Annotated in this window: 55 protein-coding genes (1 of these 55 only partly in view); 29 read left to right on the forward strand and 26 right to left on the reverse strand. The window is 70.1% G+C overall.

Going from position 1 to position 53,889, the window contains the following annotated elements:
- The 8 genes from BO39_RS18215 to BO39_RS18250 all read left to right on the forward strand — a co-directional run.
- On the forward strand, positions 1-643 hold the 3' portion of the coding sequence (locus BO39_RS18215) for an ABC transporter ATP-binding protein (protein ID WP_043836069.1). It extends 407 nt beyond the left edge of the window; only the last 643 of its 1,050 coding nucleotides appear in the window; its start codon lies off the left edge, out of view; its stop codon occupies positions 641-643.
- Positions 640-1,476 (forward strand): ABC transporter permease, encoded by an 837-nt coding sequence (locus tag BO39_RS18220; RefSeq protein ID WP_043836071.1) that lies wholly within the window; start codon positions 640-642, stop codon positions 1,474-1,476. Before BO39_RS18215 ends, BO39_RS18220 begins: the two co-directional genes overlap by 4 nt.
- Positions 1,473-2,261 carry an ABC transporter permease gene (locus BO39_RS18225; protein WP_043836072.1) on the forward strand — a complete coding sequence of 263 codons (789 nt, stop codon included), beginning with the start codon at positions 1,473-1,475 and terminating at the stop codon, positions 2,259-2,261. Before BO39_RS18220 ends, BO39_RS18225 begins: the two co-directional genes overlap by 4 nt.
- 90 nt (positions 2,262-2,351) lie before the next feature.
- Positions 2,352-3,554 (forward strand): pyridoxal phosphate-dependent aminotransferase, encoded by a 1,203-nt coding sequence (locus BO39_RS18230; RefSeq protein ID WP_043836073.1) that lies wholly within the window; start codon positions 2,352-2,354, stop codon positions 3,552-3,554.
- Between the two features lie 65 nt (positions 3,555-3,619).
- Positions 3,620-4,003 carry a GNAT family N-acetyltransferase gene (locus BO39_RS18235; RefSeq protein WP_169742779.1) on the forward strand — a complete coding sequence of 128 codons (384 nt, stop codon included), beginning with the start codon at positions 3,620-3,622 and terminating at the stop codon, positions 4,001-4,003.
- Between the two features lie 42 nt (positions 4,004-4,045).
- Positions 4,046-5,248: a pyridoxal phosphate-dependent aminotransferase gene (locus BO39_RS18240; RefSeq protein WP_043836076.1), complete on the forward strand. Its 1,203-nt coding sequence runs from the start codon at positions 4,046-4,048 to the stop codon at positions 5,246-5,248.
- Positions 5,245-6,243: a GNAT family N-acetyltransferase gene (locus tag BO39_RS31195; protein WP_043836078.1), complete on the forward strand. Its 999-nt coding sequence runs from the start codon at positions 5,245-5,247 to the stop codon at positions 6,241-6,243. The genes BO39_RS18240 and BO39_RS31195 overlap by 4 nt, the downstream gene beginning before the upstream one ends.
- Positions 6,243-6,752, forward strand: coding sequence for a DinB family protein (locus tag BO39_RS18250; RefSeq protein WP_043836080.1), 510 nt, complete (start codon positions 6,243-6,245; stop codon positions 6,750-6,752). Before BO39_RS31195 ends, BO39_RS18250 begins: the two co-directional genes overlap by 1 nt.
- Here the strand turns inward: BO39_RS18250 and BO39_RS18255 are convergent.
- The 7 genes from BO39_RS18255 to BO39_RS18285 form a co-directional block, all read right to left on the reverse strand.
- Complete coding sequence (locus BO39_RS18255) at positions 6,749-7,129, reverse strand: VOC family protein (RefSeq protein WP_043836082.1); 381 nt, start codon at positions 7,127-7,129, stop codon at positions 6,749-6,751. The two genes, BO39_RS18250 and BO39_RS18255, sit on opposite strands and share 4 nt — an antisense overlap.
- A 123-nt stretch (positions 7,130-7,252) precedes the next feature.
- On the reverse strand, positions 7,253-8,317 hold the full coding sequence (locus tag BO39_RS18260) for an ABC transporter ATP-binding protein (protein ID WP_043836084.1): 1,065 nt from the start codon (positions 8,315-8,317) through the stop codon (positions 7,253-7,255).
- Positions 8,314-9,324, reverse strand: a complete 1,011-nt coding sequence (locus BO39_RS18265; RefSeq protein WP_211257482.1) for an ABC transporter ATP-binding protein — start codon at positions 9,322-9,324, stop codon at positions 8,314-8,316. The genes BO39_RS18260 and BO39_RS18265 overlap by 4 nt, the downstream gene beginning before the upstream one ends.
- Position 9,325: 1 nt before the next feature.
- Positions 9,326-10,249 (reverse strand): ABC transporter permease, encoded by a 924-nt coding sequence (locus BO39_RS18270; protein WP_043836085.1) that lies wholly within the window; start codon positions 10,247-10,249, stop codon positions 9,326-9,328.
- Positions 10,249-11,220: an ABC transporter permease gene (locus tag BO39_RS18275; protein ID WP_043836086.1), complete on the reverse strand. Its 972-nt coding sequence runs from the start codon at positions 11,218-11,220 to the stop codon at positions 10,249-10,251. Before BO39_RS18275 ends, BO39_RS18270 begins: the two co-directional genes overlap by 1 nt.
- Before the next feature lie 46 nt (positions 11,221-11,266).
- Positions 11,267-12,850: an ABC transporter substrate-binding protein gene (locus tag BO39_RS18280; RefSeq protein WP_043836087.1), complete on the reverse strand. Its 1,584-nt coding sequence runs from the start codon at positions 12,848-12,850 to the stop codon at positions 11,267-11,269.
- A 26-nt stretch (positions 12,851-12,876) separates the two neighbouring features.
- Positions 12,877-14,457, reverse strand: a complete 1,581-nt coding sequence (locus BO39_RS18285; RefSeq protein WP_043836089.1) for an ABC transporter substrate-binding protein — start codon at positions 14,455-14,457, stop codon at positions 12,877-12,879.
- A gap of 109 nt (positions 14,458-14,566) precedes the next feature.
- On the opposite strand from BO39_RS18285, the gene BO39_RS18290 reads away from it, so the two are divergent.
- The gene (locus tag BO39_RS18290; protein ID WP_245615252.1) at positions 14,567-16,201 is read left to right on the forward strand and encodes an ABC transporter substrate-binding protein; all 1,635 of its coding nucleotides are present in this window, start codon (positions 14,567-14,569) and stop codon (positions 16,199-16,201) included.
- 59 nt (positions 16,202-16,260) lie between these two features.
- On the opposite strand, the gene BO39_RS18295 is transcribed toward BO39_RS18290, so the two are convergent.
- The 4 genes from BO39_RS18295 to BO39_RS18310 form a co-directional block, all read right to left on the reverse strand.
- Complete coding sequence (locus tag BO39_RS18295) at positions 16,261-16,725, reverse strand: Lrp/AsnC family transcriptional regulator (protein ID WP_043836091.1); 465 nt, start codon at positions 16,723-16,725, stop codon at positions 16,261-16,263.
- 140 nt (positions 16,726-16,865) lie between these two features.
- Positions 16,866-17,435 (reverse strand): DedA family protein, encoded by a 570-nt coding sequence (locus BO39_RS18300; protein ID WP_043836093.1) that lies wholly within the window; start codon positions 17,433-17,435, stop codon positions 16,866-16,868.
- A 151-nt stretch (positions 17,436-17,586) separates the two neighbouring features.
- A complete protein-coding gene (locus tag BO39_RS18305) occupies positions 17,587-18,717 on the reverse strand; it encodes a type III PLP-dependent enzyme (RefSeq protein ID WP_043836094.1) in 1,131 nt (376 codons plus the stop codon).
- A 378-nt stretch (positions 18,718-19,095) separates the two neighbouring features.
- Positions 19,096-19,725, reverse strand: coding sequence for a TetR/AcrR family transcriptional regulator (locus BO39_RS18310; protein WP_043836096.1), 630 nt, complete (start codon positions 19,723-19,725; stop codon positions 19,096-19,098).
- 114 nt (positions 19,726-19,839) lie between these two features.
- Here BO39_RS18310 and BO39_RS18315 point away from each other — a divergent pair, with 114 nt between their 5' ends.
- The 3 genes from BO39_RS18315 to BO39_RS18325 all read left to right on the forward strand — a co-directional run bounded on the left by BO39_RS18315 (position 19,840) and on the right by BO39_RS18325 (position 23,125).
- On the forward strand, positions 19,840-21,045 hold the full coding sequence (locus BO39_RS18315; RefSeq protein WP_052402273.1) for an HlyD family secretion protein: 1,206 nt from the start codon (positions 19,840-19,842) through the stop codon (positions 21,043-21,045).
- An 18-nt stretch (positions 21,046-21,063) separates the two neighbouring features.
- Positions 21,064-22,662 (forward strand): DHA2 family efflux MFS transporter permease subunit, encoded by a 1,599-nt coding sequence (locus tag BO39_RS18320; RefSeq protein WP_043836098.1) that lies wholly within the window; start codon positions 21,064-21,066, stop codon positions 22,660-22,662.
- Positions 22,663-22,732: 70 nt separating this feature from the next.
- Positions 22,733-23,125 carry a hypothetical protein gene (locus BO39_RS18325; protein ID WP_156963740.1) on the forward strand — a complete coding sequence of 131 codons (393 nt, stop codon included), beginning with the start codon at positions 22,733-22,735 and terminating at the stop codon, positions 23,123-23,125.
- A gap of 20 nt (positions 23,126-23,145) precedes the next feature.
- Here the strand turns inward: BO39_RS18325 and BO39_RS18330 are convergent, their stop codons facing one another.
- Both BO39_RS18330 and thiS read right to left on the reverse strand, forming a co-directional pair.
- On the reverse strand, positions 23,146-23,937 hold the full coding sequence (locus BO39_RS18330; RefSeq protein WP_043836100.1) for a thiazole synthase: 792 nt from the start codon (positions 23,935-23,937) through the stop codon (positions 23,146-23,148).
- Between the two features lie 4 nt (positions 23,938-23,941).
- The gene (thiS, locus tag BO39_RS32680; RefSeq protein ID WP_156963741.1) at positions 23,942-24,193 is read right to left on the reverse strand and encodes a sulfur carrier protein ThiS; all 252 of its coding nucleotides are present in this window, start codon (positions 24,191-24,193) and stop codon (positions 23,942-23,944) included.
- Positions 24,194-24,348: 155 nt separating this feature from the next.
- On the opposite strand from thiS, the gene aroQ reads away from it, so the two are divergent.
- From aroQ to aat, 4 genes are all read left to right on the forward strand, one after another.
- A complete protein-coding gene (gene aroQ, locus BO39_RS18340) occupies positions 24,349-24,804 on the forward strand; it encodes a type II 3-dehydroquinate dehydratase (protein ID WP_043836102.1) in 456 nt (151 codons plus the stop codon).
- Positions 24,801-25,268, forward strand: coding sequence for an acetyl-CoA carboxylase biotin carboxyl carrier protein (gene accB, locus BO39_RS18345; protein WP_043836104.1), 468 nt, complete (start codon positions 24,801-24,803; stop codon positions 25,266-25,268). Before aroQ ends, accB begins: the two co-directional genes overlap by 4 nt.
- A gap of 7 nt (positions 25,269-25,275) precedes the next feature.
- Entirely contained in the window at positions 25,276-26,634 is a 1,359-nt protein-coding gene (gene accC, locus BO39_RS18350) for an acetyl-CoA carboxylase biotin carboxylase subunit (RefSeq protein ID WP_043836105.1), read from the forward strand.
- A 97-nt stretch (positions 26,635-26,731) separates the two neighbouring features.
- A complete protein-coding gene (gene aat / locus BO39_RS18355) occupies positions 26,732-27,400 on the forward strand; it encodes a leucyl/phenylalanyl-tRNA--protein transferase (RefSeq protein ID WP_043836106.1) in 669 nt (222 codons plus the stop codon).
- On the opposite strand, the gene BO39_RS18360 is transcribed toward aat, so the two are convergent.
- The 6 genes from BO39_RS18360 to BO39_RS18385 form a co-directional block, all read right to left on the reverse strand.
- Positions 27,286-28,815, reverse strand: coding sequence for an alpha,alpha-trehalose-phosphate synthase (UDP-forming) (locus tag BO39_RS18360; protein ID WP_084698234.1), 1,530 nt, complete (start codon positions 28,813-28,815; stop codon positions 27,286-27,288). The two genes, aat and BO39_RS18360, sit on opposite strands and share 115 nt — an antisense overlap.
- Before the next feature lie 219 nt (positions 28,816-29,034).
- Positions 29,035-29,790 (reverse strand): trehalose-phosphatase, encoded by a 756-nt coding sequence (gene otsB, locus BO39_RS18365; RefSeq protein ID WP_043836108.1) that lies wholly within the window; start codon positions 29,788-29,790, stop codon positions 29,035-29,037.
- 35 nt (positions 29,791-29,825) lie between these two features.
- Entirely contained in the window at positions 29,826-30,227 is a 402-nt protein-coding gene (locus BO39_RS18370) for a DUF2155 domain-containing protein (RefSeq protein ID WP_043836110.1), read from the reverse strand.
- Entirely contained in the window at positions 30,224-30,451 is a 228-nt protein-coding gene (locus tag BO39_RS18375) for a hypothetical protein (RefSeq protein ID WP_043836111.1), read from the reverse strand. The genes BO39_RS18370 and BO39_RS18375 overlap by 4 nt, the downstream gene beginning before the upstream one ends.
- Positions 30,448-31,014 (reverse strand): outer membrane lipid asymmetry maintenance protein MlaD, encoded by a 567-nt coding sequence (gene mlaD / locus BO39_RS18380; protein WP_052402274.1) that lies wholly within the window; start codon positions 31,012-31,014, stop codon positions 30,448-30,450. The genes BO39_RS18375 and mlaD overlap by 4 nt, the downstream gene beginning before the upstream one ends.
- Before the next feature lie 124 nt (positions 31,015-31,138).
- Positions 31,139-31,492, reverse strand: coding sequence for an NADH:ubiquinone oxidoreductase subunit NDUFA12 (locus tag BO39_RS18385; protein ID WP_043836113.1), 354 nt, complete (start codon positions 31,490-31,492; stop codon positions 31,139-31,141).
- Between the two features lie 177 nt (positions 31,493-31,669).
- On the opposite strand from BO39_RS18385, the gene BO39_RS18390 reads away from it, so the two are divergent.
- From BO39_RS18390 to BO39_RS18445, 12 genes are all read left to right on the forward strand, one after another.
- The gene (locus BO39_RS18390; RefSeq protein WP_052402275.1) at positions 31,670-33,196 is read left to right on the forward strand and encodes a TSCPD domain-containing protein; all 1,527 of its coding nucleotides are present in this window, start codon (positions 31,670-31,672) and stop codon (positions 33,194-33,196) included.
- Between the two features lie 3 nt (positions 33,197-33,199).
- Complete coding sequence (locus BO39_RS18395; RefSeq protein WP_043836115.1) at positions 33,200-33,676, forward strand: RidA family protein; 477 nt, start codon at positions 33,200-33,202, stop codon at positions 33,674-33,676.
- Positions 33,673-34,059 (forward strand): nuclear transport factor 2 family protein, encoded by a 387-nt coding sequence (locus BO39_RS18400; RefSeq protein WP_043836117.1) that lies wholly within the window; start codon positions 33,673-33,675, stop codon positions 34,057-34,059. The genes BO39_RS18395 and BO39_RS18400 overlap by 4 nt, the downstream gene beginning before the upstream one ends.
- A gap of 42 nt (positions 34,060-34,101) precedes the next feature.
- Complete coding sequence (locus BO39_RS18405; protein ID WP_043836119.1) at positions 34,102-35,256, forward strand: GNAT family N-acetyltransferase; 1,155 nt, start codon at positions 34,102-34,104, stop codon at positions 35,254-35,256.
- A 10-nt stretch (positions 35,257-35,266) separates the two neighbouring features.
- Positions 35,267-36,139, forward strand: a complete 873-nt coding sequence (locus tag BO39_RS18410; RefSeq protein ID WP_043836121.1) for a DMT family transporter — start codon at positions 35,267-35,269, stop codon at positions 36,137-36,139.
- Between the two features lie 20 nt (positions 36,140-36,159).
- Positions 36,160-38,136: a DNA/RNA helicase domain-containing protein gene (locus BO39_RS18415; protein ID WP_043836123.1), complete on the forward strand. Its 1,977-nt coding sequence runs from the start codon at positions 36,160-36,162 to the stop codon at positions 38,134-38,136.
- An 8-nt stretch (positions 38,137-38,144) separates the two neighbouring features.
- The gene (locus tag BO39_RS18420; protein WP_043836125.1) at positions 38,145-38,987 is read left to right on the forward strand and encodes an endonuclease/exonuclease/phosphatase family protein; all 843 of its coding nucleotides are present in this window, start codon (positions 38,145-38,147) and stop codon (positions 38,985-38,987) included.
- 72 nt (positions 38,988-39,059) lie between these two features.
- Positions 39,060-39,941 (forward strand): PPK2 family polyphosphate kinase, encoded by an 882-nt coding sequence (locus BO39_RS18425; RefSeq protein ID WP_245615254.1) that lies wholly within the window; start codon positions 39,060-39,062, stop codon positions 39,939-39,941.
- 122 nt (positions 39,942-40,063) lie between these two features.
- Positions 40,064-40,807 carry a gluconate 2-dehydrogenase subunit 3 family protein gene (locus BO39_RS18430; protein WP_043836129.1) on the forward strand — a complete coding sequence of 248 codons (744 nt, stop codon included), beginning with the start codon at positions 40,064-40,066 and terminating at the stop codon, positions 40,805-40,807.
- A complete protein-coding gene (locus BO39_RS18435; RefSeq protein ID WP_084698235.1) occupies positions 40,807-42,576 on the forward strand; it encodes a GMC family oxidoreductase in 1,770 nt (589 codons plus the stop codon). The genes BO39_RS18430 and BO39_RS18435 overlap by 1 nt, the downstream gene beginning before the upstream one ends.
- A complete protein-coding gene (locus BO39_RS18440) occupies positions 42,576-43,826 on the forward strand; it encodes a c-type cytochrome (protein ID WP_043836131.1) in 1,251 nt (416 codons plus the stop codon). Before BO39_RS18435 ends, BO39_RS18440 begins: the two co-directional genes overlap by 1 nt.
- A 46-nt stretch (positions 43,827-43,872) precedes the next feature.
- Positions 43,873-44,733 carry an alpha/beta hydrolase gene (locus BO39_RS18445; RefSeq protein ID WP_052402276.1) on the forward strand — a complete coding sequence of 287 codons (861 nt, stop codon included), beginning with the start codon at positions 43,873-43,875 and terminating at the stop codon, positions 44,731-44,733.
- Between the two features lie 80 nt (positions 44,734-44,813).
- Here BO39_RS18445 and clpA read toward each other — a convergent pair whose 3' ends face one another.
- From clpA to BO39_RS18460, 3 genes are all read right to left on the reverse strand, one after another.
- On the reverse strand, positions 44,814-47,180 hold the full coding sequence (clpA, locus tag BO39_RS18450) for an ATP-dependent Clp protease ATP-binding subunit ClpA (protein WP_043836133.1): 2,367 nt from the start codon (positions 47,178-47,180) through the stop codon (positions 44,814-44,816).
- Positions 47,181-47,372: 192 nt separating this feature from the next.
- Positions 47,373-47,822, reverse strand: coding sequence for an ATP-dependent Clp protease adapter ClpS (clpS, locus tag BO39_RS34480; RefSeq protein ID WP_245615256.1), 450 nt, complete (start codon positions 47,820-47,822; stop codon positions 47,373-47,375).
- 288 nt (positions 47,823-48,110) lie between these two features.
- Positions 48,111-48,641: a phasin family protein gene (locus BO39_RS18460; protein WP_043836135.1), complete on the reverse strand. Its 531-nt coding sequence runs from the start codon at positions 48,639-48,641 to the stop codon at positions 48,111-48,113.
- Between the two features lie 330 nt (positions 48,642-48,971).
- On the opposite strand from BO39_RS18460, the gene BO39_RS18465 reads away from it, so the two are divergent.
- Entirely contained in the window at positions 48,972-50,180 is a 1,209-nt protein-coding gene (locus BO39_RS18465) for a D-alanyl-D-alanine carboxypeptidase family protein (RefSeq protein WP_052402277.1), read from the forward strand.
- A gap of 54 nt (positions 50,181-50,234) precedes the next feature.
- Here the strand turns inward: BO39_RS18465 and BO39_RS18470 are convergent, their stop codons facing one another.
- The 4 genes from BO39_RS18470 to BO39_RS18480 all read right to left on the reverse strand — a co-directional run.
- Positions 50,235-51,341: a DSD1 family PLP-dependent enzyme gene (locus BO39_RS18470; RefSeq protein ID WP_043836137.1), complete on the reverse strand. Its 1,107-nt coding sequence runs from the start codon at positions 51,339-51,341 to the stop codon at positions 50,235-50,237.
- Between the two features lie 52 nt (positions 51,342-51,393).
- Positions 51,394-51,747: a gamma-glutamylcyclotransferase family protein gene (locus BO39_RS33665; RefSeq protein ID WP_281175569.1), complete on the reverse strand. Its 354-nt coding sequence runs from the start codon at positions 51,745-51,747 to the stop codon at positions 51,394-51,396.
- The gene (gene pgmG, locus BO39_RS18475) at positions 51,744-53,156 is read right to left on the reverse strand and encodes a phosphoglucomutase/phosphomannomutase PgmG (protein WP_043836139.1); all 1,413 of its coding nucleotides are present in this window, start codon (positions 53,154-53,156) and stop codon (positions 51,744-51,746) included. Before pgmG ends, BO39_RS33665 begins: the two co-directional genes overlap by 4 nt.
- Positions 53,157-53,166: 10 nt before the next feature.
- On the reverse strand, positions 53,167-53,889 hold a 723-nt coding region (locus BO39_RS18480), incomplete at its 5' end, for a UDP-glucose dehydrogenase family protein (protein WP_043836195.1).

A 53,889-nucleotide genomic window follows, 5' to 3' on the forward strand; every position in this document is an offset into this window, starting at 1 on the left:
CGGCGGCCAGCGCCAGCGCGTCGCCCTTGCCCGCGCCCTGGTGAAGCGCCCCCGCCTCCTCCTGCTGGACGAACCGCTCGGCGCGCTCGACGCCAATCTGAGGGAGCGCACGGGCTTCGAGCTGCGCGCGATCCAGCGCGAGAGCGGCGCCGCTTTCGTCATGGTCACCCACGACCAGGCCGAGGCGCTGGCGCTCGCCGACCGCGTGGCCGTCATGGACCGCGGCCGCCTCCTGCAGGTCGCCCCCCCGCGCGAGCTCTACGAGCGCCCGGCCACCCGCTTCGTCGCCACCTTTCTCGGCGCCGCCAACATCCTCTCCGGCGCCCGCACCGCCGACGGCGCGCTGCACTGCCACGAGGCCGCCTGCACCCTCCGCGCCCCCACCCCTATCCCCGAGGGAACCGCCGCCGCCGCGATCCGCCCCGAGCGAATCCGCATCGCGACCACGACCGGCGACAACACCGCCGCCGGCACCGTCGAGGAGGCCGCCTTCCGCGGCGAGAGCAGCCTTCTCCTCGTGCGCCTCGCGGGCGGCGCCCTCATCCGCGTCTCCCACGCCGAGGAGGGCGGCGCCCCACCACCCCGCGGCACCCCGGTCCACCTCGCCTGGGACGCCGACGCCGTGGTCCCGCTCGCCGAATGAAAGCCGTCCTCCGCCTCATCCCCGCCGCCTGGCTCGCCCTGCTGGTCGCAGCACCTCTCGTGCTGGTCGCCATCATGGCCCTCTCCTGGCAGGCCGAGGGCGTGCCCCCCTACAGCCCGCCCTGGGCGGGGGAGGGGATCAACCCTGACAACCTCCGCCTCCTGGCCGAGGACCCCCACTACCGCGACGCCCTCGCCCAATCGCTGGTCGTCGCCGCCCTCACCGCCGGCCTCTGCCTGCTGGTCGCCACCCCGATGGGCATTGCCATTGCCCGCGCCGGGCGGGGGCGCAACGCGCTGCTCGGCGCGGTCCTGCTGCCTTTCTGGACGGGCTTCCTCATCCGCATCGGCGCCTGGATCGGCCTGTTGCGGGACGAGGGCTGGATCAACTCCGTCCTCCGCGCCCTCGGCTGGATCGACCAGCCCCTGCCGCTGCTCTACTCTAACGGCGCGATGCTGCTGGGCATGGTCCACGCCTACCTGCCCTTCGCCGTGCTGCCCGTCTTCGCAGCGGCCACGCGGCTGGACCCCGTGCTGGAACAGGCCGCCGCCGACCTCGGCGCCACCCCCGGCCGCGCCTTCCTCACGATCACCCTGCCGCAGCTCCTTCCGGCGCTCGCCGCCGCCTTCCTCCTCGTCTTCATCCCCGCGGCGGGCGAGTACGTCATCCCCGAACTCCTTGGCCCCGCCGACGCCACCCTCGTCGGCCGCGTCCTCTTCCAGGAGTTCTTCCAGAACCGGGATTGGCCCGTCGCCTCTGCCCTCGCGATCGCGCTCCTGGCCCTGCTGCTCGGCCCCATCATCCTCTTCCAGCGCCTGGGCCGCTCGGCATGACGCCGCGCTGGCTCCGGGTCGCCATGTGGGCCGGCCTCGCCTTCCTCTGGCTGCCGGTGGCGCTGCTCGTCGCCTACGCCTTCTCGGCCGATCCGGTTCCCTTCCGCTGGGGCGGCTTCTCCACGCGCTGGTTCACGGCGCTGGCCGCCAATGACCGCCTGCTGGAGGCCGCCTGGCTCTCCCTCCGCGTTGCCGCCGGCGCCGCCACCCTGGCCGTCCTCCTCGGCAGCGCCACCGGCTGGGTTCTAGCCCGCCACGGCCCCTTTGCTGGCCGCGCGGTCTTCGGTGCCCTTGCCGGCGCCCCCCTGGTTCTGCCGGAAGTGGTGACCGGCCTTTCCCTTCTCCTCCTTTTCGTGGCGCTAGAGGGCGCGACAGGCTGGCCGGAGGGCCGCGGGGCCCTGACCGTCCTGCTCGCCCATGCCACGCTCGGTACCGCCTACGCCGCTGTCGTCATCCAGTCCCGCCTCGCCTCCCGCGACCGGGACCTGGAGGAGGCCGCCCGCGACCTTGGCGCCGGCCCCGCCACGGCCTTCGCCACCGTCACCCTGCCCCTGATGGCGCCCAGCCTCGCCGCCGCCTGGCTCCTCGCCTTCACCCTCTCGCTGGACGACGTGGTGCTCGCCTCCTTCGTCTCCGGCCCCGCCGGCACCACCCTGCCGGTCGCGCTCTTCTCCATGCTCCGCCTCGGCATGACGCCCGAGGTGAACGCCCTGGCCACGCTTCTCCTGGTGGCTGCTGGCGTCACCCTCGCGGCAGTCGGCTGGTTGTTGCGCCCCCGCGAGTAGAAATCGGGACTGGAATGCGCGGATCGGCGGTTTCGCCGCGCCGCCAGGGAGACTAGGGTCCGCGCTATCTGAGAACCGAACCTGAGAACAATGACCCTCACCGCCGAGCGCCTGAACAAGATCTCCCCCTCCCAGACCATCGCCATCTCCACCAAGGCGCGGGAGATGAAGGCGGCGGGGCGGGACATCATCAGCCTCTCGGCCGGCGAGCCCGACTTCGAGACCCCGCGCAACGTGAAGGACGCGGCCATCCGCGCCATCGAGGCCGGCGAGACCCGCTACACCGACGTTTCCGGCACCAAGGCCATGCGCCAGGCCGCCGCCGACAAGTTCCGGCGCGATCACGGGGTGGATTACAAGGTGGAGGAGATCGTCGTCTCCACCGGCGGCAAGCAGGTCATCTTCAACGCGATGGTCGCGACGCTCGACAAGGGCGACGAGGTCATCATTCCCGCCCCCTGCTGGGTCTCTTACCCCGACATCGTCGCGCTGGCGGACGGCACCCCTGTCATCGTCGAGGCCGGCCCGAACCAGGGCTTCAAGATCACCGCCGACCAGCTTGAAGCCGCGATCACCCCGCGCACCAAGTGGTTCATGCTGAACAACCCCTGCAACCCCACGGGCGCCGCCTACACGGCCGAGGAACTGAAGTCCCTCACCGACGTGCTCCTGCGCCACCCGCAGGTCTGGGTCTTCACCGACGATATCTACGAGAAGCTCGTTTACAACGGCTTCAAGTTCGCGACGGTGGTCGAGGTGGAGCCGAAGCTCCGCGACCGCACCGTCACCATGAACGGCCTCTCCAAGGCCTACGCCATGACCGGCTGGCGCCTGGGCTATGCCGGCGCCCCGGCCGCCCTCGTGAAGGCGATGGACAAGCTGCAGAGCCAATCCACCTCCAACACCTCCTCCATCACCCAGGCCGCCGGCGTCGAGGCGCTGAACGGCCCGCAGGAGACGGTGGAGGAGATGCGCCAGGCCTTTGAGCGCCGCCGCGACCTCGTCGTCTCCATGCTGAACGGGGCGCCGGGCATCCACTGCAACACCCCGGAGGGCGCCTTCTACGTCTTCCCCTCCGTCACCGGCTGCCTCGGCAAGACCACTAAGGGCGGGAAGGTGCTGAAGACCGACGAGGATTTCGTCCTCGCCCTGCTGGAGGAAGAAGGCGTTGCCACCGTCCACGGCTCCGCCTTCCTCTTCCCCGGCTACATGCGCATCTCCTACGCCGCCGCCGACGACCAGCTGAAGGAAGCCTGCGAGCGGATCCAGCGCTTCTGCCAAGGCCTGCACTGAGCTTCGCCTTCCGTCCGGCGGCGGAAGGCGACTTCGAAGCCCTGCTCGACCTCTCGATGGGTGTCATGCACGCACATCTGGAGCGGGTAGGGCGCTTCGACCCCGCCCGGCGCCGCGCCCGGATGCGGGCTGCCTTCGACCCCGCCGCCTTCCGCCTGATCGAGAGCGGCGGCCACGTCCGTGGCTGCGTCGCGGTGGTGGACCACGCTGATCACCGCGAGATCCACTCCTTCTACCTTGAACCCGAGGCCCAGGGCCGCGGCCTGGGCCGCGCCGTGCTGGACGCGATCCTGGCCGAGCACCCGGGCCGCGCCACCCGCCTTGAAGTCCTGAAGGGCAGCTCCGCCGCCCGCTTCTACGAGCGCGCCGGCTTCCACCTGACCGGCGAGGCCGAGTTCGACCTTCTCTACGAGCGTCCCGGGCTTGGCGCCACGCCGCCCGGGTCCTAGTTTCCGCCCCCTCAAAGCACCGCCCACACTGGAACGCACCGAATGCCCGCCCTCGCTCAGAGGCTGCAGGAGATCACCCTCTCCGGCTCCTCCCGCATGTCCCTTCGCGCGCGCGAGCTGCGCGAGGCCGGCCACAAGGTCATCAGCCTGACCATCGGCGAGCCCGACTTCGCCACCCCGCCCCACGCCATCGAGGCCGCGCACGAAGCCGCCCTGGCCGGCAAAACCAAGTACCCGCCGAACGACGGCTGGCCTGAGCTGAAGGCCGCCGTTCAGCGCAAGTTCAAGCGCGAGAACGGCCTCGACTACGCCCTAGACGAGATCATGATCGGCAACGGCGGCAAGCAGGTGATCCTGGACGGCATCCTCGCCACCGTCGATGCGGGCGACGAGATCGTCATCCCCACCCCCTTCTGGTCCGCCTATGCCGACATCGGCAAGCTCGCTGGCGGCGTGCCCGTTCTCGTGCCCTGCCCGCAGAACAACGGCTTCAAGCTCCGCCCCGAGGACCTCGACGCCGCCATCACCCCGCGCACCAAGTGGGTGGTACTGAACTTCCCCAACAACCCCTCCGGCGCCGCCCTCACGCGCGACGAGGTGGCCGCGCTCGCCGCCGTGCTGATGCGCCACCCCCATGTCTGGGTGATGTCGGACGAGATGTACGAGCACATCAGCTACGTCGAGACCGGCTTCCACAGCATCGCCGCCGTCGAGCCAGGATTGAAGGACCGCGTGCTCACCGTCAGCGGCGCCTCGAAAACCTACGCCATGACCGGCTGGCGCGTCGGCTTCTGCGGTGGCCCTCGCGCGCTGATCAAGGCCATGACCAACATGCAGAGCCAGACGACGAACGGCATCGCCACCGTCGCCCAGGCCGCCACCATCGCGGCCCTCGACGGCCCGCAGGACGCGGTGGAAGAGCGCCGTGCCCTCTACCGCGCCCGCCGCGACCTCGTGGTGGAGATGCTGAACGAGGCGCCGGGCATCCAGTGCCACCGCCCGGAAGGCGCCTTCTACGTCTATCCCGGCGTCGCCGGCCTGCTCGGCCGCACCACCGCCGGCGGCCGCCGCCTGGAAACGGACGAGGACGTCGCCATGGCCCTGCTGGAGGAGAACCACGTCGCCACCGTCTCCGGCACCGCCTACGCGATGAGCCCCTATATCCGCCTCTCCTACGCGACGGACACCGAAACGCTGCGCGAGGCCTGCGCCCGCATCCAGGCTTTCTGCCAGGGCCTGTCATGACCCCGGCCATCCGCCCCGGCACCGACGCCGATGCGGATGGCTTCATCCGCCTGATCGGCGATGCCTGGGCCGAATACCCCAACTGCGTCCTCGACGTGGACGCCGAGGTCCCCGAGCTCCGGGCGCTTGCCACCCACTTCGAGAAGGTCGGCGGTGCCCTCTGGGCCGCCGAGGCGGACGGCGCCATCGTCGGCATGGTCGCCACCCGCCCGCTTCGCGATGATGACGAGGCCTGGGAAATCGGCCGCATGTACGTGGCGAAATCCGCCCGCGGCACCGGCCTCGCCCATGCCCTGCTCGACCGCGCCGAGGCCCATGCCGTCGCCCACGGCGCCAGGCGCATGATCCTCTGGACCGACACCCGCTTCGAGGCCGCGCACCGCTTCTACGAGAAGCGCGGCTACGTCCGCGCCGGCTCCATCCGCATCCTCGATGACATCTCTAACTCCCTCGAGTTCCGTTACGCCAAGCCCGCGACCGGTGTGGTGGTTGAGGTTCTGGACGCCGCCGCGGCCTCCAGCGCCGAGCGCCGCCTGGCCGAGATCCTCGTCGCCTGCGTCGCCGCCGGCGCCTCCGTCTCCTACCTGCCGCCCCTCTCGCGCGAGGTCGCCCGCGCCTTCTGGCGGGGCGTTTCCGCCGACGTCGCAACCGGCGCCAAGGTGCTTCTCGGCGCCTGGTGCGACGGCCAGCTCGCCGGCACCGTGCAACTCGTCCTCGCGCAGCAGCCTAACGCCCCCCACCGCGCGGAGGTCGCGAAGGTCCTCGTGGACCCCGCCTTCCGCCGCCGCGGCATCGGCCGCGCCCTCATCCGCCGCGCCGAGCAGACCGCCCGCGGCATCGGCCGGAGCCTTCTGGTGCTGGACACCGAGGCCGGCGGCGACGCAGAGCGCCTCTACCGCAGCCTCGGCTGGCAGGAGACCGGCCGCGTGCCCGGCTACGCGCTGGGCCACGACCGCCAGCCGCTCGACACCGTCTTCTTCTGGAAGAGGCCCTGATGATCACGCCGGACTGGTGCCGCATGATGGCGGCCTACAACGCGGAGATGAACCGCCGCCTTTACGCCGCCGCCGCCCGCCTGACGGACGCCGCTCGGCGCGAGACCCGCGGCGCTTTCTTCGGCAGCCTGCACGGCACGCTGAACCACCTTCTCTGGGGTGACATGCAGTGGATGTCGCGCTTCGACGGCGGCGAGAAGCCCCCGGTCGGGGGCGGCCAGGCCAGCACCGGCCTGGAACCCGACTTCGACGCCCTGGCCCGCCGCCGCGCCGCCATGGACGCCCGCATCACTGACTGGACCAGCCGCCTCTCACCAGAATGGCTCGCCGGTGACCTCACCTGGACCAGCGGCGCCGCAGGCCGGGAGATCACGCGCCCCCGTGCCCTGCTGGTCACCCACTTCTTCAACCACCAGACCCATCACCGCGGCCAGGCCCACGCACTGCTGACCGCCGCCGGCGAGGATACCGGCGACACCGACCTCTTCCTCGTGCTGGACGCCGCCTAGCTCCGCTCGAGCAGCTCCACCCGCACGTTCTCCGGCCCCTCGATGAAAGCAATGCGTGTGCCCGGCCGAACATCGTTCGGCTCCATCACCACGCGAACGCCCTTCGACCGCATCTCCTCGATAACGGCATCGATGCCCTTCACCGTCACCGCGAGGTGCTCGATCCCAAGAAAGGGCGCCGGAGGGTTGCCCGGCGTCGTCGCGGGAACGCGGTCGATGAAGATGTCCACACCGCCGAGATCAAGGGTCACCCGCAGGCTCGTCGGTCCCTCGTTCCGCCCCTTCTTCTCCGCCGTCAGGTGCTCGACGAACCAGGCCGCCGTCGCGTCCGGGTCGGGGCTGCGGAGATGAACGTGATCGAAGGCGAAGCGGGCCATGACGGTTTCCTCAGCGAAGGCTGTTGAGTCCGCCACTACCACCGACATAGGGCCCGCGCGACCCCTCCCGCCCCTCGCAAGCAGCGAGGCCGAGCAGCGCCAGCAGGACGAGAGCCGCCCGCATCAGACCGGCTGCCCGCCATGGTTAGGCAGGTCGTTCAGGTGGCACCGGCTGCGATGCCCGGGCGCCACCTCCTGCAAGGCCGGGATCTCCACCCGGCAGCGGTCGAAGGCGTGCGGGCAGCGCGGATGGAAATGGCACCCTGCCGGCGGGTTGAGCGGGGAGGGGATCTCACCCTTCACCGTCGCGAAGGCCTTCTTCCGCGCCTCGATCTTCGGCACCGCCGCCAGCAGAGACTGCGTGTAGGGATGGTTGGCGCGGGCAAACACCGTCTCCGTCGGCGCCTCCTCCACCACGCGGCCGAGATACATGATCACCACCCGGTCACTCAGGTGCTCCACCACGCCGAGGTCGTGGGAGATGAACAGGTAGGTAAGGTTCAGCTCCCCCCGCAGCTTCATGAACAGGTTCAGCACCTGCGCCTGGATCGAGACGTCGAGTGCCGCCACCGACTCGTCGCAGACAAGGAACTCCGGCTGGACCGCCAGCGCCCGCGCGATGCCGATGCGCTGCCGCTGCCCGCCCGAGAACTGGTGCGGGTAGCGCGCCTTGAACGCCGGATCGAGGCCCGCGCGCCGCATCTGCTCGTCTACATAGGCGGAGAAGCCAGCCCGCGTCGTCAGCCCATGGAAGAGCGGCGCCTCGCCGATGATCTCCGCCACCTTCAGCCGCGGGTTCAGCGAGGACATCGGGTCCTGGAAGATCATCTGCGCCTGCAGCATAGCCGCCCGCGCTTCCTTCCCGTGCAGCCCCGTGCGGTCCCGGCCCTTCCATAGGATCGTCCCGTCCGAGGGCGGCATGATGCCCGCCACCATCCGTCCGAGCGTGGACTTCCCGCAGCCGGATTCCCCAACGAGCCCGACCACCTCCCCCTTGCGGATCGTCAGGTCCACCTTGTCCACCGCGTGCACGACCTCGTCGCGCAACGGCGCGCCGAGCTTGGCCGCGATCTTCCCGGCGAAATCCAGCCGCTTGGCGAAGCGGCGGGATACCCCCACCACCTCGATCAGCTTCTCCGCATCCGCCCCGCGCGCGAAAGCCTTCGGGGCCTCAACCGTCGCGCTCATGCGGCCACTCCCGCGTTCTCGAGATGCGGCCGGAAGCACCGCGCCTCATGCGCGGGCAGGATCTCGGCCATGGGCGGGGATTGCACGCAGACCTCGGCCGCCCGCGGGCAGCGCGTGCGGAAGGGGCAGCCTGCCGGCAGGTTGAGCAGGGAAGGGGTCATCCCCGGAATCTGCAGCAGCGGCTGCCCCCGCTTGTTGCGGCTGGGCACCGAACCCAACAGCCCGTGCGTATAGGGATGGAGCGGGTGGTCCAGCACGTCGTCCACCGCGCCGTACTCCGCGATCTCGCCCGCGTACATCACGGCGATATCGTCTGCGAGGCCCGCCACAACCGAGAGGTCGTGCGTGATCCAGATGATGGAGGTGCCGGTCGTCGCCGCCAGCTTCTGCACCTCGGCCAGGATCTGCCCCTGAATCGTCACGTCCAGCGCGGTCGTCGGCTCGTCCGCCACGATCAGCTCTGGCTCGTGCAGCAGGGCGATCGCGATCGCGACCCGCTGGCGCATGCCGCCCGAGAACTGGTGCGGATAGGACTTCAGCCGCTCGTCGGGGGAGGGGATGCCCACCATCCCCAGCGTGTCCCGCGCCCGCTGCCGCGCGTCCTCGCGGCTGATCTTCCGATGCGCCTGCATCGTCTCGATCATCTGCGTGTCGATGCGCAGGACCGGGTTCAGCGTCATCATCGGGTCCTGGAAGATCATGGCAACCCGGTTTCCCCGGAGCTGCCGCATCTCCTCCTCCGAGGCCTTCGCCAAGTCCCGCCCGCCGAACAGGATCTCGCCGCCGACGATCCGCCCGGGCTCGTCCACCAGCCGCATGATGGAGAAGCCGGTCACGGTCTTGCCCGAGCCGGATTCACCCACCAGCCCGAGCACCTTCCCGCGCCCGACATTGAAGGACACGTCGTTGACCGCCGGCACCACCCCGGCGCGCGTGAAGAAATGCGTCCGCAGGTTCCGCACCTGCAGGGTGGGCGGGGCGGCGGAGGCGGGAATATTGGGCTGCACGTTACTTCTTCAGCCGGGGGTTGAGGACATCGCGCAGATGGTCGCCAACAAGGTTGATCGAGACGATCGTCACCAGCAGCGCGATGCCGGGATAGAAGGAGATCCAGTACTTGCCGGAGAGCATGTACTCGTAGCCATTGGCGATCAGCAGCCCGAGCGAGGGCTCGGTGATCGGCACGCCGAGGCCGAGGAAGGACAGCGTCGCCTCCAGCGCGATGGCGCGGGCGATCTGGATCGTCCCCACCACGATCAGCGGCGGCATGCAGTTGGGCAGCAGGTGCCGGAAGATGATGCGCCGCGTCGGCAGGGCCAGGCACTGCGCCGCCTCGATATACTCCCGCCGCCGCTCCACCAACGCCGTGCCGCGGACGGTTCGGGCGTAATAGGCCCATTCCACCACAATCAGCGCGAAGACCACGTTCATGATCCCCTTGCCCAGGAAAGCCAGGATCATCAGCGCCGAAAGGATGGTCGGGAAGGAGAGCTGGAGGTCCACCAACCGCATGATGATCGTGTCGGTCCGCCCGCCGGCATAGGCCGCGAGCATCCCGAGGGAGGCCCCGATCAGCGCCGCCGCGATGGCCGAGCCCGCGCCCACGATAAGGCTGATCCGAAGCCCGTACATGATACCGGACAACATGTCCCGCCCCTGGTCGTCGGTGCCGAGCCAGTAGGTCATGGTGTCGGCGGCGTTGCGCGACCCCGGCTCCAGCCGCCCGTCCATGATGTCGAGCTGCGCGAGGTCGTAGGGATTCTGCGGCGAGATCAGCGGCGCGAAGACCGCCACCAGCACGATCACGGTGAAGACGACCAGCGCCCCCGTCGCGATCTTGCTCTCGAAGAACTCCGAGACGAAACGCCGGAACGGCGTCTCGACCCGTGGCGCCTTGACGGCGGGCGCGCCCCCCGCGGTGGTCGCGCTCATCACTTGCTCTCCAGCCGCACGCGCGGATCAAGGACCGAGTAGAGCAGGTCCACCACGAGGTTGATGACGATGAACATCAGCACGATGCTCATCAGGTAGGCGACGATCACGGGGCGGTCGAGCACGTTGATGCTGTCGATGATCAGCTTGCCCATGCCCGGCCAAGCAAACACGCTCTCCGTCACGACGGAGAAGGCGATGGTCGAGCCCAGCTCCAGCCCTACCACGGTCACCACGGGGATGAGGATGTTCTTGAACACGTGCACCCCGATCACCCGCTGCGGCGAGAGCCCCTTGGCGCGCGCGAACTTCACGTAATCCATCAGCATCGTCTCCCGCACACCTGCGCGGGTCAGGCGGATCACGAGGCTGATCTTGAACAGGGCGAGGTTCAGCGCCGGCATCACCATATGGGCCAGCCCGTCCCGCGTCAGGAACGACCAGCGCATTCCCAGGAACTCCGCCGTTTCCCCCCGCCCGGTGGAGGGCAGCCAGCCGAGCTGCACCGCGAACACCATGATCAGCATCAGCCCCACCCAGAAGGTGGGCAGCGAGAAGCCGAGGATGGACCCCGCCATGATCGCCTTGGCGCCGGCCCCATTCGGCCGCAGCCCCGCATAGAGCCCGAGCGGCAGGCCGACGAGGATCGCGAGGAAGGTCGCGCCGAAGGCCAGCTCCAGCGTCGCCGGCGCCCGCTGCCCGATGAGCTTCAGCGCCGGCTCGTTGAACACGAAGGACCGCCCGAGGTCGCCCCGCACCGCATTCGACAGGAAGGCGAGGTACTGCTCCCACAGCGGCTTATCGAGGCCCAGCGCCGCGATGGCGCGCGCGCGCTCCGCCTGATCGGCGTCCGGGGAGATAAGAATCTCCACGGGATCGCCGATGGCGTAGACGCCGACGAAGACGATGACGGACATGGCCAGCATGACCAGCGCGGCCTGGATCAGCCGGCGCAACAGGTAAACGCTCATGCGTGATCCCTTTCCGTCAACGCCCCTGTCCTAGTCAAGTCCGGCTTCAGGGAGCCGCCGGCCGCACGTCCTGCGCGCGCGACAATTCGTCGCTCCGCGCCTCGTGCCGGACGCCGCGCCGCATGGCCCAGGTGTTGGTCTGGATGTGGATCGGGATCACCGCCACGTCCTCCGCCGCGATCCGTTCCGCATCCAGCACCAGCTTCTGCCGCTTCTCCTCGTCGAGTTCAGTCAGCGAGGCCTCGAGCAGCCGATCCACCTCCGGGTTGGAATAGCGCCCACGGTTGGAGGCGCCCCAGCCCTTCTCGGCGTTCACGGTGGCGAGGATGTTGCGCAGCGGGTGCGACCCGTCCGGATTGGACCCCCAGCCGATGAGATGCGCGGAGAACTCCTGCCGCGCCGCCCGGCCGACGAAAACGGCCCAGGTCTGCCCCTCCACCGCCGTCCGCACGCCGATGCGGGTCCAGGTCTGGCCGATCGCCTGGATGATCCGTCCGTCGTTGATGTAACGGTCGTTCGGCCCGTTCAGCTGGATGCGGAACCCGTTCGGATATCCTGCCTCCGCCAGCAGCCGCTTCGCCCCCTCGGGATCGTAGCGGGTGGGCTGCACATCCGGCACATGGCCGGTCACGCCCGGCGGCAGGAACTGCCCAGCGGGCGTCGCCGCCCCCTCCATCAGCCGGTCCACGATCGCCTGCCGGTCCACGGCCATGGAGAGCGCGCGCCGCACTCGCACATCCCGCAGCGGATTCCGCCCCAGCGGCTTGCCGTCATTGTCGGTGATGAACGGCGAGTTCTCGTTTGCCCCCCGCAGGTGATCCAGCCCGAGGAAGACCAGCCGCAACCCCACGGTCTCGCTCAGCGCGATGCGCTGGTCATTCCGCAGCTTCGCCAGGTCCGTCGTCGGCACCTGGTCGATGAAGTCCACGTCGCCCGCCAGCAGGGCCGCCGTGCGGGAGGCATCGTTCGTGATCATGCGGTAATTCACGCGCTCATAGGCTGGCTTCGGGCCCCAATAGGCGTCGTTCCGCACGAACTCGATCCGGTCACCGTTGCGGTAGCTCACCGCGCGGTAGGGCCCGGTTCCGACCGCGGCGCGAAGGGCGTTGAAGTCCTCCGTCGTCGCGTTCTCCGCCGTCTCCTTGTCCAGGATCCGCACGTTCGTCATGTCCAGCGGCAGCAGCGGGTAGGGCTGCGCCGTGTGGAAGCGAATGGTGAGCGAATCCACGATCTCCACCCGCGTGATCGGCTTCGCGTAGACGGCGTAGGAAGCCGGGCTGTTCGGCACGTTCGGCAGCCGGGCGAGGGTGAAGGCAACGTCCTCGGCCGTGAAGGCATTGCCATTCTGGAAGCGCACGTTCGGCCGTAGCTTGAACTCCCAGGTCGTCGGCCCGACGACGTGCCACTCCGTCGCCAGGCCCGGGATGTTCCGGGCCTGCGCGTCCGTGTTCACCAGCTTGTCGAAGATCATGTCCGCCACAGCATTGTTGGGCGAGAGCTGGTGATAGTGCGGGTCCAGCGACGTGACCGGTGCGCCCACCGCCATGGTGAGCGTCTGCGCCCATCCCGCCGCCGGGCCGCCAATGATGGCCGCGAGCGCCACCGTCGCGCCGAGCAGAAGCTTCTTCATCCGCCTTCCTCCGTTCTTGCTTCTCGTCACGGCTGCGCCGGCCGCACGTCCTGCGCGCGGGTCAACTCGTCCGCCCGGGCATCGTGCCGCAGCCCGCGGCGCATCGCCCAGATGTTCTTCTGCGTGTGGATCGGAATGATGCCGACATCGTCCATCGCGATCTGCGTGGCTTCGCGCAGCAGCGCCTCCCGCCGCTCGTTGTCGAGCGTGCGCAGCGCCGTCTCCATGGCCGCGTCCATCGCCGCGTTGCTGTAGCGCCCGCGGTTCGACCCCCCGAAGCCCCGCTGCGGGTTATAGGTCGCGAGCAGCGAGCGCAGCGGGTTCGACGCCTCGCCCGAGGATGTCCCCCAGCCCGCCAGCATCGCCGAGAGCTCCTGCCGCCCCGCGCGAGCGACGAAGGTGGCCCAGGGCTGCGCCTCCACGCTCGTCCTCACCCCCGCGCGCGTCCACATCTGTCCGATCGCCTGGATGATCCGCGCGTCGTTCATGTAGCGATCGTTCGGCCCGTGCAGCGTCAGCCGGAAGCCATTCGGGTAACCCGCCTCCGCCAGCAGGCGCCGCGCCCCATCGGGATCGCCGCGCTGCGCCACCAGCCCAGGGATGAAGCCAAAGCCCCCCGCCGGCAGCAGCTGCACCGTGGGCGTGGAGGCACCCTCCATCACGCGCTCGGAGATGGCCGCACGGTCGATCGCGATGGAGAGCGCGCGCCGCACCCGCACGTCCTTCAGCGGGTTGCGCGGCAGCAGCCGCCCGTCCTCCCCCGTTGCGAAAGGCGTTGGGCCCTCGCGGGAATGATCGAGCGCGAGGTAGATCAGCCGCAGCCCATCCGTCTCACTCAGCTGCACCCGCGCGTCGTTGCGTAGCTTCGCGATGTCGCTCGTCGGCACCTGGTCGATGAAGTCCACGTCGCCCGACAGCAGCGCCGCCGTCCGCGCCGCGTCGTTCGTGATCATCCGATAGCTCACCCGCGACCAGTGCGGCCGGTCGCCAAAGTAGGAGTCGTTGCGCGCGTACTCGATCCGGTCGCCGTTGCGGTGGCTGATGAGGCGGAAGGGGCCGGTGCCGATCGCGAGCTTCCCGGAATTGAAATCCTCGGTCAGCGGGTTGGCGTGGGTCTCGCTGTCCAGCATCTCCACCTGCGCCAGATCGACTGGCAGCAGCGGATAGGCGCCGTTCGTGTGCAGCCGCACCGTCAACGGGTCCACCACCTCCACCCGCTGGATCGCCCGGGTATAGATCCCGTAGGAGGAGGGGCTGTTCGGCACGGTCGGCACGCGGGCAATGGTGAAGGCCACGTCCTCCGCGGTGAAGGCGTTGCCGTTGTGGAAGGTCACGCCGGGGCGAAGCTTGAACTCCCAGACATCCTCGGCCACCGGCTGCCAGCTTTCCGCGAGCCGCGGCACCACCTGCGCCCGCGCGTCGAAGCCCGTCAGGCCGTCGAACAACATCTCCGCGACCGCAAAGTTAGGCGACAGCGCGTGGTAATGCGGATCAAGCGAGGTCACGGGCGCGCCGACCGCGAGGGTCAGCGTTTGCGCGACGACCGGCGCGGAGATCGAAAGGCACGACAAAAGGGCGGCGCGCGCCACCAAGGCTACTCGCTGCATGCAGTCCCCCGGGTTTCCCGTTGGCGCCTTCCCCGCGCCGGTTCTAGCAGTCCGTCCAGCGTGCCGCTAGTTTGCGCTACCACGAGATTACAAAAGGGAGAGCTATAGAGTGACACAGCCCACCAGCCGGCGCCTGTTCGTGACGGCTCCCGCCGCCCTGGCCGCCATCACCGCCGGCCTCGCCCCCTCTCTGGCCCATGCCCAGGCTGGCGCCGGAGGGGCCAACGGCGCCGCAACGCGCCCACTGACCATCGGCATCGGCGGCGCCGTCACCTCGCTCGACCCGCATTTCTACAACGCCTCGCCGAACAACAGCCTCTCGATGCACATCTTTGACCGGCTGGTGGAGCGCGATGCCCAGACGCGCCTCATCCCCGGCCTCGCCCTCTCCTGGACGCCAGTGTCGGAGAAGATCTGGGAGTTCAAGCTCCGCCCTGGCGTGAAGTGGCACGACGGCCGCGACTTCACCGCCGACGACGTCGCCTTCACCGTCGAGCGCACGCCGAACGTCCCGAACTCCCCCGGTGGCTTCGGTGGCTTCGTCCGCTCCATCCAGCGCACCGAGATCGTGGACCCGCTGACGGTCCGCTTCCACACGGCCAGCCCCGCGCCCCTGCTGCCGACAGAACTGGGCTCGGTGGCCGTCGTCTCCCGCCATGCCGGCGGGAACGCGAGCACGGAGGACTACAACTCCGGCAAGGCTGCCATCGGCACCGGCCCCTACAAGATCGCGTCCTACTCGCCGGGCGACCGCACCGAGCTCGTCCGCAACGACGACTGGTTCGGCCCGAAGCAGCCCTGGAGCCGCGTCTCCTACCGCTTCATCGGCAATGACAGCGCCCGCACCGCCGCCCTCCTGGCTGGCGACGTGGACCTGATCGACCAGGTACCCACGAGCGACCTCGCCCGCCTCCGCCGCGAGAGCCGTGTTGCCCTCGCCGAGGTCCAGGGCGTGCGCGTCATCTACCTGACCCTCGACCGCTCGCGCGACGGCAAGCCGGCTTTCATCACGGACAATGCCGGCCAGCCCCTGGCCAAGAACCCGCTGAACGACCTCCGCGTGCGCCAGGCGCTCTCGGCGGCCATCAATCGCGAGGCCCTCTGCCGCCAGGTGATGGAGGGCACCGCCGCGCCCACCGGCCAGTGGCTGCCCCCCGGCTCCTACTCCTACAACCCCGAGGTAAAGCCGGACCCCTTCAACCCCGACCGCGCCAAGGCCCTGCTCGCCGAGGCCGGCTTCCCCCAGGGCTTTAAGCTCACCCTGCACGGCCCGAACGACCGCTATCCCAACGACGCCCGCACCATCCAGGCAATCGCCCAGATGTGGCAGCGCATCGGCGTGGGCACCCAGGTGGAGGCGATGCCCTGGGCCACCTTCTCCGTCCGCAACAGCCGGCAGGAATTCGACGTCCGCCTCGGAGGCTGGGGCAGCGTGACCGGCGAGGCCTCCTACACGCTCGTGAACCTCATCGGAACCTACGACCAGGCAAAGCGCTTTGGCTCGACGAATTACGGCCGCTATACCAACCCTCAGCTGGACGCCCTGACTGAGCGCGCCACCTCCACCCTCGACGACAAGGAGCGGGAGCGCCTGCTGCAGCAGGGCGTGAAGATGTCGATGGACGACCTCGCCTTCATCCCGCTCTTCCAGCTCGTCAACATCTGGGCGCTCAAGCGCGGCCTCGCCTACGAGGCCCGGGCCGATGAGCGCACGCTGGCAATGAGCGTGACCCCCGGAGCCTGATCCGCGGCACAATCCGGGAGGCCGTGAGGCCTCCCGGAACCCCGGGGAAGGGGAGGGGGCTACTCCTCGTCGGCCTCGGCCACCGGCAGGATCATCGTCTCCTTCGCCGAGGAGAGCGCGACGACGACATCCGTCCGCTCCACCCCCGTCTGGCCCCGCACCTCGTCCGCCACGAAGCGCTCCAGCGCCTGGAGGTCGGGCAGCCGCAGCTTCAGCAGGTAATCCCAGGGCCCGCTGATCGCGTGGCACTCCAAAACCGCCGGCGCCCGGCGCATCGCCTTCCGGAAGGCCCCGTCGTCCCGTCCAGGCCGCAGCCCCACGGTCACGAAGGCCAGGAGTGCGCAGCCCACGGCCGCCGGGTCCAGCGCGGCGTGCCAGCCGCGAATCGTCTCCCTCTCCTCAAGGCGCTTCACCCGCTCCGCGGTGGCGGAAACCGAGAGCCCGGCGACCTTGGAGAGTTCCGCCAGTCCCGCCGCGCCGTCCTGCTGCACGGCGATGAGGATGTTCCTGTCGATCTCGTCCATGCGGTGCAGCCTAAAGCCTGAACCGCACTTGGCAAATTACCGGCACGAATTCCGCCGGACGACCGCCCCGGCCAGTCCCCCTCCATTCAAGGTCGGCCGCATCGCAGAAGAATCGGACTGGCCGCAAGGCGCAGGCCACCTCAGACCACCGGCACCGTCCCGGTGGAGCGGCGCTTGCGGAAGAAGCGCCGGAACAGGAACACCGCAAGCACGACCAGCGCGCCGCCGGCAATGAAGTGGAATAGCCGCTCCGGCCCGATGAGCGCGCCAAGATACCAACCGGCGGCGACGAAGCTGCTTGCCCAGACGCCGGCCGCGATGAAGTTCAGCACGGCGAAGCGAAGCTGCCCCATGCCAGCCAGCCCACAAGCGGCGGCAGCCACGTTGCGGATGCCGTAGAGGAAGCGGAAGCTGAGAACGAAGAGCGTGCCGTACTGCAGCAGCATCGAGGTGGCACTGGCCATCTTCGCCTCGGCTTTCGGATACCGCTTCACCAGCCCTGGCCCATAGCGACGGCCAAGAATGAACCAGGTCTGGTCCCCGAGGAAGGATCCGATCCAGACGGAGCCGAGCAGCAGGAAGGGATCGACCGCCCCCGTCATCGCGCCGATGGCCGCGGCGGCGAGCACGAAGGTCTCGCCCTCGAAGAACGCCCAGAGCCCTGCCAGCAGATATGCTGCGGCGCCATATTCAGCCCAGAACTCTGCCACGCAAGCCCCCGGTCTTTCGGCACATTATTACCGACACGTCATGCTTAAGAAAGCAGATTCCGTGGCGCGTTGCACCATTCGAGAAAGTCCGTTGCGTAGAACCAAAAACGAGATGGGGCGCCGTGAAGCGCCCCATCCATCCACCCTATATTCAGATGTAGTGCTCGGCTAGGGGGAGGAACCCGTTGAACTTCTGGCTCGCATAGGTCGTCACATAGGCCCCGGCCGAGAGGATCTCGATCCGATCGCCATCCTTCAGCGACACGGGAAGCCGGTAGTTCGACTTCTCGTACAGGGTGTCGGTGCTGTCGCAGGTCGGCCCCGCGATCGTCACCGGGCCCTCCTCGCCCCCGTCATGCGGCGTGCGGAAGGCGTACTTGATCGCCTCGCCCTCCGTCTCCGCCAGCCCGCCGAAGCGACCGATGTCGAGGTAGACCCAACGCACCGGATCGTCCTTCGACTTGCGGGACACCAGCACCACCTCGGCCGAGACCACCGCCGCGTCCGCCGCGATGAAGCGCCCGGGCTCCACCACGATGTCCGGCAGGGCATTGCCGAAGTGCTCCGCCATCGCACCCATGATCGCGGCGCCGAAGTCGTCGATCTCCGGCACCTCGGAGCGGTAGCGGACGGGATAGCCGCCGCCGAGGTTCACCATGCGAACCTTCACCCCGGCCTCGCGGAGGTCGGTGAAGAGCATGGCCACCTTGGCGATCGCCGCCGCATAGGCGGCCGTGTGGGTCTGCTGGCTGCCGACATGAAAGGAGAGGCCAAAGGGATCGAGCCCGAGCTCCCCCGCGCGGATCATCAGCTCCCGCGCCATCTCGACCTCGCAGCCGAACTTGCGCGACAGCGGCCACTCGGCGCCGTCATTGCCGACGAGGATGCGGCAATAGACGCGCGAGCCCGGCGCGGAGCGCGCCAGCTTCTCCAGCTCGCCCTCGGAGTCGAAGGCGAACATCCGCACGCCGCGGGCATAGGCGGCCCGGATCGCGCTCTCCTTCTTCACCGTGTTCCCATAGGAAACCGCTTCAGGCGCCGCGCCGGCCTCGAGCGCCGCCGAGACCTCCTCGTAGGAGGCCGCGTCGAAGCAGGAGCCGAGGCCCGCCAGCCGCTCCAGGATCGGAGCGGCCGGGTTTGCCTTCACCGCATAGTAGATGCGGGCAAGCGGCAGCGCCGCCTGAAGCCGGCGATAATTCGTCTCAACCCGATCCACGTCGAGCACAAGGCACGGCGTGGCCGGCTGAACATCGGCCAGGAACTGCGCGATTTTCGGAGTCATCGCACCACCCTCCCCATAGCGAGGCGGCAGGCGTTCGCCATCGGCGATACGGCCATGCTCAGGTTGACGAACGGTCGAACGAACCAGCGACCAAGTGAGAACCCTGGCGCCACCTTCCACCCTCTTTGTCGTGAGGGCCGAGATGGGTCGGCAGGGGGTTGCCAGAACGCTTGACGTCGTTGCGTAACCTTGCGGGCCAGAGGCACGTGCGTGCGGCGTCTGGGGGGCAGATAGCCCCGCGTTCCCAGGGGTGCAAGAGACTTCGGAGCCCCGACACCGATTTTTTCCGAAGGGGTGGCCGAAGGGCCGGAAAGCTCCCGGAGAAGCGCTGGATGGCCCGGGTCTTCTGAGGGCCAAACAGCGCGGCGACAGGCCGCTTTACGGCGTGCCGGCCCCGTAGGCCCGAAGGAAAACCGCGACCGCCTGATCCACCACGGCATTCACCGCCGCATCGTCCGGCGTCGGTCCCCCGAGCATCGTGCGAAGATAGAGCTCCCCCCTCAGCAGGCCCATCAGGTGGTCGGCCGCAACGCCCGGATCGGCGTCCGCCCGCAGCCGCCCCAGGCGCTGCTCCTCGGCAAGCCGGCGCATAAGCCAGGCCCGCCCGACCGCCGGACCCGCCGCGTAGAAGGCCGCGGCCAGATCCGGGAAACGGGCGCATTCGGCGATGACGATCCGATGGATCGCGATGCTCTTCGGCTCCAGCAGAAAACGCATCCAGAGCCGCCCGGTCTCCCGCAGCGCCCGGTCGGTGGAGGCCGCCGCCGAAACCAGCGTCTCCGCCTCCGCCGCGATCGCCGCGCAGCGCTCGCCCACGATCGCCCCGAACAGGGCCTCCTTGCCGGCGAAATGCGCGTAGAGCGTCGCCTTCGAGACCCCCGCCTCCTTCGCCACAGAATCCATCGAGACCGTCGCGTAGCCGGCAGCCATGAACAACTGGGCCGCCGCCTTCAGGATCGCGGTGCGCTTGGGGGAAACGTCGGAAGAGGAGGTGGCAGCAGCTGACAAGGGATCCTCCGGCTTGTGGCCTGCCCGTATGTGATACTGGACGGTTTAGTTTTCCATGGACAAATGTCCCAAGACACCCCATCTATGCAACTGAACTGAACGGTTCAGTCGAAGATGAACGCCCGGACAACGACCCTCCCCGACCCTGAAACGCGCACCACCGCCCCCGAGGCCAAGGCCGCCGCGGAGGCCGGGCCCGCCCCGCCCGCCCCTGCTGCGACAGCCCCCGCTGCGCCCCGGCCGCGCCGCTCGCGCCGCCTCCTGCCCCTTTTCGCCCTGCTGGTCATGGCCGGTGGCGCGCTCGGCGGTGTCTGGTTCTGGCAGGTTGGCCGCTTCCTGCAATCCACCGACAACGCCTATGTCGGCGGCGACATCGCCGTGCTCTCCTCCCGGATCGAGGGCGACGTCACCCGCATCCTGGTCGGCGACAACCAGCCCGTTGAGGCCGGTCAGCCCCTGATCGAGCTCGACCGCCGCGACTGGCAGGCCAAGCGCGACCAAGCCGCCGCCGCCCTGGCGGAGGCCGAGGCGAATACCCTCACCCTCGCCGCCCAGCGCGCCCAGGCCGTCGCCCAGGTCGCCGCCGCCGAGTCGCAGGTCGCCCAGGCCGAGGCCGACCGCGTCTTCGCCGTCACCGATGCGGGTCGCGCCGGCAGCCTCGCCTCCAGCGGCTTCGGCACGCGCGAGGCCGTGGACCGCACCACCGCCACCCGCCGCAAGGCCGAGGCGACCGTCGCCGTCGCCCTGGCCGGCCTCGAATCCGCCCGCGGCGCCATTCCGGTGCTCGACGCCCAGGCCAAATCGGCCCTCGCGCGCCGCGACTCCGCCCGCGCCATGCTCGTCCTGGCCGAGGCGAACCTCGACTACACGGTCATCCGCGCCCCGTTCGCGGGCGTGGCGGGCAACCGCGCCGCCCAGCTTGGCCAGCACGTCCGCGCCGGGCAGAACCTGATCGCCGTCGCGCCCCCCGCCGGCCAGCTCTACGTCACCGCCAACTTCAAGGAGACGCAGCTACGCCGCATCCGCGAAGGCCAGCCGGTCGAGCTCTTGGTCGATGCCGGCGGCAAGCTGCACGGCACCGTGCAAAGCCTCGCCCCCGCCACCGGCGCCCAGTTCTCCCTCCTGCCGCCGGAGAACGCGACCGGCAACTTCACCAAGATCGTCCAGCGCGTGCCCGTCCGCATCGCCGTCGATGCCGGCCAGCCCGTCGATCACCTCCGTCCCGGCCTCTCGGTCGAGGCCGAGGTGGACACCCGGGACGACCCGCATGCGCCCCGCGGCCTATTCGCCGCCGCCGCCGCAATGATCCACGGCCGCTAAGGGAAGGCCAGGAACGGTATGTCCGCCACCACGGCCAACCCGGGCGCCGCACCACCCGCCGCCCGCCCGGCGGCCGGGGCGGCGGTGTCGAAGCGGCACTTCATCGGCTTCATGGTGATGGTGCTCGGCATGTTCATGGCGATCCTGGACATCCAGATCGTCTCGGCCAGCATCAGCGACATCCAGGCCGGCCTCGCCGCCTCCCCGGACGAGGCCTCCTGGGTGCAGACCTCCTACCTGATCGCGGAGATTGTCATGATCCCGCTCTCGGGCTTCCTCTCGCGCCTGCTCTCCACCCGCGTGCTCTTCACCATCTCCGCCGCGGGCTTCACCCTCTTCTCCCTTGCCTGCGCGACGGCCACCTCCCTGCCGGTGATGATCGTCGCCCGCGCCATGCAGGGCTTCCTCGGCGGCGCGATGATTCCCACGGTCTTCGCCACGGCCTTCCTGCTCTTCCAGGGCCCCCGCCGCGCCTCCGTCAGCGTCCTCATCGGCCTCACCGCAACCCTCGCCCCCACCATAGGCCCGACCCTCGGCGGCCTGCTGACCGAGACCTTCTCCTGGCACTGGCTGTTCCTCATCAACGTTCCCGTCGGCGTCCTCATCGCGGTCGTGGTCTGGAACACGATGGACATCGACCGGGGCGACCCCCGGCTGCTCGGCCGTTTCGACTGGATCGGCCTCGCCGCCATGGCCGTCTTCCTCGGCAGCATGGAATACGTGATGGAGGAGGGGCCCCGCTGGGACTGGCTGGATGACCCCACCATCGCCGCCTTCGCCGCCGCCGGCGCGGTCGCCGGCGTCGTCTTCTTCTGGCGAGCCTTCACCCGGCGCGACCCGATCGTGGAGCTGCGCGCCTACGGCAACGCGAATTTCGCCTTCGGCAGCGCCTTTGCCTTCATCATCGGCATCGGCCTTTACGGCGCGGTCTACCTCATCCCGCTCTTTCTCGGGCGCATCCGCGGCTATAACTCGCTCCAGATCGGCGAGACGATGTTCATCACGGGCCTCGCCATGTTCCTGGCCGCCCCCATCGTCGGCCGGCTCTCGCGCGTGCTGGATCTGCGCCTGCTGCTTGCCTTCGGCATGGCCACCACGGCCGTCGCCATGTGGATGACCTCCGAGCTGACGGCGCAGTCCGCCTTCGGCGAGCTATGGCTTCCCCTCTCGCTCCGTGGCATTGGCACGATGTTCGCCATGGTGCCGGTCAACCAGCTCGCCCTCGGCACGCTGCCGCCGGCGATGATCAAGAACGCCTCCGGCCTCTACAACCTCATGCGCAACCTCGGCGGCGCGGTGGGGCTCGCCCTCATCAACACCCTCGTCATCGACCGGTCGGCCGCCCACCGCCTTCACCTCTCGGAAGCCACCAACTGGGCCCGCCCCGGCGCCACCCAGTCCATCGACGCCATCTCCGGCGCCCTCGCCAACCGTCTCGGCGACGCCGCCGACCACGCGGCGCTCGCCCGCGTTTCCGGCATGATCACCCAGCAGGCGCTGATCCTCGCCTATAACGACGTGCTGGTGGCGATCGCCCTCCTCTTCGCGCTGGCGGTCCCCCTCGTCCTCTTCGTGAAGGCGCCCAGGCTCGGGGGAGGGGGCGGCGGCGCTCACTGAGGGCCCGCCTCAGCCCTTTCACCTCGGGCGGCGTTCTACCCGCGCAAACCCCTCGCGGAGACGAATGCCCATGCAGGTCCTCAGGCTTTCACGCTTCCTCGGCTGGTTCAGCATCGGCCTTGGCCTGTTTCAGATCCTCGGCGGCCGGAGCCTCGCCCGCACCATCGGCATGCGCCGCCACACCGGGCTGATCCGCGCCTTCGGCGTGCGGGAACTGGCGAACGGCGCGGCCATCCTCGCAAATCCGGCCTCCGCCCCGTTTCTGGTCGCCCGTGTGGCCGGCGATGCGCTGGACCTCGCCGTCCTCACCAGCACCCCGGTCTACGGCCCGCGGGAGCGTGCCAACGCCAAATGGGCCATCGCCGCAGTGGCAGGCATCACGCTGCTGGACATCCTCTGCGCCGCCCGCCTGAGCACCGAGGATGACGACGAACTCCCCGGCCTTCCCATCTACTGGGACTGAGCGGCCGGGCAGGGGAGGGCCTAGCGGATCAGCCCCGCCATCGGGCTCGACGCATCCGCCGCGTAGTTCCGCGGCATCCGGCCGGCAAGGAAGGCGTGCCGCCCAGCCTCCACCCCGGCCCGCATGGCCCGCGCCATCCGCACCGGATCCTTCGCGTGCGCGATGGCGGAGTTCAGCAGCACGGCATCGCAGCCCAGTTCCATGGCCTGCGCCGCCTCGCTCGCCGTGCCGATCCCGGCATCGACCAGCACCGGCACCCGCGCGTTCTCGATGATGGAGCGCAGCATGAAGGGGTTGGACAGGCCGAGCCCGGAGCCGATCGGCGCCCCCAACGGCATGACGGCCACGCAGCCCATCTCCTCCAGCCGCTTGGCGGCCAGCGGGTCGTCCGCGCAGTAGACCATCACCTGGAACCCGTCCTTGATGAGGGCCTCGGCCGCCTCGAAGGTCGCGGGCATGTCCGGATAGAGGAACGGCGGCGGGCCCAGAACCTCCAGCTTCACCAGGTTCCACCCGCCGGCCTCGCGCGCGAGGCGCAGCGTCCGCACCGCCTCCTTAGCCGTGTGGCAGCCGGCCGTGTTGGGCAGGTAGGTGTAGCGGTCCGGCGGCACGAAATCCTGCAGCATGGGGGCGCCGGGGTCGGAGAGGTTCACCCGCCGCACCGCGACCGTCACCATCTCCGCGCCCGAGGCCTCGATCGCCGCCGCCGTCTCCTCGAGCGACTTGTAGCGCCCCGTCCCGACCACGAGGCGGGAGCGGAAGCGGCGCCCGGCCACCTCCCAGGCGTCCTCCGCGGCAGTCATCCCGTCCATGGCCTCAGCCCCCTCCGATGAAGTGCACGATTTCCAGGCTGTCCCCCGGCCCAAGCAGGGTCGCCGCATAGGCGGAGCGCGGCACGATCTCCTCGTTCCGCTCCACCGCGACCTTCCGCAGGTCCAGCCCGGCCCCGGCCAGGAATTCGGAAAGGGGGAGGGGACCGGGCAACGCCCGCTCCTCCCCATTCACCGTGATCGTCAGGGCGGCATCGGTCAGCGCGGCCGTCGGGCCGCCGGGGGAGGGTCCGGGCATGGCCCCGCGCATGTGGCACGGCCACAGGCCCGATTGAAGCCCCTCGCGGAAGGCGGGATCGATGCCGAAGCGGTTTGCGCGCCCCCCACCCCCGTGCTAGCCCGCCCGCCCACCGAACCCCGACCGGGCAGCCGCCCAAAACCGGATACACGCCCGTGGAACCGCCGCTGATCGCCGTCCTCAACGGCCCGAACCTCAACCTCCTCGGCACGCGGGAGCCCGAGAAATACGGCTCTGCCACGCTGGACGACGTGGAAGCCCTCTGCGCCGAGGCGGCCGAGGAACTTGGCCTCGCGATCGACTTCCGCCAGACGAATCTCGAGGGCGAGCTGATCTCCTGGGTGCAGGAATGCCGCGGGCGTGCGGCCGGCATCATCATCAACCCCGCGGGCTACTCGCATACCTCCATCGCGCTGATGGACGCCCTGCTGGCGGTGGACCTGCCGGTGGTCGAGGTGCATATCACCAACATTCATCGGCGGGAGGCCTTCCGGCACCTCTCCTACGTCTCCCGCGCCGCGGTGGGCGTGATCTGCGGCCTGGGGGTCGGGGGCTACGCCCTCGGCCTCCGCGCGATCGCCGGCATCATCGGACAGGACGAGACGGCATGACCGGCCTTTCCTTCGACCCGGACGCGATCCGCGCCCTGGCCAAGATCCTTCGCGAGACCGACCTCAGCGAGATCGAGCTCGTCCAGAACGAGAGCCGCATCCGCGTCGCCCGCAGCGTTCCGGCCCAGCAGGTGGTGCAGGCCGTCGCCGCCGCGCCGCAGCCCATCGCCGCTCCTGTTGCGGAGGTCCCCGCCAGCGCTCCGGCGAGCGAGGATGTCACGGCCGCGACGCCCGGCGCCGTCACCTCGCCCATGGTCGGCGTCGCCTACCTCTCGCCCGAGCCCGGCGCCGCGCCCTTCGTCGCGCTTGGCGCCCGCGTTTCCCAGGGCCAGACGGTGCTGCTGATCGAGGCCATGAAGACCTTCAACCAGATCAAGGCCCCCAAGTCCGGCACCGTCACCCGCATCCTCATCGAGAGCGGCACGCCCGTGGAGTTCGGCGAGCCCCTCCTGGTCATCGAGTAGCCGCCGCGTGCCCGCCTTCAACAAGATCCTGATCGCCAATCGCGGGGAAATCGCGCTCCGCATCCACCGCGCCTGCCAGGAGATGGGCATCCGCACCGTCGCCGTGCACTCCACCGCCGACGACACGGCGATGCATGTGCGCCTGGCCGACGAGAGCGTCTGCATCGGCCCGCCCTCGGCGCGCGACAGCTACCTCAACGCCGCCGCCATCCTCTCGGCCGCCACCATCACCGGCGCCGAGGCCATCCACCCCGGCTACGGCTTCCTCTCGGAAAACGCCCGCTTCGCCGAGATGGTGGAGGCCCACGGCATGGCCTTCATCGGCCCGACGGCCGAGCACATCCGCATCATGGGCGACAAGATCGCCGCCAAGGATGCCATGCGCCGCCTCGGCGTGCCGCTCGTCCCCGGCTCGCCGGGTGCCCTCGCCTCGGTGGACGAGGCCCGCGAGATCGCGAACGAGATCAAGTACCCCGTGCTGATCAAGGCCGCCGCCGGCGGCGGCGGCCGGGGCATGAAGGTCGCGCATAACGAGGACGAGCTGGAGGAGGCCTGGCGCGTCGCGCGCACCGAGGCCAAGGCCGCCTTCGGCGACGACGCCGTCTACATGGAGAAGTATCTCGACCGGCCCCGCCACATCGAGATGCAGATCATGGCGGACACCCACGGCAACGTCGTGCATTTCGGCGAGCGCGACTGCTCCCTCCAGCGCCGCCACCAGAAGCTGGTCGAGGAAGCGGGCAGCCCCGCCATCACCGCCGCCGTGCGCGACGCCCTCGGCGAGACCGTCACGAAGGCGCTCAAGCAGCTCGGCTACCGCGGCGCCGGCACGCTCGAATTCCTCTACCAGGACGAGCAGTTCGCCTTCATCGAGATGAACACCCGCCTGCAGGTCGAGCACCCCGTGACCGAGATGGTCTGCGGCGTGGACCTTGTGCGCGAGCAGATCCGCGTCGCCGCAGGCGAGCCCCTCGGCTACGAGCAGGCGGACATCCGCTTCAACGGCCACGCGATCGAGTGCCGCGTGACCGCGGAGAACCCGGTGACCTTCGCGCCCTCCCCGGGTCGGGTGAACGCCTACCATGCCCCCGGCGGTCTTGGCGTCCGCATCGACAGCGCACTGTATGCCGGCTACTCGGTGCCGCCGCACTACGACAGCCTCGTCGCGAAGCTCATCGTCCACGGCGCCACCCGCGCCGAGGCCATTGCCCGCTGCCGCCGCGCGCTGACCGAGATGGTCGTGGACGGCATCCACACCACGATCCCACTTCACCAGCTGATCATGGAGGACCCCGAATTCGCCTCGGGCGAGTACACGATCCACTGGCTTGAGCGCTTCGTCGCCCGCCACACGCCGGCGGCATAAGGGGCGCGCGGCGCTTGGCGCCGCGCCCACCCCCGGCCTATCCTGCCCCGATGCGGCACCGGGCGGACCATCCCCTTCGCGCTTGCAGGCCCCGCGGATGAGCCGCCGCGCCCTGCCGGTCACGCCGGACCTCGTGCTACGCGCCTACCGCGCCGGCCTCTTCCCGATGGCCGAGGGCCGCCACTCCGGCCGCCTCTACTGGCTGGACCCGAAAATGCGCGGGATCCTGCCGCTGGACCGCTTCCACCTGCCGCGCAGCCTGCGCAAGACGGTGCTCTCCGACATCTTCGCGGTAACGGCCGATACCGACTTCCCCGGCATCCTCGCGGGCTGCGCCGCCCCCGCGCCGGGGCGCGAGGACAGCTGGATCAACCCCGAGATCGAGGATCTCTTCAACGCCCTCGCGCGCATGGGCAACGCCCATTCGATCGAGGTGCGGATGGGCGGCGCCCTCGTCGGCGGGCTCTACGGCATCCGCATCGGCGCCGCTTTCTTCGGGGAGAGCATGTTCTCCCGCGTGGCGGACGCCTCGAAGGTGGCGCTCGTCCACCTCGTCGCTCGCCTGCGGCGAGGGGGCTTCACCCTCCTCGACACGCAGTTCCTGAACGACCACCTCGCCCGCTTCGGCGCGGAGGAAATCCCCCAGGCCGACTACCGCGCGCGGCTCGCCCTCGCCGTGGATAGGTCGGCCACCTGGATGCCCAGCATCTCCTCCGAGACGTTGGCCGAAGAAGTCGAGGCGTTGCGCGCCATCAGCCGCGCCTGAAACACCGCCAGCGCCGCGGCGCGCGAGGGCGCCTCCGCCGGCTCATGCCCTTCCAGCACGTCGAGGAAGGCCTTTGCCCAGCCGCCGACCGTATTCTCGCGAAGGCGCCGCAGCATCGCGCCATGACGGTCCTGCCGCTCGCCCAGCGGCATCTCCAGCGCGGCCTTCATCGCCTCCGCCATGCCCACCGCGTCCAGCGGGTTCACGGTCAGCGCTTCCGGCATCTCCTCCGACGCACCGGCGAAGCGCGACAGGACCAGGACGCCGGGGTTCTGCGGATCCTGCGCCGCCACGTACTCCTTGGCGACGAGGTTCATCCCGTCCCGCAACGGCGTCACGAGCCCCACCTGCGCCGCGCGGTAATAGCCCGCCAGCGTGTCCCGCGGCACGGCACGTCCGACATAGCGCACCGGCGTCCAATCCGCATCGGCGTGCTCCCCGTTGATGCAGCCTGCCAAGTGCTCGATCTCGCGCTTGAGGCCCTTGTAGCTCTCCACGTCCTCGCGCGAGCGCGCAGCCACCTGAAGGTAGGTCACCTTGCTGCGGTATTCCGGGAAGCGGTTCAGCAACGCACCAAAGGCCTTGAGCCGTTCCGGCAGTCCCTTCGTGTAATCCAGCCGTTCGGCGCCGATGATCAGCGCCCGCCCGGCGAGGCTCGCCACCAGCCGCTGAGCTTCCGGTCCGCCGGCACTCCGGGCCGCCACTTCCGCGAACTCATCTGTCGCGATGCCGATCGGAAAGGCGCGCAGCCGGATGCGCCGGCCGCGGAAGCGCACCTCGCCACCGGCCCGCATCTTCATGCCGGTGCCCTGCGCCATGCAGTCCGCGAGGCCTGCGAGGTCGCGATGCGTCTGCACGCCCACGAGGTCATAGGCCAGCAGGTCGCGGATCAGGTCCTCCGCACCGGGCATCGCGGAGAAGACCGCCCAGGGTGGGAAGGGGATGTGGTGGAAATAGCCGATGCGATGGCGCGACCCCAGCGCGCGCAATTCCGCGCCGAGCGGGATCATCTGGTAGTCGTGCACCCAGACCGTGTCGTCCGGGCGCAGCATGCCCATCAGCTTCTGGGCATAGCGCCGGTTCACCGCGCGATAACAATCCGCCTCGTCGCAGTCGTAATCCAGCAGGCCCAGGCGGAAGTGAAACATTGGCCAGAGCGCCGAGTTCGCGTAGCCCGCGTAGAACCCGTCATAGGCGTCCTGCGACAGGTCGATCACGGCGTAGTCCACGCCAGCCCGCCTTGCGTGCCGCACCACGTCCGGCGGATCGGCCGAGACATTGCCGCTCCACCCGAACCAGAGGCCACCGCGGTTGCTGAAGGCATCCTTCAGCGCCACCGCAAGCCCGCCAGCCGCCGCAGCCTCGCCGCGTCGCGGCACGGCCACGCGGTTGGAGACGATCACGAGCCGCCCCATCATTCCTTCTCCTGCAAGCGTCGGGGCAACCGGCACTGGGGCTTCCCGCGCGAAGGCAGCGGGCTCCCCCTTTCCGAACCGGTCCTGCCACGCGGCGCGGAAGGCTCTCTGTAGCTTAGGGGTCGTGCCACCATGGTCAAACCCCTCCTTATTGTTGCCCCATTCCCTTTAGGAACCGCGCGGCAAGGATGCGGTTTCTGGCAGGGAAATGGGCGTAACTCAGCCCGGGTGCCCGTCACCTTCCAGCGAGGACGCAACCCGGCGCAGCCAGGCGCGCACCAGCGCCGGCCGCCCGGCGAAATCGTCGGGCACGCGAAGCCCGTAGCCGCCGTACTCGGCACAGGCAGCCATGCCGTCCTCATCCGTCACGTCGTCGCCGATGAAGATCGGCCGGCGCCCGAGGAACGGCGCTACGGCCATCAGCCGCCGCACCGCGCCGCCCTTGTCGGCCTGCACGGGACGAAGTTCCGCTGCGGCATGCGCGGGAACGACGTGGAAGCCCTTGGCATCCTCCCGCAACAGGCTGGCGAGCATCGCCAGCGCCTCGGGCGCCGCCTCGGGCCGTTGCCGGAAGTGGAGGACGAAGCCATGGGTTTTATGCTCCGCCAGCGTGCCCGGCCGCGCGGCGGCGAACTCGTCGGCGGCGCGGCGCCACTCCGGCGGCGGCACCGGCAGCGGCACGGCGCCGGGCAGGGGAGGATCCAGCACCGCCCCGTGCTCCGCCCCGATCGGCAGGCTCGGCACGCCGGCATAGCCGCGCGCGACAGCCAGCCCACGCCCGGTCACGACCGCGACCGCGCCGCCCAGCGCCGCCTGCAGGCGCATCAGCAGGTCCGGCAGTTCCGGCGGCACGATCACCGCGTCGGGCCGCGCCGCGATCTCGAGCAGCGTACCGTCCATGTCGAGGAAGAGCGCCGCGTCGGCACCCGGCAGCACCGGCCCCGCGACGGTTCCGGGATCAGGGCTGTCGGTCATCGCACCTCCGCACTCCGCGCCCCCTCAGGCGAGGGTCAGCGACACTCCAGGATCCGGAGATCGTAAACCGGATGCTCCAACATATGAGCGGCCGGCGCATTGGCCAGCATCCATCCGCGGAAGGCGAGCGGCGCCGTCGGCGGCAGGAGCGAATCCCGCACCTCGATATAGGCCGCCGCGTCCGGCACCTCGTCGGGCGGGCGGGCGTTGCAGGCACGGACCGTGATGTTGAGCGAGCCGAAGTCGACGGGCCGCCCCACCTGCGCGTCGAGCACCGTGATCCGTGCCGTCACCTTATCGAGCGCCTGAAGCTGCGCGGTGCGCTTGGACACCCAGGCCGCCTCAGCCGGCGGCCCCTGGTCGGATCCCTGGCCCGGGTTCTGGGCGGCCGCCAGGCCCGGTGCCAGGAGGGCCAGCAGAACGAGCACATGCCTCATGAGGGGCGCTTCGGGCTCGGCAAGGCCGCGACAAGCTCAGTGAGCACCCGCCGCATGGCAGCCTCGTCCACCCCCATCAGCACCGCGTCCTCAAAGGCGTCGCGCAGCGCCTGCGCCGCCTCGGCGTGGTTCTCGGCCAACACCTTCAGCTTCTCCCGGCAGGAGAGGGGCTGTCCGTCCACGCCCGGCCAGAGGGCGGGGGGCGCGAGCGGGTCGGCGCTCACCGCCCGCTCCTGCCCGCCGGCGGCCGGTTGGCCGGGGCGGCATTGGCCGGCGGGGCGCTGGCCGGCGCCGCACCACCCTGGCCCCCGCCGTTGCGCTGCGCCTGGTTCCCGGCCAGCTCTGTCACCGAGAAGATGAAGCGCCCGAGCAGGCTCTCCAGGCTGACCGCGGACTGGGTGATCTTCACCTCGCCGCCGCTCGCCAGGTTGCGATCGCTGCCGCCCGGCACCAGGGCCACGTACTTGCCGCCCAGCAGCCCCTCGGAGGTGATCTCGGCCGAGCTGTCATCCGGCAGGCGCAAACCCGAGTCGACGTTCAGCGTCAGCACCGCGAGGAAGGTCTGCGGATCGATCCGCTGTCCGGTCACGCTGCCGACCTTCACGCCCGCGATGCGCACGTCGGCGCCCTGCGCCAGCCCGTCGATCCGGTCGAACCGCGCCGTCAGCACCAGCCCGCCGCCCGCGGAGGAGCGGCCGGAATTCGTCACGGCATAGGCGAGGAAGAGCACCGCCGCGAGCAGCACCACCGCGCCGGCCGCGATCTCCGCGAACCCGTGGCGCTTCACGCCCTGCGTCCCGCGGGCACGGGGGGTGTCGCGCGGCGGGCTCCGGTCGGCCGGGGCTGGGGCCAGGCGGGATGGGGCATGGCGCGGCGGCGCGTGAAGTCTGGGTGCCTGGAGCATGCGTTCGTCAAGAACCCGGGGTCCACGCCTCGTAATCCCCCGCGGTCGGGGCGCGCTTGCCACCGGCATAGTCGCTTCCGGAGGGATGATAGGCCTGCGGCGTGCCGGTCATGTTCTGTTGGTGCGGCTTCATCCAGGGAAGGCGCTTGGTGTCGAGCGGCGCGTCCGTGGTGTGGTGCAGCCAGGCATGCCACTCGGGCGGCACGACGGAAGCCTCCGCCGCGCCCGCATAGACCACCCACCGGCGCTTGCGCCCGTAGTTGAGGAAGGTGCGGCTGCTCTCGAAGTAGATATTGCCGGCTGCGTCGGTGCCGACTCTGCGACCGGAAAGGCCGGCGAGCCAGCGCTGCATGGCGGACATGGAGGGGCTCCTGCCGATGCGGGCGGGTTGGAGAAGGGGCTGCATATGGCACGCCACGCCCAAGGGCGAAAGCCACGGACGGAAACGCGCCCGCCACACCCTATCTTGTGGCTCTCCGCGCCGCCGCCCACGACATGCCGGCTTCACCCGGTGCCGGGGGAGGCATATGATCCACCCATGACGCGCGATGACGGCCAGACCCGCAACACCGCCTGGGAGGGACTGGCCCTGCGCCGCACGCGCGCGGCCGCGGATCCCGATGCCGAACCCCGCCCCGTGGCGCTTCCCGCCATCTGGGACGAGGCCGCCGCGGAGGCGCTCGCCGCCCTCGCGCCGGGGGAGGGACCTGTGGCCCTTCCGCGCCTTGCCGAGGCCTGGATTCGCCGCCTTGCCGCCCGCGGACGCAAGCTCGGCCTGCTGCCGGACGCCGGCGCGGTCGAGGGCTTCGCGAACGGCCTGCGCGCGCTTCTCCTCGCCCGCCGCGGTGCCCCAGGTGCCGGCACCTGGGCAGGCGACACAAAGGCGGAGGCGCGATTCGTCCTCAACCTCCCCGCCTTCCTCGACGAGGACGGCTTCGACGCGGCCGGCTACGCTGTCGCCGTGCGCCTCGGCGTCATGGCGCTGGAGATCCTCGGCGGCGGCAAGGCCACGCGCCTCCGCCTCGGATTCGCCGACCTCGCCGGCCTGCTCGCCGGCCTCCGACTCGACTACGACTCCGCTGAGGGCCGGCAGGTAGCGGTCGCCGTCGCGGCCCTCACCCGCGGCGTGGCCGAGACCGTCTCCGGTGACCTCGCGGAGAGCTTCGGCGCCCGCCTGCCACTCTCCCTGACCTGGCCCGAGCCGCCCGAGTCCACCCCGGTCCCAGGCCTTGCGGAGGCCGTGCGCGCCGCCCTGGACGCCGCGGCCGGTGCCCCGGGCCTGCGCCACTCCGCTATCTTCGCCCTCTCCCCGCCTGACGCGGTGGAGGCGCTTCTCGGTGCCGAGACGGGCGGCTTCGCCCCGGCCGCCGCCCCGACCCGCCTCGCCCCTACCGCCGAGGGTGAACTGATCGAGGTTCCGACCCGCGCCGCCTTGCTCGCCGGAGAGGACGCCGCCCGCCTCCTCTCCCCGCGCGGGCCCGAGGCGCGCGCCGCGATGGAAGCGGCCCTTCGCCCCTGGCTCCACGCCGCTGCCCCGGCCGTCGCCGCACCGGCCCAGGCGCCCCGCCCGGCACCGAAGCCGCGGCCGGCCCAGGATCATGCCCATGGCCGCGGCGCCGTCTGGAAGGTCAGCATCGGCGGGCACCGCGTCACGCTGCGCACGATGGAGGGCGCCGCCGGGCTGGAGGAGATATCCCTCTCTCTCGCCAAGGACGGCGCGGCCTTCCGCGGCGTGGTGGACGCCCTCTGCCACTCGGTCACCCTCGGCCTCTCCTCCGGCGTGCCGCTCGACGAGTACGTGCAGGCCTTCGCCTATACCCGCTTCGGCCCGGCGGGGCCGGTGGAGGGCGACCCGGCCATCCACCGCGCCTCGTCCGTGCTCGACTGGGCCTTCCGGCGCCTGGCCCTCGACCATCTCGGCGGCCGGGTCCTGCCCGACCCGACCGAGGAGGAGTGCGGCGGCGACCATCTCGGCACCGCGGCCCAGCAGCTTCCCCTGCTGCCCGACCTACCCGCTACCCCCGCACCGGCCGCGCGCCGGCGCAACCTGCGGCTGGTGGGCTAGGCCATGGCGCAGGCTGTCCCGGGACCCGTCGCGGCCCGCCTCAAGGATCTCGGCGTCACTCTGCCCGAGGCCGCGAAGCCCATCGCCAACTACGTGCCCGCCGTGATCACGGGCGACCTGCTCTTCGTCTCCGGCCAGGTGCCGATGCGGGAGGGCAAGATCGCCTATACCGGCAAGCTCGGCGCCGGCGTGCCGATCGAGATGGGGCAGCAGGCCGCCCAGCTCTGCTTCATCAACGTCCTCGCCCAGGCCGAGGCCATCCTTGGCAATCTCGACCGCATCGTGCGCGTGGTGCGGCTCGGCGGCTTCATTGCGGCGGGGCCTGAATTCACCCAGCACGCGCAGGTAATGAACGGTGCCTCCGACATGGCCGTAGCAGTCTTCGACGAAGCCGGCCGCCACGCCCGCACCACTATCGGCGTCCCCTCCCTGCCCGGCGACGCGGCGGTGGAGGTCGAGGCCGTCTTCGAGATCGCGTGACCGAGGCCGAGCGCCTCCTCCGCCGCTGGATGGAGAGTGGCGATCACTCCCTCCTCGCCGAGGATGTCCGCTGGCGCGTCTCCCCCGGCTATCCCGTGCCGCACCGGGATTGGCACGGCCGCGCGGCGGTCACCAACGGCTTCTTCCCGACGCTCCGGCGCCGCTTTCCGCACTGGCGCATCGCGGTAGAGGCCTTCGCCCTGCTCGCCGACGGCCGCCTCCTCGCCAGCGGCGCCTATGACGCCCGTGACGCCGAGGGCCGCAGCGGGCAGGTGCCCTTCCTCCATGTCTGGACGGTACGGGACGGCATGATCGCGGCCGTTGAGGCCGTCGCGGATTTCGGCGCCTTCGCCGATGCCGGCACCACCGGGGAGCAGGGCTGATCCCCGCTTGCACCGCGCCGCGCGCGCCGCACATGCGCCCCCATGCCCTCTGAGCTGACCCTCACCCTTCATCCCCGCATCGCCGATATCCCCGCGGCTGAGTGGGACGCCTGCGACGCCACCGCCAACCCCTTCACCTCCCACGCCTTCCTCCTCTCGCTCGAGGAATCGGGCTGCACCGGCCCGCGCACCGGCTGGCTGCCCCAGCACCTGGCGCTGCGCGACGCGGCCGGCGCGCTGGTCGCCGTCGCGCCCGCCTATGTGAAGGGCCATTCCTACGGCGAGTACGTCTTCGACCACGGTTGGGCCCGCGCCTTCGAGAACGCGGGCGGCGACTACTACCCGAAGTTCCAGGTGGCCGTGCCCTTCTCCCCCGTGCCCGGCCCACGGCTGATGGTGCGGCCGGGCACCGGCGTTCCCCATTCCGCCCCCGCCAGCGCCATGGCCCAGGCGACGGAGGCGCTGAAGCTCTCCTCCTGCCACGTGACCTTCTGCACGCGGGAGGAGTGGGACGACCTCGGCGAGGCCGGCTGGCTCCAGCGCATGGGCGTGCAGTTCCACTGGAACAACGAGGGTTACGGCAGCTTCGACGACTTCCTCGGCGCCCTCTCCTCGCGCAAGCGCAAGTCCATCCGGCGGGAGAGGCGAGATGCGCAATCGGCGGGCCTCACGATGCGGACCCTGCGCGGGCCAGAGATCACGCCCGAGACTTGGCGCCTGTTCCACAAGTTCTACCGCAGCACCACCGACCGGAAATGGGGCAGCGCCTACCTCACCGCCCGCTTCTGGCCGCTGATGGGAGAGCGCCTGGGCGACAAGGTCGTGCTGATGGTGGCCGAGCGCGACGGCAAGCCCGTCGCCGGCGCGCTGAACCTTATGGGCCACGACGCCCTCTATGGCCGCAACTGGGGTAGCCTGGTGGAGGCGCCCTTCCTCCATTTCGAGCTCTGCTACTATCAGGCCCTGGATTTCGCGATCGCCTACGGCCTGAAGCGCGTCGAGGCCGGCGCCCAGGGCGAGCACAAGATCCAGCGCGGCTACCGCCCCGTGCCTACCTATTCCGCTCATCTCATCGCCCACCCTGGACTGCGCCGCGCGGTCGCGGAATCGCTGGTGCAGGAGCGCGCGGCGATGGAGGCGGAAATCGCCGGGCTCGACACCCTCTCCCCCTACCGCAGGGAGGACGAGGCGGCGTGACGCGCGCGGCGTGCTAGGCGCCTACGCGCAGCTCGCCGGCTCCATGGTGCTGACCGGCGCCAACGTGGTCGTCGCCAAGACACTGGCGGGGGCACTGCCCATCCCGCTGATCCTCGGCCTCCGCTGCCTGATCGCCTGCGCCGTGCTGCTGCCCCTCGCGCTGTGGCGCGACGGCGCGCGGTGGCCGGGCAGGGGGGTGCTCCTGAACCTCCTCCTGCAGGCCGCGGCGGGGACCGTCCTCTACAACGCGGCCCTGCTGGCCGGGCTCCGCCTGACCACGGCGCTGGAGGGCGGTCTCGCCCTCGCGACGCTTCCTGCCGTCATCGCGCTCGGCAGCGCAGTCTGGCTGCGGGAGCGGGTGTCGCCGCGCGGCTGGGCAGCGGTGGCGCTGGCCGCGGGCGGCATGGGCGCGATCGTTCTCGCCCGGGGCGGGGCGGGAGGAGGCACCGCGCTCGGCAACGGGCTCGTCTTCCTCGGCGTCTGCGGGGAAGCCGCCTACGTCCTCCTCGCCAAGCGCGCCTCGGGCGCCCTGCCGCTCCTCTCCGCGAGCCTCGGCATGCAGGCCTTCTCCGCCGCGCTGCTGCTGCCAGCCTGGCTGCCCGAGGCGGGGGCCGCCGCTCGCTTGGCCGACCCCCTGCTGCTCTCGCTCCTCCTGTTCCACGCGCTGACGGCCAGCGTGCTGTCACTCCTTCTTTGGTATGGCGGCCTGCGCCATGCGCCCGCTGGAATGGCAGGGGTCTTCACCGCCTTTCTCCCCGCCACCGCCGCGGCGGCCGCCATCCTGTTCCTCGGGGAGGAACCGACCGCCGTCCACGCGCTGGGCTTCGCGCTGCTGATGGCGAGCATGCTGCTCGCCACCTGGCCGGAGAGGAGCCGCCGCTGAAACCCTGGCTCACCCTCGGCGTGCCGGCCCTTCTCGCCCTCCCACCCGAGGAGATCGCAGCCCGCCTCGCCTTCGCCCAAGCCGCCCGCCACGCCACGCTCGAGCTTGCCCAGCGCGCTGCCTGGGTCTCGACCGCCCGGCTGTTGCAGGTCGCGCTCGCCGTTCCGGAGGCCTCTGGCTGGACCGTCTTGCTCGAATACGACCTTCTCCGCCTGGAGAAGCGCGCTGACTGCGTGATCCTGACCGACCGCGCCGTGCTGGTGCTGGAAATCAAGGACGGCGCTACCGGCTACAGCACCGCCGACCGGCGCCAGGCGGAGGATTACGCACTGGACCTGCGGGATTTCCACGCGGGCTGCCGCGGCCTGCCGGTCGTGCCCATTCTGGTCGCGACCGCGGCGCCGCGCGTGATCTTCGAGCCCGCACTCATCTGGCAGGGCGTGCCACCGCCGCTCCTGACGAATGCCCCACTGCTTGGCGACACGGTTCGCGCCATCCAGTCTGCCATCGGCCCGCCCGCGACGCCCCTGGACCACGCCGCCTGGTTGGCGGCGCCCTATCGCCCCGTGCCCGGCGTGCTCGAAGCCGCCACGATGCTCTTCGATCGGCACCGCAGCGCCGAGATGGTCTCAGCCCGTGCGGACGCGGCCAACCTCACCCGCACCACCGCCGCGGTGGGCCGCGCGATCGAGGCCGCCCGCGCCAACTCCCAACACGTGGTGGTCTTCGTCACCGGCTCGCCGGGCGCGGGAAAGACCCTCTGCGGCCTGAACGTCGTCTTCGGCAGCCTTCGCGCGGGTGGCGCCGCTTTCCTGACCGGTAACGCGCCCCTCGTCGCGGTCCTGCGAGAGAGCCTCGCCCGTCGCGCGGCAGAGGGCGGGCAGGGGCGTGCGCTGGCGAGGCGCGACGCCGTCACGGCCCTGCAGAACGTTCATCGCTTCCTGGAACTATACGTCGAGAAGCCGGACGAGATTCCGGAGGCTCACGTCATTGTCTTCGACGAGGCGCAGCGCGCCTGGGACCGCGCGCAGGCCACGAAGCCGTCGCAGCGCCGCGGCGCCAGCAAACTGACGGACAGCGAGCCCGCGCACACGCTCGAGATCATGTCCCGCCACGCCGACTGGTCCGTCATCGTGGCGCTCATCGGCAATGGCCAGGAGATCAACACCGGCGAGGCCGGGTTGGCCGAGTGGGGAAGGGTCATCGAGGCGACGCCCGGCTGGCGGGCCGTTGCCGCCGAGCGTGCGGTCATCACGCCCATCGCGGCCCAGCGCCTGGCCGACGGGCCGCGCCCCTGGCTGACGATGGACCCGGACCTGGACCTTACCGTCCCTATGCGCTCCGTCCGCGACCCGCAGGGTGCCCCCTGGGTGGATGCCGTGCTCGCCGGCAATGCCGCCGCCGCGGCCGAAATCGCCCGGAGGGCCGGTGGTGTGCCCTATTTCGTGACACGCGACCTCTCCACCCTCCGCGCCGCCCTGCGCGATCTCTCCCGCGGGATGCGCCGCGCCGGTCTCGTGGCTTCCTCCGGCGCCCGCCGCCTCCGGGCCGAGGGCCTTGGCGTGCAGGCCGCCGACATGCCGCACTGGTTTCTCGACCGCTGGCCCGATATCCGCGCCTCCGACGCGCTGGAGACCTACGCCACGGAGTATGACTGCCAGGGCCTGGAACTGGATCAGGTTGGCCTGGCCTGGGGCGGGGACCTGCTGCGCGGGCCGGGTGGCTGGGTGATGCGCGCCCTTTCCGGCAAGGATTGGCAAACCGTCCGCAAGGAGGAGGACCGCAGCTTCACGTTGAACACCTATCGCGTGCTGCTCACCCGCGCCCGCTACGAGACCGTCATCTGGGTGCCGCCCGGCAGCCCCACCGGCGATCCCTGGTATGACAGGACGCGCGACGCGACCGCGATGGACGCGCTGGCCGATTACCTCGTGTTCTGCGGCGCGCGCGCCATCGAGCCCGTGCCCACCGCAGACCCCGCGCCCGCCCTGCTGTAGAAGCGCCCATGCTCCGCGCGCTCCTCGCCCTTCTCCTCCTCGCCTCTGCCGCCGCCGCGGCGGAGTTGAAGCTCGCCACCTGGAACCTCGACTGGCTGACCACCCGCCCGGCCGGCGATCCCGAACTCCCTCGCGACCTCCACCGCCGCGCCCCCGAGGACATCGCACGCCTCCGCGCCTATGCCGAGCGCCTAGCCGCTGACGTGATTGCCCTGCAGGAGGTGGACGGGCCCGAGGCCGCCGCCCTCGTCCTCGACCCCGCCCGCTGGCGCTTCTTCTTCCCCGGGGAGCGCGACGTGCAGCGCGCCGGCATCGCCGTCCGCCGCGACCTGCCGGCCACGCAGAACGACGATCTGGCGGCGCTCGACCTACGGCCTGGCGCCCGCTTCTCGCTTCGCCGCGGCGTGGACGTCACGGTGGGGGAGGGGGCCTCGCGGCTCCGCCTCCTCTCGCTCCATCTCAACGCCGGCTGCCGGGAGCCCGACGATGCCGGCCGCCAGTGCGAGAGCACCCTCCGCCAGGCCGAGATCCTCGCCGGCTGGATCGAGGCCCGGCGTGCGGCCGGCGAGGCCTTCGCCCTGGCCGGTGACTTCAACCGCCGCTTTGACCGCGACCCCGTTATCCTCCCCCTGCTCGAGCGCGCGGCCCCGCTCACCCGTGCGACCGCCGGGCGTTCTAACCCCTGCTGGGGCGGGCGGCCCTTCATCGACCATGTCCTTCTCGGCGGCCCTGCCCGCGGCTGGATGGTGGAAGGCAGTCTTCGCGTCCTCGTCTATGCGGAGCGGGAGCCGGAATGGCGCCACAGGCTGTCCGACCACTGCCCGGTCAGCATCGTGCTGAACCCGCCCTGACGCTTTCGAAACCCGCTCTCGCGCGTTTGGAGCAGGAGCCGCGCGCCTGACCACAGACCGGGAATGACAGCCTTGAACGCCGAGCGCCTGCACCGCTTCCTCGCCACCTGCCGCATCACCGACGGTGCCTCCTTCTCCCTGGAGGAGCACCGCACGGATGAGGACGGCGACACCGGCCTCGACAAGGACACAGGCAAGGAGGCGCTGGAGCGCGCCGTCTCCCGTATCTCCGACCAGCAGGAACGCCTCTACGCCGATGCGCGCTGGTCCGTGCTCTGCATCTTTCAGGCGTTGGACGCCGCCGGGAAGGACGGTGCCATCAAGCACGTCTTCTCCGGCGTGAACCCGCAGGGCGTGGACGTGGAGTCCTTCGGCGCCCCCAGCACGCTGGAGCGCGCCCACGACTTCCTCTGGCGGCACCACGTCGTTATGCCTCGCCGCGGCCACATCGGCGTGCACAACCGCTCCTGGTACGAGGAGGTGCTGGTACCGCGCGTGCAGCCTTCCATCCTCCAGGCCGCCCCGCTGCCCGCCGCCGTCATCGGCCCGCAGATCTGGGATGAACGGCTGGAGGACATCGCCGCCTACGAGCGCTACCTCGCGCGCCAGGGCGTGCGGATCCTGAAGTTCTTCCTCCATGTCGGGGAGGAGGAGCAGCGCAAGCGCCTGCTCGCCCGCATCGATGAGGGCGCGAAGAACTGGAAGTTCGAGGAAGGCGACCTCGTCGTCCGCGCCCGCCGCGCGGAATACCTCTCCGCCTACGAGGCCGCGATTCGCGCCACCGCCGCTCCGCACGCGCCCTGGTACGTCATCCCCGCCGACCGCAAATGGCTCGCTCGTCTGCTGGTGGCCGAAGCGGTGGCGAACGCGATGGAGTCCCTGGACCTCCAGTTCCCGACCGTCACCGCCGCCGCGCGCGCGGCCCTGCTCCGGGCACGCGATGCGCTGACCTGAGGGGTAGATTACCGAGACCGTTAACGAAGCTTCATCAGGCTTTGTTCCTCCCGACGGCAACTATCGCAGCCCCCCGAATTTGATCCCTCGTGCGGCACCTGACCCGCACCGAGGGATCGCTGATGACCACCCCGCGCGGCTCTAGACGCCGCTTTCTCTTTGCGACGACTGCCCTGATGGGCGTCGTCGGGACCGCCACGGCCCGCACGATCGAGGGCCTCCCCTGGACCAGCAACGAGGTCTATCCGCCCGCCGAGGCCCGTCCCGGCCCATGGCGCTTCTTCACACCGGAGGAGGGGGCGGCCATCGAGGCGATCGTGGATCGGCTCGTCCCGGTGGACGAACTCGGGCCGGGCGGCAAGGAGTCCGGCTGCGCCGTCTTCATCGACCGCCAGCTCGCCGGCCCCTACGGCCGCTGCGAGGGCATGTACATGCAGGGGCCATTCCCCACGAATCCACTGCCCACCCAGGGCTTCCAGTCCTCGGTCACCTTCGCGGAGGCCTACCGGCGCGGCCTCGCCGGCCTCGCCGCGCATGTCGCGCGCAACTTCGGCGGGAAGAAGGTCCCGCAGCTCTCGGGCGAGGAACTCGACCGCCTTCTCACCTCGATGGAGAAGCGCGAGATCAACACGCCCGAGTTCAATGCCAGCAGCTTCTTCGACCTGGTGCACAACAACACGATGGAAGGCTTCTTCGCCGACCCGATCTACGGTGGGAACAAGGACATGGCTGGCTGGAAGCTCCTCGGCTTCCCGGGCACGCGCTACGACTTCCGCGACGTCATCGCCCGGCCCAACACCCGCTACACGCTGCCGCCCGTGAGCCTCCTCGGGAGACCGGAATGGAACCCGGGGGGGCGCAGCTGATGCGCCGCCTTCCCCGCAAGGATGCCGTCATCATCGGCCTCGGCTGGACCGGCGCCATCATGGGCCACGAGCTCTGCCAGGCCGGGCTGGAGGTGGTCGCGCTGGAGCGCGGCCCCTGGCGCGACACGGCCAGCGACTTCAACATCGGCACCGCGCCCGACGAGCTGCGCTACGGTATTCGCGGCGAGCTCTTCCTGAACAACTCGCAGGACTCCGTGACGGCGCGGAACAAGATGGACCAGGTGGCGCTGCCCATCCGCAAATGGGGCAGCTTCCTGCCCGGCAACGGCGTCGGCGGCTCCGGCGTTCATTGGAACGGCCACACCTGGCGCTTCCTGCCGAGCGACTTCAACATCCTCAGCCATTACCGCGAGCGCTACGGCGAGGGGATCTTCCCCGAGAACCACAGCATTCAGGACTGGGGCATCAGCTACGACGAGCTGGAACCCTATTACGACAAATTCGAGTACCTAGCGGGCATCTCGGGCCAGGCCGGCAACATCAACGGCGAGATCCAGCCGGGCGGGAATCCCTTCGAGGGTCGGCGGCAGCGCGGCTACCCCACGCCGCCGCTGAAGGGCCAGCACGCGCAGGACCTCTTCTCCAAGGCCGCGACGGAACTCGGCTTCAAGCCCTTCCCAATGCCTTCGGCCAACATCTCGCAGGCCTATACCAACCCGCTCGGCGTCACCCTCGCGCCCTGCACCTATTGCGGCTTCTGCGAGCGCTTCGGCTGCGCGAACTACTCCAAGGCTTCCCCGCAGACGACCGTCCTGCCCGTGCTGATGCGCCACCCTGGCTTCGAGGCGCGCACGCAGTGCGAAGTGGTGCGCGTGCTCAAGAGCTCCGACGGCAAGACCGCCACCGGCGTCGTCTATATCGACGCGCAGGGCCAGGAGTGGGAGCAGCCGGCGGATCTCGTCATCATGGCCGCCTACCAGCTCTGGAATGTGCGGCTGATGCTCTATTCCGGCATCGGCAAGCCCTATGACCCGAGCACGGGGGAGGGCGTGGTGGGCCGCAACTATGCCTATCAGGCGAACTCGTCGGTCAACGGCTTCTTCGACAACACCCACGCCTTCAACCACTGGGCCGGTGCGGGCTCCCTCGGCATCACGGCCGACGAGTATAACGGCGACAACTTCGACCATACCGGCCTGAACTTCGTCGGCGGCGCGAACATCAACTGCACGAGCTTCCACGCCCGCCCCATCTCCGCGCGCCCGATCCCGCCGGGCACGCCGCGCTGGGGCAGCGCCTGGAAGAAGGCGACGCGCGAGGCCTACAACACCTTTGCCAATGTCGGCAGCCAGGGCAGCGTCATGTCCTTCCGCGACAACTACCTGGACCTCGACCCCACCTACAAGGACCGGCTCGGCCGCCCGCTGCTGCGCATGACCTTCGACTTCAAGCCGAACGAGGAGCGCATGTCCGCCTACGTCACCGAGAAGATGGTGCCGATCATGCGGGCCATGGGCGCGAAGCAGATCGTGGCCAACCCGAAGAAGGGGCCATGGAACGTCGTTCCCTACCAGACCACCCACAACACGGGCGGCGCGGTCATGGGCGATAATCCCCGCACATCCGCGGTGAACAAGTACCTGCAGGTCTGGGACATGCCCAACGTCTTCGTGCTCGGCGCCTCCGCCTTCCCGCAGAATGCCGGTTACAACCCCACGGGTACGGTGGGCGCGCTAACCTACCTCGCGGCGGATGCCATCGTGAGCCAGTACCTCAAGAACCCCGGCCAGCCGCTGGTGCAGGCCTGATGCGCGCCCGCCTTCTCGCCGCCCTCGCCGGCCTTTCCCTCCTCGCGGGCGGACCAGCCCGCGCCGCACCGGACAACTTCGACCAGGTGGAGCGCGGCCGGTACCTCGTCGTGCTCGGCGACTGCGTGGCCTGCCACATGTCTACCAGTGGCAACCACGAGGGCTCGCAGGGCTTCGTCGGCGGCCGCCCGATCGAGACGCCGTTCGGCAACATCGTCACACCCAACATCACGCCCGACCGCGCGACGGGAATCGGCACCTGGTCGGCGGACGACTTCTACCGCGCCATGCACGAGGGCGTGCGCCCCAACGGTGCGCATCTCTACCCCGCCTTCCCCTACACCTACTTCACGCGCATGCCGCGCGCGGACACCGACGCGATCCTTGCCTACCTGAACACGCTGGAGCCGGTGAACAACGCGGTAGACCGCAACACCTTGCCTTTCCCGTTCAACATCCGCGCCTCCATGCTCGCCTGGAACGCGCTGTTCTTCGAGCCTGGCGAGTTCCGCCCCGACCCCAACCGCTCGGCCGAGTGGAACCGCGGCGCCTATATCGTGGAGGGGCCCGCCCATTGCGGCGCCTGCCACACGCCGAAGAACCTCGCCGGCGCCGATCGGACCAGCGAGCACTTCGTCGGCGGGCCGCTGCAGGGCTGGTTCGCCACCAACCTGACGGGCGACCAGCGCACCGGTCTCGGCGCCTGGAGCGTGGAGGAGATCGTCGAGTACCTGGGGAAGGGCCGCAACGCCCGCAGCGCCGCCTCCGGCCCCATGGCCGAGGTGGTGGAATACTCCACCAGCCTGATGAGCGAAGCCGACCTCCGCGCTATCGCCGTCTACCTGAAGGAGCCGCCCGTCGCCGCACCTGCCGCCCCGGCCCGCACCGCGCTGGCGGGCGACAACACCCAGATGGTGACCGGCGAGGCAATCTACCTCGACCGCTGCATGGCCTGCCACCGGCGAGACGGGGAGGGCGTGCCGCGGATGTTCCCGCGCCTCGCCGGTAGCCAGGTGGTGCAGCAGGAGGGCAATGAGACCTTGCTGCGCGTCGTGCTCCAGGGCGTGCGCGCCGCCTACAGCCCGCACGCGCCGACATCGCCGGCCATGCCCGCCTTCGGATGGCGCCTGAACGACGACCAGACTGCGGCAGTCACCACTTATATCCGCAACGCCTGGGGCAACGCGGCGCCTGCCGTCACGGCCGCCGACGCCGGTCGGATGCGCGACCTCCTGCGCGACCGTCCCTGACGCGCCGATTCCCGCCCGCAACAAGCGGGCGGGGCATCGCGTTGGCATGGGAATGATCCCCCGCCGATTTCTCCTCGCCGCCGCGACCCTTCCAGCCGCGGCCTGTTCTCCCATCGACATCGCGAACCGGCTGACGCCTGCGGGCGGCATTCTGCGCGAGACTGGTCTCGTCTACGGCCCCGGCGAGCGCGGCCGCTACGACCTCTACACGCCGCAGGGCACCAGACCCGATGCCCCGCTGATCGTCTTCTTCTACGGAGGCGGCTGGCGCAACGGCGCGCGGGAGGACTACGACTTCGCCGCCCGCGCGCTCGCCTCCACCGGCGCAGTCGTCGCCGTGCCGGACTACCGCCTCTTCCCCGAGGTGCGCTGGCCCAGCTTCGTGGAGGATGGGGCCGCCGCGGTGCGCGCCATCCGCGCCGGCCCTGGCCGAGACCGTCCCGTGGTCCTCGCCGGGCATTCCGCCGGGGCCTTCAACGCCATGGCCCTCGCGGCCGACCCTCGCTGGCTTGGCCCGGCGCGCGACAGCCTGGCCGGCGGCATAGGCCTCGCCTGCCCCTTCGACTTCGGCCCCGCGGACGATCCCTCTGGCATCTTCGCCGCCGCGCCGAACGCCCGGGCGCGCGTGGCTCCGCTTGATGAGCCGGCCCTTCGCGGCACGCCGCCCCTGCTGCTGCTCCACGGCCTCGCGGACACCACCGTACGCCCCGAGCAGACCTCGCGCTTCACGACCCTCGCGCAAGCACGGGGCGTCACGGTGGAGGCGCATTTCTACGAGGGCGTCGGGCACATCGGCATGATCGCCGCCCTGGCTGCTCCCGTCCGGGCCCTTGGCCTGGAAGGAGCGCCCGTGCTCCGCGAGATCGCACGCTGGCTCCGGGCGAGGTTCCCCACCCTGGCCGCCTGATCCGCGCCAGCAGGGCAAGAAAAAGGGGGAGCGGACGATCCCGTCCGCTCCCCCCAGGTTTGTTCAGCCGAAGCCAGCGACTAGTTCGCCGCCTCGGGCTCCCGCTCCGCCTCGCCGTCGCCCGAGCCCTCGTCGGGCTTGGGCAGGGCGGGCGGCGGCGCCTCGGCGATGTCGAAGGTCAGTGCACCGTCCTTCAAGCCGACCTTCACGGCCCCGCCCTTTACCAGCTTGCCGAAGAGCAGTTCCTCGGCGAGCGGCTTCTTGACGTATTCCTGAATGACACGGGCCAGCGGCCGCGCACCGTACAGGGGGTCGTAGCCGCGCTCGGCGAGCCACTCCTTGGCGGAGGAGGACAGCTCGATGGTCACGTTCCGGTCCGCGAGCTGGGCCTCCAGCTGCATCACGAACTTCTCGACCACGTTGCCGACGATCTCCGGCGTCAACCCGGCGAAGGGCACCACGGCGTCCAGGCGGTTCCGGAACTCCGGGGTGAACATCCGCTTGATCGCTTCCTCGTCCTCGCCGACGCGGACGCTCTGGCCGAAGCCGATAGCGGGCTTCGCCATGTCGGCCGCGCCCGCGTTCGTCGTCATGATGAGGATGACGTTGCGGAAGTCGACGGTCTTGCCGTTGTGGTCGGTCAGCTTCCCGTGGTCCATCACCTGCAGCAGGATGTTGTAGAGATCCTGGTGCGCCTTCTCGATCTCGTCGAGCAGGAGCACGGCGTGCGGGTGCTGGTCGATGCTGTCCGTCAGCAGGCCGCCCTGGTCAAACCCCACATAGCCCGGAGGGGCGCCGATCAGCCGGCTGATGCTGTGCCGTTCCATGTACTCGGACATGTCGAAGCGGATCAGCTCGATGCCGAGCGTCTTGGAGAGCTGCTTGGCCACCTCCGTCTTGCCGACGCCCGTGGGGCCGGAGAACAGGTAGTTGCCGATCGGCTTCTCCGCATCGCGCAGCCCCGCGCGGGACAGCTTGATCGCGGCGGAGAGGGTCTCGATCGCCTTGTCCTGCCCGAAGACCATCGACCGCAGGTCGCGCTCGAGGTTCTTGAGCACCTCCTTGTCGTCGGTCGAGACGGACTTGGGTGGGATCCGCGCGATCTTCGCGACGATGTCCTCCACGTCCTTCAGCGTCACCGTCTTGCGGCGCTTGTTCTCGGGCAGCAGCATCCGCGACGCGCCGACCTCGTCGATCACGTCGATCGCCTTGTCCGGCAGCTTCCGGTCGTGAATGTACTTCACCGAGAGCTCCACCGCGCCGCGGATCGCCTCGGGCGTGTACTTCACCTTGTGGTGCTTCTCGTAGTTCGTCTTCAGGCCGGTGAGGATCTTCACCGCGTCCTCGACGTTCGGCTCATTCACATCGATCTTCTGGAAGCGCCGGACGAGGGCCCGGTCCTTCTCGAAGTGCTGCCGGTACTCCTTGTAGGTCGTAGAGCCGATGCAGCGCAGCGTGCCCTGGGCGAGCGCGGGCTTGAGCAGGTTGGACGCATCCATCGCACCGCCCGAGGTCGCGCCGGCACCGATCACCGTGTGGATCTCGTCGATGAACAGGATGGCGCCGGGCTGCTGCTCCAGCTCGTTCACCACGGCCTTCAGCCGCTCCTCGAAGTCACCGCGATAGCGCGTGCCGGCGAGAAGCGAGCCCATGTCCAGCGCGAAGATCGTGGACTTGAGCAGGACCTCCGGCACGTCCTCCTCGATGATCCGCTTGGCCAAGCCCTCGGCGATGGCGGTCTTGCCCACGCCGGGGTCGCCCACGTAGAGCGGGTTGTTCTTGGTCCGGCGGCAAAGGATCTGAATCGTGCGCTCGATCTCGTCGGCGCGCCCGATCAGCGGATCGATCTTGCCCTGCCCGGCCTTCTTGTTGAGGTTGACGCAGTAGTTGGAGAGCGCGTCGCCGCCCCGCTTCGCGCCACCCTCGCGCCGCTCCTCGTTCCCGCGGTTCTCGCCCTCACCCTCGCCGTCCTTGCCGGCGTTGCCCTGGACAGGGCGGGTGGTGCTGCGGCCGGGGGCCTTAGCGATGCCGTGGGAGATGAAGTTCACCGCGTCCAGCCGCGTCATGTCCTGCAGCTGCAGGAAGTAGACGGCGTGGCTCTCGCGTTCACTGAAGAGGGCCACCAGCACATTGGCGCCGGTCACCTCGTCGCGGCCGGAGGACTGGACGTGGATGGCGGCGCGCTGGACCACCCGCTGGAATCCGGCAGTCGGCTTCGGGTCGCCCCCGCGGTCGGTCACGAGGCCGGCAAGGTCCTTGTCGAGGAACTCCTGCAAGTCGCGCTTCAGCTTGTCCACATCCACGCCGCAGGCCCGGAGGACAGTGGTCGCATCCGTATCTTCCGCGAGGCTGAGGAGCAGGTGCTCCAGCGTCGCGTACTCGTGCCGGCGCTCGCTCGCGAGGCCGAGGGCACGGTGGAGCGTCTGTTCTAGGTTACGGGACAGCATGTCGTTCGACGCTCCCCTGTCTCAACGGCCGCCGGGATCTCCCGGCAGGGCGCCCACCTGGGCGCTCCACTTGGGACGGCCGTACGCAAGAAGTCGATGGGATGAATATTGTGGTCCACTCCCCGAACGCGGAGGGGAGGGGCAGGTTACGCCTTGTATCAGTGGCTCTGATCGCGATCCGAGGATCCAAGCTCATTCTTTCTCGATCGTGCACTGAAGAGGATGCTGGTTCTGGCGGGCGAGGTCCATCACCTGGGTCACCTTTGTTTCCGCCACCTCGTAGGTAAAGACCCCGCAAACGCCCACCCCGCGCCGGTGGACGTGCAGCATGATCTTCGTCGCCTCGTCCCGGTTCTTCTGGAAGAAGCGTTCCAGGACGTGGACCACGAATTCCATGGGCGTGTAGTCGTCGTTCAGCATCAGGACCTTGTACATGGTGGGCTTGCGCGTCCGGGGACGCGCCTTCACCACCACGCCGGTCGCCGGCCCGTCACCGCCCTGGCCGCCATTGCCCGGCGGCCCGCCGGGCGGCGCGTTCGGGGGCTGGGGGCCGTTGCCGCCGTCCTTGTCGGGCCCGGCCGGACCGTTCTCTCCGGCGGCCGTCCCTGTCATGCCGCTTGGGCGCTTGTCCTGCTTGCTCATCGCCCTGCCATGGTCTCACGGATCACGGCCTTGCCAAGGGGCCACCGGTTCCGCTTCGCTGGAATTGAGTGAGGGAAGGATACTGGATCGCGGCGCCCGAGGTGAAGGCTTTCGGCGCCGTGATCGATATGGGGCCTCCGTTCCTCCCCCACCAGGGCTCGGCACCGCCCCAAAAGAGAAGGGCCCCGCCCGGCCGCCCCCGGTGAGGGGGACGATCGGGCAGGGCCCAGGCTCCGCGATGATCGGCGGGGAGGTTCTCCCGGCCGGATCACCGGTGCTCCGGCCTGTTCAAGCGGCGAGCGGCTTGGTCGCGCGCTCGACGGCCTGGGAGACGCGCTGCGTCACCGGGGTGGCCACCTGCTCCACGAGGCGGAAGGAGGCCTCCTGCAGCTTGGCGGTCTCGGAGAGAACCTTCTCCATCCCGCCGCGCGCGTAGGTCGCCTGGATCTCGGCGGCCTCCTTGAGGCTCTTCACGCCGGAAAGGGCGCGGGCGCCCTCGAGGGCGTGCTCAGTCAGGCCCTGCATCAGGGCGAAGGCCTGGCGGCTGATCTCCTGCGAGCCGGTCATCCAGGTCTGGGCGACCTGCGTCAGCGTCTCGACATTGCCGCGGGAGAACTCGGCGAAGTCCTGGGCGGCCTTCATCGTGCCCTCGGCGGCCTTGCTGGCCTGCTCCATGCTGCGCTCCACGGCGGTGCGGATCTGGGTGGTGCCGACGTCGGAGATCTTGGTCGCCTGCGTGGCGGCAGTGTCGGCGGCGGCGGTCGCGGTGCTCACGGTCTCGCTCGCGATACGGGCAATCTTGGGGGCCTCGTTGGCCATGGTCTCTTCTCCTGGGGAACTAGGGCTTGCCATGAGCGAGCCCATGGCTTTGCTGCGGTGCAACAACTGCCGTATATCAAAGCCTGCGAGGCGCCGTCCACATATTATTTTGCACTGCAACATAGGATTCGCAACCGTTTCAGACCGCTTCCGAACTGTGGCAGAAATCCTGCAATTACCGGCTTTTGTGGGTTTTTTCCTCACGTGGTGATGGACACCCCCCTCAGGCCCCCTCTATCGTCCGCTCAGCGAGGCTGGGGGGCCGCGCGACGGTGCTGCTGCACCGGGCTACCAGGACCCGCGGGGGCGGGTCTTCGAAGGGGGGTTCCTATGGTTGATGGTCTGGCCGCCGGGCGCGGCTGGCAGCGTTGCAGGGCCGGCTTGTCGGCACTGGGCGATGCCTCGCGAAAGCGCTGGCTCGCCCTCGTCCTCCCGGCGCTCCTCGCGGCACAGCCCGCCGCGGCTCAGATCGGCAGCGAGCGCTACTCCTCCTTCGTGATGGACGCCCGCACCGGTCAGCAGCTCGGCGGCGCCAACCCGGATGCCCCGCGCTACCCGGCCTCCCTCACCAAGATGATGACCCTCTACATGCTGTTCGACGCGATGCGGGAAGGCCGCATCACGATGGACAGCCGCATCTACATCACCGAGGAGGCGAGCAGCCGTTCCCCCTCCAAGCTCGGCGTCCCGCCGGGCATGACCATCCCGGTCGAGGTCGCGATCTACGCCCTGACCATGAAGTCCGCCAACGACGTGGCGGTCGCGGTCGGCGAGGCCCTGGGCGGGAGCGAGGAGCGCTTCGCCCAGATGATGACCATGCGGGCCCGCCAGCTCGGCATGACGAGCACGACCTTCCGCAACGCCTCCGGCCTGCCGGACTGGGACCAGACCACCACGGCGCGCGACATGGCCACCCTCGGCCGCCGCCTCTTCTTCGATTTCCCGGAGCGCTGGCACTACTTCGGTAACGCCACCATCCGCGCCGGCAACTACGCCTTCCGCAACCACAACCATATGCTCAGCGACTACGAGGGCGTGGACGGGGTGAAGACCGGCTTCATCAACGCCTCCGGCTTCAACAACGTCATCTCGGCCCAGCGCCAGGGCCAGCGCGTCTTCGTCTCGGTCTTCGGCGGCTCCTCCTGGATGGAGCGGGACCGCCACGCGGCCCTGCTGCTCGACGACGGCTTCTCCCGCCTCGGCGTCGCGCCGAGCCCCCGCATGGTGCCCGAGGCGCCCGTCGCCATGGCCCGCACGCCCCTGATCTTCGCCCGCGCCCGCGCCGCGACGATCGAGGCCCCGCGCGCCGCCATCCGCCAGGTCTCGCTCCGCGTGGTCCGTCCCGTCGCCAGCGCCGCCGCGCGCGGGCGCAGCGCCGCGGCCGCCGCCCGCGCCGAGCTGCGCCCCCTGACCGCCCCGGCCGCCGCGCGGAACACGGCGGTCCGCACCCGCCGTGTGATGGAGCAGGGCGACGGCGGGCGCGTGATCCGCGTCATCAGCCCCGTCCGCCGCCAGGGCGCCTCCCGCAAGGAGCGCTGAGCCTCCCCCGGCAAGTCACATGGAAGGGGCCGGCTCGCCGGCCCCTTCCTCTTTTCAGGCCATGGCACCGCGCGCGGAGATCGGCCAGAGGCACTCCACCCGGCCGCCCCGCACGCCCACATACCAGTCGTAGCGATCCACCGTCGGGTCGCAATGTCCCGGCACCAGCCGCAGCCGCTCCCCCAGCTTCGGCCGTGTCCCTCCCTCGACGGCGAGCGCGCCGTGCTCGTCGGACGCACCGGCATAGCGCAGTCCCGGCCGTTCCCAGATCAGCGGCAGCCCCGAGTCGACCGCAACCGCCTTGTGCCCGGCATCCAGCACCGCCACCCCATCGCGCGGCGCGGACATAACCTGCGCAAGCACGAAGAGGCTCTGCCGGAAGGGCGGCGGCGCGCCGTTGGCCGCGTAATCGGCGTCCATGAAAGCGTAGGACCCGGCCTGGATCTCGGTCCAGAGCCCCGCCTCCAGCTCCAGCTCGAATGTGCCGGTCCCGGCGCCGCCGACGATGGGGCAGGGCAACCCGCGCTGGCGAAGCTGCTCCACGGTGCGCCGAACCCCCTCGGCGGCGTGGGAGATGGCCGCGCGCCGCTCATCCACGGTTCGCTTGTGCTGGGCGCTGCCGTGGTAGGCCTGCAACCCCCCGAAGACGAGGTGAGGGGAGGCCGCGATCTGCTCGGCCAGCGCCACCGCCTCGGGGCCGGGGTTCACGCCGCAGCGGCCGGCGCCGACATCGATCTCGACCAGCACCTCCATCCGCCGCCCGGCGGCTTCGGCCACGGCCGCGATGGTGTCGATCCCCCCGGGATCGTCCGCGCAGACCGCAACCTTGGCGATCCCGGAAAGGGCGGCCAGCCGTCGCAGCTTCCGCGCATCCACCACCTGGTTGGAGACGAGGATGTCCGCGACCCCCCCCCAGGCCAGCGCCTCAGCCTCTGCCACCTTCTGCACGCACTGCCCGACCGCCCCGCGGCGGATCTGCTGGTGCGCGATGGCAGCGGATTTGTGGGTCTTCGCGTGGGCCCGCAGCTTCGCCCCCGTGCCGGCCAGCCGGCCCGCCATGGCATCGAGATTTGCCTCGAAGGCGTCGAGGTCGATGAGGAGGGCCGGGGTATCGACCTCCTCCTCGCGCATGCCTGGTTCGGCCGGGGGGGATTGAAGCATGGTCGCGGTCACTCCGTGGTCACCACGATTTTAGCCCGCCGGCGGCGACACGTCAGGCCCGGGCGGGCGGCCACTCCAAGTCCGCTGCCAGCCGTTGCGGCACCATCCAGGCGCGCGCGCGGCGCCAGCCCTGTCGGGCCTGAACGCAAACCGGGATCAAGCGATAAGTCGCGCCCTCATAGTGCCGGAGGGCGGCCAGAGCCGCGGGCGTGGGCCTTATCAGCGCCCCCTCCACCCGGCCACCGGGCTGCCGGACGAGGGTCGGATAAGGCGTGCCGCGGAAAAACACCCGCGCGTGGTCGTGAAGCGCCGCTGGCCGCATCCGGCGTGGCAGGCGGGAATCGCCGGACCGGCGCGCGAGGATGCGCCGATCCAACAGGGTGCCGTAGAGAAAGAGCGGGATCAGTGCCCCGCATTCTCCCCGGTGAAGTCGGGCGCCGCGAGCCCGCTCGCCTCGAGCTGCTTCGCGATCATCGCCTTCAGCCGCTCCAGCCCCTCGGGGCTGCTCGCCTCCGCGCGGGCCACTAGCACCGCCTGAGTGTTGGAGGCGCGCAGCAGCCACCAGCCGTCCTCGGTCAGCACGCGCACGCCGTCCACGTCCTGCACCTTCGCGCCCTCGGTGGAGAGGCGGCTCTTCACCTCATCCACCACCGCGAACTTGCGGTCTTCCGAGCAGTCGAAGCGCAGCTCCGGCGTGTTGATCACCTTCGGCATCGCCTCCCGCACCTGGGAGAGCGTCTCACCCATGCGCGCGACGATCCCGAGCAGCCGCACCGCCGAGTAAGGGGCGTCGTCGAAGCCGTACCACTTGTCCGCGAAGAAGATGTGGCCGGACATCTCGCCCGCCAGCGGCGCCCCGGTCTCGGCCATTTTGGACTTGATGAGCGAGTGGCCGGTCTTCCACATCAGCGGCGTGCCGCCGGCCTTGGCCACCTCGTCGAACAGCACCTGGCTTGCCTTCACGTCGGCGATGATGGTGCCGCCGGGCTTGGACTTCAGCACGTCCCGCGCCAGCACGACGAGGAGCTGGTCGCCAAAGAGGATATTGCCCTCGTTGTCCACGACGCCGATCCGGTCCGCGTCGCCGTCGAAGGCGATGCCGAGGTCGGCGCCCCGCTTCGCCACCTCGGCGATAATCTGCTCGAGGTTCTTGGCGACCGTCGGGTCGGGATGGTGCGCCGGGAAGTTCCCGTCGATCTCGCCGTTGATCACCGTGTGCTCGCCGGGCAGGCGGGCGGCCAGCATCTTCGTGATCTCGGCGCCCGAGCCGTTGCCGGGATCCCAGACCACCTTCAGCGCGCGGTCGCCGCCGTCGTAGTCCTGCATCAGCCGGTCCACATAGGCCTTGGCGATATCGACGCTGCGCGACGACCCCTGCGCCTCCGCCACCACGTCGCCGGAGGCGGCCATAGCGCCGAGCTGCTGGATGTCCTTCCCGAAGAACGGCTTCTTGCCGAGCATCGACTTGAAGCCGTTGTAGTCGGGCGGGTTGTGGCTGCCCGTCACCATCACGGCGCCATCGGCCTTGAAGTGGTAGGAGGCGAAGTAGAGCATCGGCGTCGGCGCGCAGCCTATGCGGACCACCTCCATGCCGGAAGCCATCAGGCCCGCGACCAGCCGCTCCTCCAGCATCGGGGAGGAGAGGCGGCCGTCATAGCCGACCGCCACCGTCTTCCCGCCCGCGCGCGAGACGATGGTGCCGAAGACGCGCCCGATGGCGAAGGCGTCCTCGCCCGAGAGGGTTTTTCCGACCACGCCGCGGATGTCGTACTCGCGAAGGCTGGTCGGGTCGAAGCGGTGGCTGAAGCCGGTCATGCCGTTGGCCCTACTGACGTCCGATGGATTGATAGGTGAGGCCGGCCTCGCGGAAGGCCGCGGGGTCCCAGGCGTTGCGGAGGTCGAGCACCACGTCGCCGCGCATCGCCGACTTCAGCTTCTGGGGCGAGAGGGCACGAAACTCGTTCCACTCGGTCAGCAGCACCACGGCATCCGCGCCCTCGACGGCGTCGAGCGCCGTCTCCGCGAACTGCACGCCCGCCGGCATCATCTGCCGCGCATGGGAGGGCTGCGGGTCGTAGGTGCGGATCGTGGCGCCCGCCTCCACCAGCCTCGGCACCACGACGAGCGAGGGCGAGTCGCGCATGTCGTCCGTCTCGGGCTTGAAGGTCAGGCCGAGCACCGCGACGGTCTTCCCCGCCGCCGAGCCGCCCAGCGCCGCGATCACCCGCGCCGCCATCGCCTCCTTGCGGGCGTCGTTGGCCGCGATCGTCTGCTCCACGATCGTCACCGGCGCGCCCAGCTCCTGCGCGGTGCGGGCCAGCGCCAGCGTGTCCTTCGGGAAGCAGGAGCCGCCGTAGCCCGGCCCGGCATGGAGGAACTTGCGCCCGATACGCCCGTCCAGCCCCATGCCGCGGGCCACGTCGTGCACGTCCGCCCCGGCCTTCTCGCAGAGGTCGGCCATCTGGTTGATGAAGGTGATCTTCACGGCCAGGAAGGCGTTGGCCGCGTATTTGATCAGCTCCGCCGTCTCGAGTCCTGTCTGCACGAT

It is taken from the genome of Roseomonas aerilata DSM 19363 (assembly GCF_000711725.1).
Lineage (GTDB): Bacteria > Pseudomonadota > Alphaproteobacteria > Acetobacterales > Acetobacteraceae > Roseomonas > Roseomonas aerilata.

Excerpts from the sequence above, each read along its gene's own strand:
- BO39_RS18220 (WP_043836071.1), top strand. The coding sequence starts at position 640 with ATGAAAGCCGTCCTCCGCCTCATCCCCGCCGCCTGGCTCGCCCTGCTG.
- BO39_RS18225 (WP_043836072.1), top strand. The coding sequence starts at position 1,473 with ATGACGCCGCGCTGGCTCCGGGTCGCCATGTGGGCCGGCCTCGCCTTC.
- BO39_RS18230 (WP_043836073.1), top strand. The coding sequence starts at position 2,352 with ATGACCCTCACCGCCGAGCGCCTGAACAAGATCTCCCCCTCCCAGACC.
- BO39_RS18235 (WP_169742779.1), top strand. The coding sequence starts at position 3,620 with ATGCACGCACATCTGGAGCGGGTAGGGCGCTTCGACCCCGCCCGGCGC.
- BO39_RS18240 (WP_043836076.1), top strand. The coding sequence starts at position 4,046 with ATGCCCGCCCTCGCTCAGAGGCTGCAGGAGATCACCCTCTCCGGCTCC.
- BO39_RS31195 (WP_043836078.1), top strand. The coding sequence starts at position 5,245 with ATGACCCCGGCCATCCGCCCCGGCACCGACGCCGATGCGGATGGCTTC.
- BO39_RS18250 (WP_043836080.1), top strand. The coding sequence starts at position 6,243 with ATGATCACGCCGGACTGGTGCCGCATGATGGCGGCCTACAACGCGGAG.
- BO39_RS18255 (WP_043836082.1), bottom strand. The coding sequence starts at position 7,129 with ATGGCCCGCTTCGCCTTCGATCACGTTCATCTCCGCAGCCCCGACCCG.
- BO39_RS18260 (WP_043836084.1), bottom strand. The coding sequence starts at position 8,317 with ATGAGCGCGACGGTTGAGGCCCCGAAGGCTTTCGCGCGCGGGGCGGAT.
- BO39_RS18270 (WP_043836085.1), bottom strand. The coding sequence starts at position 10,249 with ATGAGCGCGACCACCGCGGGGGGCGCGCCCGCCGTCAAGGCGCCACGG.
- BO39_RS18275 (WP_043836086.1), bottom strand. The coding sequence starts at position 11,220 with ATGAGCGTTTACCTGTTGCGCCGGCTGATCCAGGCCGCGCTGGTCATG.
- BO39_RS18280 (WP_043836087.1), bottom strand. The coding sequence starts at position 12,850 with ATGAAGAAGCTTCTGCTCGGCGCGACGGTGGCGCTCGCGGCCATCATT.
- BO39_RS18285 (WP_043836089.1), bottom strand. The coding sequence starts at position 14,457 with ATGCAGCGAGTAGCCTTGGTGGCGCGCGCCGCCCTTTTGTCGTGCCTT.
- BO39_RS18295 (WP_043836091.1), bottom strand. The coding sequence starts at position 16,725 with ATGGACGAGATCGACAGGAACATCCTCATCGCCGTGCAGCAGGACGGC.
- BO39_RS18305 (WP_043836094.1), bottom strand. The coding sequence starts at position 18,717 with ATGACTCCGAAAATCGCGCAGTTCCTGGCCGATGTTCAGCCGGCCACG.
- BO39_RS18315 (WP_052402273.1), top strand. The coding sequence starts at position 19,840 with ATGAACGCCCGGACAACGACCCTCCCCGACCCTGAAACGCGCACCACC.
- BO39_RS18320 (WP_043836098.1), top strand. The coding sequence starts at position 21,064 with ATGTCCGCCACCACGGCCAACCCGGGCGCCGCACCACCCGCCGCCCGC.
- BO39_RS18325 (WP_156963740.1), top strand. The coding sequence starts at position 22,733 with ATGCAGGTCCTCAGGCTTTCACGCTTCCTCGGCTGGTTCAGCATCGGC.
- BO39_RS18330 (WP_043836100.1), bottom strand. The coding sequence starts at position 23,937 with ATGGACGGGATGACTGCCGCGGAGGACGCCTGGGAGGTGGCCGGGCGC.
- thiS (WP_156963741.1), bottom strand. The coding sequence starts at position 24,193 with ATGCCCGGACCCTCCCCCGGCGGCCCGACGGCCGCGCTGACCGATGCC.
- accB (WP_043836104.1), top strand. The coding sequence starts at position 24,801 with ATGACCGGCCTTTCCTTCGACCCGGACGCGATCCGCGCCCTGGCCAAG.
- aat (WP_043836106.1), top strand. The coding sequence starts at position 26,732 with ATGAGCCGCCGCGCCCTGCCGGTCACGCCGGACCTCGTGCTACGCGCC.
- BO39_RS18360 (WP_084698234.1), bottom strand. The coding sequence starts at position 28,815 with ATGGGGCGGCTCGTGATCGTCTCCAACCGCGTGGCCGTGCCGCGACGC.
- otsB (WP_043836108.1), bottom strand. The coding sequence starts at position 29,790 with ATGACCGACAGCCCTGATCCCGGAACCGTCGCGGGGCCGGTGCTGCCG.
- BO39_RS18370 (WP_043836110.1), bottom strand. The coding sequence starts at position 30,227 with ATGAGGCATGTGCTCGTTCTGCTGGCCCTCCTGGCACCGGGCCTGGCG.
- BO39_RS18385 (WP_043836113.1), bottom strand. The coding sequence starts at position 31,492 with ATGTCCGCCATGCAGCGCTGGCTCGCCGGCCTTTCCGGTCGCAGAGTC.
- BO39_RS18390 (WP_052402275.1), top strand. The coding sequence starts at position 31,670 with ATGACGCGCGATGACGGCCAGACCCGCAACACCGCCTGGGAGGGACTG.
- BO39_RS18395 (WP_043836115.1), top strand. The coding sequence starts at position 33,200 with ATGGCGCAGGCTGTCCCGGGACCCGTCGCGGCCCGCCTCAAGGATCTC.
- BO39_RS18405 (WP_043836119.1), top strand. The coding sequence starts at position 34,102 with ATGCCCTCTGAGCTGACCCTCACCCTTCATCCCCGCATCGCCGATATC.
- BO39_RS18420 (WP_043836125.1), top strand. The coding sequence starts at position 38,145 with ATGCTCCGCGCGCTCCTCGCCCTTCTCCTCCTCGCCTCTGCCGCCGCC.
- BO39_RS18430 (WP_043836129.1), top strand. The coding sequence starts at position 40,064 with ATGACCACCCCGCGCGGCTCTAGACGCCGCTTTCTCTTTGCGACGACT.
- BO39_RS18435 (WP_084698235.1), top strand. The coding sequence starts at position 40,807 with ATGCGCCGCCTTCCCCGCAAGGATGCCGTCATCATCGGCCTCGGCTGG.
- BO39_RS18440 (WP_043836131.1), top strand. The coding sequence starts at position 42,576 with ATGCGCGCCCGCCTTCTCGCCGCCCTCGCCGGCCTTTCCCTCCTCGCG.
- BO39_RS18445 (WP_052402276.1), top strand. The coding sequence starts at position 43,873 with ATGGGAATGATCCCCCGCCGATTTCTCCTCGCCGCCGCGACCCTTCCA.
- clpA (WP_043836133.1), bottom strand. The coding sequence starts at position 47,180 with ATGCTGTCCCGTAACCTAGAACAGACGCTCCACCGTGCCCTCGGCCTC.
- clpS (WP_245615256.1), bottom strand. The coding sequence starts at position 47,822 with ATGAGCAAGCAGGACAAGCGCCCAAGCGGCATGACAGGGACGGCCGCC.
- BO39_RS18460 (WP_043836135.1), bottom strand. The coding sequence starts at position 48,641 with ATGGCCAACGAGGCCCCCAAGATTGCCCGTATCGCGAGCGAGACCGTG.
- BO39_RS18465 (WP_052402277.1), top strand. The coding sequence starts at position 48,972 with ATGGTTGATGGTCTGGCCGCCGGGCGCGGCTGGCAGCGTTGCAGGGCC.
- BO39_RS18470 (WP_043836137.1), bottom strand. The coding sequence starts at position 51,341 with ATGCTTCAATCCCCCCCGGCCGAACCAGGCATGCGCGAGGAGGAGGTC.
- pgmG (WP_043836139.1), bottom strand. The coding sequence starts at position 53,156 with ATGACCGGCTTCAGCCACCGCTTCGACCCGACCAGCCTTCGCGAGTAC.